This is a genomic window from Siphonobacter curvatus (assembly GCF_002943425.1).
GTDB lineage: Bacteria > Bacteroidota > Bacteroidia > Cytophagales > Spirosomataceae > Siphonobacter > Siphonobacter curvatus.
This window is the reverse complement of sequence record NZ_PTRA01000005.1, coordinates 288358-346028: the sequence shown is the minus strand read 5'-3', so window position 1 is coordinate 346028 and position 57671 is coordinate 288358. Positions and strand designations below refer to the sequence as shown.

At 49.7% G+C, this 57671-nt stretch carries 53 protein-coding genes (2 of these 53 only partly in view); 37 read left to right on the top strand and 16 right to left on the bottom strand.

The genetic code is table 11. The features are described from left to right. From C5O19_RS21530 to C5O19_RS21515, 4 genes are all read left to right on the top strand, one after another. Positions 1 to 1863, top strand: the 3' portion of a protein-coding gene (locus C5O19_RS21530) for a SusC/RagA family TonB-linked outer membrane protein (protein ID WP_243406471.1). 1299 nt of this gene lie to the left of the window's left edge; only the last 1863 of its 3162 coding nucleotides appear in the window; its start codon lies off the left edge, out of view; its stop codon occupies positions 1861 to 1863. Positions 1864 to 1873: 10 nt separating this feature from the next. Further along, positions 1874 to 3829 carry a RagB/SusD family nutrient uptake outer membrane protein gene (locus C5O19_RS21525; protein WP_104715437.1) on the top strand — a complete coding sequence of 652 codons (1956 nt, stop codon included), beginning with the start codon at positions 1874 to 1876 and terminating at the stop codon, positions 3827 to 3829. A 128-nt stretch (positions 3830 to 3957) separates the two neighbouring features. Further along, positions 3958 to 4653, top strand: coding sequence for a 3-keto-disaccharide hydrolase (locus tag C5O19_RS21520; RefSeq protein ID WP_104715436.1), 696 nt, complete (start codon positions 3958 to 3960; stop codon positions 4651 to 4653). Positions 4654 to 4824: 171 nt separating this feature from the next. Continuing rightward, the gene (locus C5O19_RS21515; protein ID WP_104715435.1) at positions 4825 to 5913 is read left to right on the top strand and encodes a Gfo/Idh/MocA family protein; all 1089 of its coding nucleotides are present in this window, start codon (positions 4825 to 4827) and stop codon (positions 5911 to 5913) included. A 413-nt stretch (positions 5914 to 6326) separates the two neighbouring features. Here C5O19_RS21515 and C5O19_RS21510 read toward each other — a convergent pair whose 3' ends face one another. Beyond that, complete coding sequence (locus C5O19_RS21510; protein WP_104715434.1) at positions 6327 to 10391, bottom strand: hybrid sensor histidine kinase/response regulator transcription factor; 4065 nt, start codon at positions 10389 to 10391, stop codon at positions 6327 to 6329. A 519-nt stretch (positions 10392 to 10910) separates the two neighbouring features. On the opposite strand from C5O19_RS21510, the gene C5O19_RS21505 reads away from it, so the two are divergent. From C5O19_RS21505 to C5O19_RS26095, 5 genes are all read left to right on the top strand, one after another. Next, entirely contained in the window at positions 10911 to 13472 is a 2562-nt protein-coding gene (locus C5O19_RS21505; RefSeq protein ID WP_104715433.1) for a glycosyl hydrolase 115 family protein, read from the top strand. A 56-nt stretch (positions 13473 to 13528) separates the two neighbouring features. Further along, positions 13529 to 14596: an endo-1,4-beta-xylanase gene (locus tag C5O19_RS21500; protein ID WP_243406474.1), complete on the top strand. Its 1068-nt coding sequence runs from the start codon at positions 13529 to 13531 to the stop codon at positions 14594 to 14596. 20 nt (positions 14597 to 14616) lie between these two features. Next, positions 14617 to 16110 carry an MFS transporter gene (locus C5O19_RS21495; RefSeq protein WP_104715431.1) on the top strand — a complete coding sequence of 498 codons (1494 nt, stop codon included), beginning with the start codon at positions 14617 to 14619 and terminating at the stop codon, positions 16108 to 16110. Between the two features lies 1 nt (position 16111). Continuing rightward, a complete protein-coding gene (locus C5O19_RS21490; RefSeq protein WP_104715430.1) occupies positions 16112 to 17128 on the top strand; it encodes a glycoside hydrolase family 43 protein in 1017 nt (338 codons plus the stop codon). A gap of 507 nt (positions 17129 to 17635) precedes the next feature. After that, positions 17636 to 17785, top strand: a complete 150-nt coding sequence (locus tag C5O19_RS26095) for a hypothetical protein (RefSeq protein ID WP_165796093.1) — start codon at positions 17636 to 17638, stop codon at positions 17783 to 17785. Here C5O19_RS26095 and C5O19_RS21485 read toward each other — a convergent pair. The 5 genes from C5O19_RS21485 to C5O19_RS21470 all read right to left on the bottom strand — a co-directional run bounded on the left by C5O19_RS21485 (position 17782) and on the right by C5O19_RS21470 (position 23652). Further along, on the bottom strand, positions 17782 to 20850 hold the full coding sequence (locus C5O19_RS21485) for a lantibiotic dehydratase (RefSeq protein ID WP_104715429.1): 3069 nt from the start codon (positions 20848 to 20850) through the stop codon (positions 17782 to 17784). The two genes, C5O19_RS26095 and C5O19_RS21485, sit on opposite strands and share 4 nt — an antisense overlap. Before the next feature lie 187 nt (positions 20851 to 21037). Continuing rightward, complete coding sequence (locus C5O19_RS21480; protein WP_104715428.1) at positions 21038 to 21406, bottom strand: type 2 periplasmic-binding domain-containing protein; 369 nt, start codon at positions 21404 to 21406, stop codon at positions 21038 to 21040. A 3-nt stretch (positions 21407 to 21409) separates the two neighbouring features. Further along, complete coding sequence (locus C5O19_RS26090) at positions 21410 to 21553, bottom strand: hypothetical protein (RefSeq protein WP_165796092.1); 144 nt, start codon at positions 21551 to 21553, stop codon at positions 21410 to 21412. 147 nt (positions 21554 to 21700) lie between these two features. Beyond that, positions 21701 to 22885: a sensor histidine kinase gene (locus tag C5O19_RS21475; RefSeq protein ID WP_104715427.1), complete on the bottom strand. Its 1185-nt coding sequence runs from the start codon at positions 22883 to 22885 to the stop codon at positions 21701 to 21703. 2 nt (positions 22886 to 22887) lie between these two features. Next, the gene (locus C5O19_RS21470; RefSeq protein ID WP_104715426.1) at positions 22888 to 23652 is read right to left on the bottom strand and encodes a LytR/AlgR family response regulator transcription factor; all 765 of its coding nucleotides are present in this window, start codon (positions 23650 to 23652) and stop codon (positions 22888 to 22890) included. A 163-nt stretch (positions 23653 to 23815) separates the two neighbouring features. On the opposite strand from C5O19_RS21470, the gene C5O19_RS21465 reads away from it, so the two are divergent. From C5O19_RS21465 to C5O19_RS21400, 16 genes are all read left to right on the top strand, one after another. Continuing rightward, positions 23816 to 24109: a helix-turn-helix domain-containing protein gene (locus C5O19_RS21465; RefSeq protein WP_094812891.1), complete on the top strand. Its 294-nt coding sequence runs from the start codon at positions 23816 to 23818 to the stop codon at positions 24107 to 24109. 137 nt (positions 24110 to 24246) lie between these two features. Further along, positions 24247 to 24672 (top strand): hypothetical protein, encoded by a 426-nt coding sequence (locus C5O19_RS21460; protein ID WP_133163422.1) that lies wholly within the window; start codon positions 24247 to 24249, stop codon positions 24670 to 24672. A 253-nt stretch (positions 24673 to 24925) separates the two neighbouring features. Continuing rightward, positions 24926 to 25192 carry a hypothetical protein gene (locus C5O19_RS21455; RefSeq protein WP_104715424.1) on the top strand — a complete coding sequence of 89 codons (267 nt, stop codon included), beginning with the start codon at positions 24926 to 24928 and terminating at the stop codon, positions 25190 to 25192. A gap of 175 nt (positions 25193 to 25367) precedes the next feature. Next, positions 25368 to 25535 carry a hypothetical protein gene (locus tag C5O19_RS26085; RefSeq protein WP_158242824.1) on the top strand — a complete coding sequence of 56 codons (168 nt, stop codon included), beginning with the start codon at positions 25368 to 25370 and terminating at the stop codon, positions 25533 to 25535. Positions 25536 to 25548: 13 nt separating this feature from the next. Further along, positions 25549 to 25755 carry a hypothetical protein gene (locus C5O19_RS21450; protein WP_104715423.1) on the top strand — a complete coding sequence of 69 codons (207 nt, stop codon included), beginning with the start codon at positions 25549 to 25551 and terminating at the stop codon, positions 25753 to 25755. Positions 25756 to 25759: 4 nt separating this feature from the next. Then, a complete protein-coding gene (locus C5O19_RS25830; protein WP_108724070.1) occupies positions 25760 to 25882 on the top strand; it encodes a ComC/BlpC family leader-containing pheromone/bacteriocin in 123 nt (40 codons plus the stop codon). 62 nt (positions 25883 to 25944) lie between these two features. Further along, positions 25945 to 26082, top strand: a complete 138-nt coding sequence (locus C5O19_RS21445; protein ID WP_104715422.1) for a class IIb bacteriocin, lactobin A/cerein 7B family — start codon at positions 25945 to 25947, stop codon at positions 26080 to 26082. A 71-nt stretch (positions 26083 to 26153) separates the two neighbouring features. Then, positions 26154 to 26291, top strand: coding sequence for a class IIb bacteriocin, lactobin A/cerein 7B family (locus tag C5O19_RS21440; protein WP_104715419.1), 138 nt, complete (start codon positions 26154 to 26156; stop codon positions 26289 to 26291). A 67-nt stretch (positions 26292 to 26358) separates the two neighbouring features. Continuing rightward, on the top strand, positions 26359 to 26496 hold the full coding sequence (locus C5O19_RS21435) for a class IIb bacteriocin, lactobin A/cerein 7B family (protein ID WP_104715421.1): 138 nt from the start codon (positions 26359 to 26361) through the stop codon (positions 26494 to 26496). Between the two features lie 194 nt (positions 26497 to 26690). Continuing rightward, on the top strand, positions 26691 to 27227 hold the full coding sequence (locus C5O19_RS21430; RefSeq protein WP_165796091.1) for a DUF3267 domain-containing protein: 537 nt from the start codon (positions 26691 to 26693) through the stop codon (positions 27225 to 27227). Positions 27228 to 27529: 302 nt separating this feature from the next. Further along, positions 27530 to 27667 carry a class IIb bacteriocin, lactobin A/cerein 7B family gene (locus C5O19_RS21425; protein WP_104715419.1) on the top strand — a complete coding sequence of 46 codons (138 nt, stop codon included), beginning with the start codon at positions 27530 to 27532 and terminating at the stop codon, positions 27665 to 27667. A 67-nt stretch (positions 27668 to 27734) separates the two neighbouring features. Beyond that, positions 27735 to 27875, top strand: a complete 141-nt coding sequence (locus C5O19_RS21420) for a class IIb bacteriocin, lactobin A/cerein 7B family (RefSeq protein WP_104715418.1) — start codon at positions 27735 to 27737, stop codon at positions 27873 to 27875. 197 nt (positions 27876 to 28072) lie between these two features. Beyond that, positions 28073 to 29251 carry an HlyD family secretion protein gene (locus C5O19_RS21415; protein WP_104715417.1) on the top strand — a complete coding sequence of 393 codons (1179 nt, stop codon included), beginning with the start codon at positions 28073 to 28075 and terminating at the stop codon, positions 29249 to 29251. 44 nt (positions 29252 to 29295) lie between these two features. Beyond that, entirely contained in the window at positions 29296 to 31560 is a 2265-nt protein-coding gene (locus C5O19_RS21410; protein WP_094813765.1) for a peptidase domain-containing ABC transporter, read from the top strand. Then, positions 31541 to 32971 (top strand): TolC family protein, encoded by a 1431-nt coding sequence (locus C5O19_RS21405; RefSeq protein WP_165796090.1) that lies wholly within the window; start codon positions 31541 to 31543, stop codon positions 32969 to 32971. The genes C5O19_RS21410 and C5O19_RS21405 overlap by 20 nt, the downstream gene beginning before the upstream one ends. Before the next feature lie 405 nt (positions 32972 to 33376). Continuing rightward, positions 33377 to 33793: a response regulator gene (locus C5O19_RS21400; RefSeq protein ID WP_104715415.1), complete on the top strand. Its 417-nt coding sequence runs from the start codon at positions 33377 to 33379 to the stop codon at positions 33791 to 33793. 4 nt (positions 33794 to 33797) lie between these two features. Here the strand turns inward: C5O19_RS21400 and C5O19_RS21395 are convergent, their stop codons facing one another. Further along, entirely contained in the window at positions 33798 to 34226 is a 429-nt protein-coding gene (locus tag C5O19_RS21395) for a response regulator (protein WP_104715414.1), read from the bottom strand. Positions 34227 to 34493: 267 nt separating this feature from the next. Here C5O19_RS21395 and C5O19_RS21390 point away from each other — a divergent pair, with 267 nt between their 5' ends. After that, positions 34494 to 37652, top strand: a complete 3159-nt coding sequence (locus C5O19_RS21390) for a PAS domain S-box protein (RefSeq protein ID WP_104715413.1) — start codon at positions 34494 to 34496, stop codon at positions 37650 to 37652. A 106-nt stretch (positions 37653 to 37758) separates the two neighbouring features. Continuing rightward, positions 37759 to 39327, top strand: a complete 1569-nt coding sequence (locus tag C5O19_RS21385; RefSeq protein WP_104715412.1) for an FAD-dependent oxidoreductase — start codon at positions 37759 to 37761, stop codon at positions 39325 to 39327. Positions 39328 to 39456: 129 nt separating this feature from the next. On the opposite strand, the gene C5O19_RS21380 is transcribed toward C5O19_RS21385, so the two are convergent. Continuing rightward, positions 39457 to 41352 (bottom strand): AAA domain-containing protein, encoded by a 1896-nt coding sequence (locus tag C5O19_RS21380; RefSeq protein WP_104715411.1) that lies wholly within the window; start codon positions 41350 to 41352, stop codon positions 39457 to 39459. 135 nt (positions 41353 to 41487) lie between these two features. Here C5O19_RS21380 and C5O19_RS26410 point away from each other — a divergent pair, with 135 nt between their 5' ends. Next, positions 41488 to 41622 carry a hypothetical protein gene (locus C5O19_RS26410; protein WP_262509738.1) on the top strand — a complete coding sequence of 45 codons (135 nt, stop codon included), beginning with the start codon at positions 41488 to 41490 and terminating at the stop codon, positions 41620 to 41622. Between the two features lie 194 nt (positions 41623 to 41816). Here the strand turns inward: C5O19_RS26410 and C5O19_RS21375 are convergent, their stop codons facing one another. Then, on the bottom strand, positions 41817 to 43436 hold the full coding sequence (locus C5O19_RS21375) for a carboxylesterase/lipase family protein (RefSeq protein ID WP_104715472.1): 1620 nt from the start codon (positions 43434 to 43436) through the stop codon (positions 41817 to 41819). A 151-nt stretch (positions 43437 to 43587) separates the two neighbouring features. On the opposite strand from C5O19_RS21375, the gene C5O19_RS21370 reads away from it, so the two are divergent. The 3 genes from C5O19_RS21370 to C5O19_RS21360 all read left to right on the top strand — a co-directional run bounded on the left by C5O19_RS21370 (position 43588) and on the right by C5O19_RS21360 (position 46005). Then, positions 43588 to 44313 carry an NUDIX hydrolase gene (locus C5O19_RS21370; protein WP_104715410.1) on the top strand — a complete coding sequence of 242 codons (726 nt, stop codon included), beginning with the start codon at positions 43588 to 43590 and terminating at the stop codon, positions 44311 to 44313. Positions 44314 to 44407: 94 nt separating this feature from the next. Further along, positions 44408 to 44803: a VOC family protein gene (locus C5O19_RS21365; protein ID WP_104715409.1), complete on the top strand. Its 396-nt coding sequence runs from the start codon at positions 44408 to 44410 to the stop codon at positions 44801 to 44803. A gap of 335 nt (positions 44804 to 45138) precedes the next feature. Beyond that, complete coding sequence (locus tag C5O19_RS21360; RefSeq protein WP_104715408.1) at positions 45139 to 46005, top strand: sugar phosphate isomerase/epimerase family protein; 867 nt, start codon at positions 45139 to 45141, stop codon at positions 46003 to 46005. 129 nt (positions 46006 to 46134) lie between these two features. On the opposite strand, the gene C5O19_RS21355 is transcribed toward C5O19_RS21360, so the two are convergent. Together C5O19_RS21355 and C5O19_RS21350 are read right to left on the bottom strand one after the other, a co-directional pair. Then, on the bottom strand, positions 46135 to 46887 hold the full coding sequence (locus tag C5O19_RS21355; RefSeq protein ID WP_104715407.1) for an SDR family NAD(P)-dependent oxidoreductase: 753 nt from the start codon (positions 46885 to 46887) through the stop codon (positions 46135 to 46137). Positions 46888 to 47077: 190 nt separating this feature from the next. Beyond that, on the bottom strand, positions 47078 to 48007 hold the full coding sequence (locus C5O19_RS21350; RefSeq protein ID WP_104715406.1) for a helix-turn-helix domain-containing protein: 930 nt from the start codon (positions 48005 to 48007) through the stop codon (positions 47078 to 47080). Between the two features lie 363 nt (positions 48008 to 48370). On the opposite strand from C5O19_RS21350, the gene C5O19_RS21345 reads away from it, so the two are divergent. The 3 genes from C5O19_RS21345 to C5O19_RS21335 are packed head-to-tail and all read left to right on the top strand — an operon-like array spanning position 48371 to position 51053. Further along, complete coding sequence (locus C5O19_RS21345) at positions 48371 to 49009, top strand: hypothetical protein (protein ID WP_104715405.1); 639 nt, start codon at positions 48371 to 48373, stop codon at positions 49007 to 49009. Beyond that, on the top strand, positions 49009 to 49692 hold the full coding sequence (locus tag C5O19_RS21340) for a response regulator transcription factor (RefSeq protein ID WP_104715404.1): 684 nt from the start codon (positions 49009 to 49011) through the stop codon (positions 49690 to 49692). The genes C5O19_RS21345 and C5O19_RS21340 overlap by 1 nt, the downstream gene beginning before the upstream one ends. Positions 49693 to 49700: 8 nt before the next feature. After that, the gene (locus tag C5O19_RS21335) at positions 49701 to 51053 is read left to right on the top strand and encodes a HAMP domain-containing sensor histidine kinase (protein ID WP_104715403.1); all 1353 of its coding nucleotides are present in this window, start codon (positions 49701 to 49703) and stop codon (positions 51051 to 51053) included. Positions 51054 to 51147: 94 nt separating this feature from the next. Here C5O19_RS21335 and C5O19_RS21330 read toward each other — a convergent pair whose 3' ends face one another. The 4 genes from C5O19_RS21330 to C5O19_RS21315 all read right to left on the bottom strand — a co-directional run bounded on the left by C5O19_RS21330 (position 51148) and on the right by C5O19_RS21315 (position 54252). Further along, a complete protein-coding gene (locus C5O19_RS21330) occupies positions 51148 to 51387 on the bottom strand; it encodes a hypothetical protein (protein ID WP_133163420.1) in 240 nt (79 codons plus the stop codon). A gap of 279 nt (positions 51388 to 51666) precedes the next feature. After that, entirely contained in the window at positions 51667 to 52374 is a 708-nt protein-coding gene (locus C5O19_RS21325; RefSeq protein WP_133163418.1) for a hypothetical protein, read from the bottom strand. A gap of 160 nt (positions 52375 to 52534) precedes the next feature. Continuing rightward, positions 52535 to 53749 (bottom strand): NO-inducible flavohemoprotein, encoded by a 1215-nt coding sequence (gene hmpA / locus C5O19_RS21320; RefSeq protein WP_243406468.1) that lies wholly within the window; start codon positions 53747 to 53749, stop codon positions 52535 to 52537. A gap of 74 nt (positions 53750 to 53823) precedes the next feature. Continuing rightward, positions 53824 to 54252, bottom strand: a complete 429-nt coding sequence (locus C5O19_RS21315; protein ID WP_104715400.1) for an RrF2 family transcriptional regulator — start codon at positions 54250 to 54252, stop codon at positions 53824 to 53826. A gap of 311 nt (positions 54253 to 54563) precedes the next feature. Between C5O19_RS21315 and C5O19_RS21310 the strand changes: the two genes are divergently transcribed. The 3 genes from C5O19_RS21310 to C5O19_RS21300 all read left to right on the top strand — a co-directional run bounded on the left by C5O19_RS21310 (position 54564) and on the right by C5O19_RS21300 (position 57275). After that, positions 54564 to 55817, top strand: a complete 1254-nt coding sequence (locus C5O19_RS21310; RefSeq protein ID WP_104715399.1) for an alkaline phosphatase family protein — start codon at positions 54564 to 54566, stop codon at positions 55815 to 55817. A gap of 344 nt (positions 55818 to 56161) precedes the next feature. Continuing rightward, positions 56162 to 56680, top strand: a complete 519-nt coding sequence (locus C5O19_RS21305) for a hypothetical protein (RefSeq protein WP_133163417.1) — start codon at positions 56162 to 56164, stop codon at positions 56678 to 56680. A gap of 40 nt (positions 56681 to 56720) precedes the next feature. Beyond that, positions 56721 to 57275 (top strand): hypothetical protein, encoded by a 555-nt coding sequence (locus tag C5O19_RS21300; RefSeq protein WP_104715397.1) that lies wholly within the window; start codon positions 56721 to 56723, stop codon positions 57273 to 57275. A 62-nt stretch (positions 57276 to 57337) separates the two neighbouring features. On the opposite strand, the gene C5O19_RS21295 is transcribed toward C5O19_RS21300, so the two are convergent. Beyond that, positions 57338 to 57671: the 3' portion of a LytR/AlgR family response regulator transcription factor gene (locus C5O19_RS21295; protein WP_207766498.1), read on the bottom strand. Its footprint extends 449 nt past the window's final position; only the last 334 of its 783 coding nucleotides appear in the window; its start codon lies beyond the right edge, outside the window; it ends in the stop codon at positions 57338 to 57340.

The window sequence follows — 57671 nt, the reverse complement described above, 5'->3', positions numbered from 1 at the left end:
TGGGTGCCTTCACTCGAACGCTTCAACTCGTTAGGTGACAGCTATATTGACCAGACTCGGGCGTATGGTTCGTACAATACGGTGTTCGCAGAAGTACAGATTCCTGGGGTTACGGGACTGAAATACCGAGCTAACCTGGGTTTGAACTACCGTCAGAGTACGAGCGGTAACTACACGGGCGAGGGTGTTTTCAGTGGTAACCCACTCAACGAATCTACGGCGGGTATTGGCAATTCGCATACCCTTAACTGGGCGATTGAAAACCTGTTGACCTACGATCGCAAATTCGGAAAACACGAGATTAATGCGGTAGGCTTGTACTCCGCTCAGCAGAACACGTTCAATTCCTCGTCCATTGGAGCTCGAGATATTCCTTCCGATGCCTTCCAGTTTTATAACCTGGGCCGGGCCGACGGAGTGATCACGGTAAACCCTGCTAACCAGGGCTATAACCAATGGGGATTATTATCCTACATGGGACGCGTCATGTACTCCTTCGATGATCGTTACATGCTGAGTGTAACGTTCCGGGCCGATGGTTCCTCTCGTTTGGCCAAAGGACACCAGTGGAATGCATATCCCGCTATCTCTGCCGGATGGAATATCTCCAAGGAGCAATTCATGGCTGGCGTTACGAAAATCAACCAGTTGAAACTTCGGGTTGGTTACGGTCAAACGTCCAATCAGGCTGTAAACCCCTACGAAACGCTGGGATTACTAGCTACTCGGCCCTACAACTTTGGGCCTTCTGAATACGCTACGGGTTTCTACGTATCCAATGCTCCAAACCCCCGCTTGGGCTGGGAGTTCTCTAATACGATCAACCTGGGTCTGGATTTCAAGGCGTTCAATAACCGCCTGTCCGGTACGATTGAACTGTACGAGCAGCAGACCAAAAATGTACTCTTGGGCGTGGGCTTACCCCCAACCTCAGGCGTAGGCGGTTACACGGCTAACATCGGTCAGACGCAGAATAAAGGTTTTGAATTCAATTTGAACGGTACGGTCCTGGAAAATGTGAATGGCTGGACCTGGGATGTTGGATTTAACATCTATGCCAACCGTAACAAGCTGGTTTCACTGGCTTCCGGACAACAACGGGATGAAGGAAACTGGTGGTTTGTGGGCCATCCGATCAACGTCATCTACGATTACGAGAAAATTGGACTTTGGCAGGAAAACGATCAATTCCGTAACATCTACGAGCCGGGTGGTAACGCGGGGATGATTCGCGTGAAATACACGGGCGATTATAATTCGGATGGAGCACCCACCCGGGCCATCAATGCGACCGATCGCCAGATCCTGAATATGCAGCCCAATTTCCAGGGTGGTTTCAATACCCGCGTTGCCTACAAAGGATTTGATCTGAACATCGTGGGCGTATTCAAAAATGGCGGCTTGCTCAACAGTACGCTGTACGGTTCATCAGGTTACCTGAATAATCTGAATTCCCGGGCCGGAAACAACGTACGCGTTGATTACTGGACGCCGGAAAACACGGCAGCCAAGTATCCCGCTCCAGGTGGCATCGGCGGTGATAACCCGAAATATGGTAGCACGTTGGGTTATTTTGACGCCTCTTTCCTGAAGATTCGTACCATGACGCTGGGTTACAATGTGAACAGCAAAGTACTGGGACGCGTAGGAATGAATACCCTCCGCCTCTACTTCACGGCACAAAATCCATTTGTCATGTTCTCGCCGTATAACCGCGAGTCGGGAATGGATCCAGAAACCAACTCCTATGGTAACGAAAACGCCGCAGTTCCTTTGTCTTCGGCACTCAGACGTATTCTGACCATCGGCACCAACACGCCGTCCACCAGAAACTATATCGTAGGTGTCAATCTGACTTTCTAAAAAACTTACTATGAAACGTTTACGTATAAAGAACCTGAAAACAGTAGCGGCCTTAACGCTGTTGTTATCGAGCTGCACCAAGATCTTAGATGAGAAACCCCGGGCCATTTACACGCCTGATTACTTCAAGACCGAAAAAGGGGTATACGGCGGGTTAACGGGTATGTATGCTCACTTGCGTTGGATTTTTGGAAATGCCTACTTCTATAATTCCTGCATGACCGGTACCGATGAGGCTACCTGGGGTGCCAGCGGCGGCGGAAGCGGCTTTCAAACGCACGATCTTTCGGGTACGCAGTTAATCACGCCCCAGGCGAGTGATGCCAGCAACATCTGGTACAATGCCTTTCCAAACATCAATACGGCCAATGGGGTGATTGAAAACGCGACAGCCGTAGGTATTTCAGAAGCATTAATCGCGGAAGCCCGGTTTTTCAGAGCGTTTGATTACTTCATGCTGGTGCAAACCTTCGGCGGCGTACCGCTCGATCTGGGCTCTGGTGAATTAGCATTCAACATCTCGACGCTGCGCACTTCCAAACGTAATACCGTACCCGAGGTATATACCAAAGTAATCTTCCCGGATCTGGTAAAAGCAGTAAACGATCTGCCGGCAACTGGCCGAGTAGTTGGAGGTGTAACGAAAACGGTGGCGAGCCTGTACCTGTCCAAAGCTTATTTGACGTACGGTTGGTGGTTGCAGAACCCCAATAATATTCCAACGTATCCGGCAACCAGCCGTACGGATCCGGATGGTCACGATGCTCAGTGGTATTTCCAGAAAGCCTACGACGTAGCAACGCAAGCCATTGCTAATCCAGGACCTTTCCGACTGCAGGATACGTATTATGACGTAAACCTGGGCTCAAACGATCGGAACAGTGAAATTCTTCTGTATGCTGACCATACCGAAACGAGTGAACTTTATAATGGCTCCAGCCTGTCGTACGCTGGGGGTGGTGACGCGGATAACTTCGCCAGCTGGATGCTAACCTGGAATTATACCAGCATCACCAGTTCAAAAACCAACTGGAGTTCTCCCAGTACGGTCAATTCAGTACAGCGGGAGGCGGTTCAGTCGTTGGGTCGTCCCTGGGTACGGATGGCTCCGCCGCATGAAGTATTTAACAAGACGTTTGCGGATAAAACCAACGACTCCCGTTACGATGGTACGTTCACCACGGCTTACCGGGGTAACTGGCCCAGAGCTGGGGTTACCAATGAGTTCCTGTACAACGCGAACAATTTGCAGGTTCGTCCCGGCGATGCTATCCTGACCTTCCTGGACCAGGATCCTGGTACACCCATCGATTACTCGAATTCGGTGTACAAAAGTAGCGTGGGTGTGGGCGTATTGCCCGGTCGGGCTGATTACGTAGTTGGCCCCAGTGGTATCAGTCGTCTGGTGTACCCTGGACTTTGGAAGCTGGGTCCGTACCGTACCGACAACGGTACCGGATTAGGCCAGCCCAATGCGGCCAGCACGCGTCCGTTCAATATTGCTAAGTTCTCAGAACTCTATTTCGTTGCGGCAGAAGCGGCAGTAAAAGGAGCGACGACACAAGCCGGAAAAACGGCACGGGATCTCATCAATGTGATCCGGGCCCGGGCGGGTAAATGGCGTTGGAGCAATCAGGGCAATGTGGCTAAAGTAGTTGACAACAGTGCAGCCATGATTGCGGCTACCCCCGCGGCGATTGATATGAACTATATTTTGGCCGAGCGTTCGAGAGAGTACTACGGCGAAGGTTACCGCTGGTATGATCTGGTACGGACGCAGAGCTGGAAAGAAGTTGCGGCGACCTACACGATTTGTGGCCCTAACGTAGGCGATCACACGCCCGCTAAATACACCCGAAAAATCGAAAATTATCACTTCCTGAGACCTATTCCTCAAGGACAGCTCGATAACATGGATATGCCGGCTGCTGATAAAGCGGCCTACCAGAATCCCGGTTATTTATAAGCTTAGGTTTCAATCCACAAAAGCTCGTCTGTAGGGACGGAACGAAGAAGGAGGGGTATCCCTCTTTCTTCGTTTACAAGCATTTAATCCTCAAATTCATTAATTTGCTCATTAGTAGTGGTGAACGTATGAAAACATATTACTCCTTGGTTATGCTGTGGTTTTCTCTGTGTACTACAGCCTGGGCTCAAAACGCTGATAACGTACTAACTCAGCAAGAACGCTTAGAGGGTTGGAAATTACTTTGGGACGGTAAAACGACAAACGGCTGGAAAAGCTCTGGCTCCGAGGCCTTTCCAACGAAGGGCTGGAACGTAGAAGAGGGGGTACTGAAAGTACTCAAGGACGGAAAAGGCGGTGATATTATCACGACCAAAACCTACAAAAACTTTATTCTCAAGGTTGATTTTAAACTAACTAAAGGAGCCAATAGTGGCATCAAGTATTTTGTCACTCGGGGTGGTATTGGCTGTGAATATCAGATACTTGATGACATCAGACATCCCGACGCGAAGGCCGGGGTAGCCGGTAACCGGACCCTGGGTTCGTTATACGACCTGATTGCGGCCCCCGCTACCAAACCGTACCGTCCGCAGGAATTTAATACGGCGATGATTGTGGTACAGGGCAATCACGTCGAACATTGGCTGAACGGGGTCAAAATCATTGAGTACGAGCGTAATAATCAAATGTGGCGAGCATTGGTCAATTACAGCAAATATAAAGGATTCCCTGATTTCGGGGATGCCGCTCAGGGACACCTGTTGTTGCAAGATCACGGCGATGAGGTCTGGTTCAAAAATATCAAGATACTGGAGAAATAAAAGAAATAGTGTTTTGATGAATGCTGCTTAATCTGGACGGGAATTCGCCTTAGCTAGCCTTTCACGTCAATTTTTTAACTTAATACGTAACTTTCGTACCAATCTAAACCGAATGGATGCAGGGTAGGGCGTAGACCGGAAAGCTCTGCATCAGAACCACTCAAAACCGTTATGCAAATCGAAAGACGGCAGTTCTTAACGACCGTATCCCTGGCGGGGGCGGCTACTTTATTTTCCGGAAATCCGCTTCTGGCGGCAACGGCACCGAAAAAAGAAAAACTGGGCATTGCTCTGGTGGGTCTGGGGTACTACAGCACAGACTTACTGGCCCCGGCCCTCCAAATGACTGAAAAATGCTATCTGGCTGGTATCGTAACGGGAACACCGGCCAAGGCTCAGCAATGGAAAGCGAAGTATAATCTGGCCGACAAGAACATCTACAACTACCAGAACTTCGATCAGATTGCCAATAATCCCGACATCGATATCGTCTACGTCGTGCTGCCTCCGTCCATGCACCGGGAGTATGTGGTCAGGGCTGCCAAAGCGGGCAAACACGTGTTTTGTGAAAAACCCATGGCTCCCTCCGTGGCGGATTGTGAAGCCATGATTAAAGCCTGTGCCGACAATAAAGTAAAACTGGCTATCGGGTACCGTTGCCAGCACGATCCTAATATTCAGGCGGTTATGAAAGTAGCCAAAGAGCAGAAATTCGGTAAGGTAAAAATGATCAACAGTGCTGCGGGTTACTTTGATGCTCGAACGGACCACTGGAAGCAAAAGAAGGCACTCGGCGGTGGAGTGATGGGCGATATGGGCGTGTATGCCTTACAGGGAGCCAGACTCGCTACGGGCGAAGAGCCCATTAGCGTCATCGCTCAGGCTTCCACGACGCGGCCTGATATTTACAAAGAAGTGGAGGAAACCATGATGTTCATGTTGGATTTTCCGAGTGGAGCACGGGCGGCCTGCCAAACCAGCTTTGGCATCAACATGAACTATCTGCAGGTGAATTACGAGAAAGGCTGGCTGAAACTCGAACCCCAGTCCGGGTACCTGGGCAATAAAGGGAGCATGTCGGACGGAACGAAGATTGACTTCCCCATTAAAAATCAGCAGGCGAAACAACTCGACGAGGATTGTCTGGCTATCCTGAACAATACAGCCCTAATCGCCCCCGGCGAAGAAGGTTTGCGGGACATCAGAGTCGTAGAAGCCATCTATAAATCAGTAGCGTCCGGCAAGAGTGTTAAAATTTAAGGGTTTTTGCTTTTTGGAATGAGTAAGGACAAGGGAACGTTGCTACGATGGCTTGTCTTTGATCATTGGATTGTATGCTGAAATCTGATAACCAATATCAATCAACTTGTATAACAGGATCGTGATTTCGTCCCGTTGACTTGGCTGGTCATTTCGTCCGTATGCATTTCATGCCCCGCATGGAATGCATACGGACGGGGTTCGGTTTTATGTCGTCCATGCAGGTTTTGCGTGTATTGCAACCACTAACTAACATAAATTACTGTCAGAAGAAAACCTCTCCCGCCCGTAAGCCTTATCAAAAGAGCCGAACCCAGTCTAGGTGAATAACAAATCTTCCCCCAAAACAAAACTAAGGGATATACCTCGACTACTAGCCAACTAACAAGAAGCCCAAATGCACGAATTAACCCCTAATTCGACAAATTCTTCGCATTCCGATACTCCGACGGCAGCATATTAAACTGACTTTTAAAAGACTTGGTGAAGTAGTTTGCATTCGGAAATCCTACGGAATAGGCAATCTGCGAAATATTCAGATCACTCTTTTCCAGCAGCGTTGCGGACTTTTCGAGTTTAACCGACCGAATATATTCCACGGGCGTTTTTCCGGTTAGTTCCAGCAATTTACTGTAGAGCGATCCCCGGCTCATACCTACGTGTTTACTCAGGTTTTCCACGCTTAGTACCGAACTGTTGATATGCTCGTCAATGAAAAAGGCGATGTCTTTCAGGAGTTTTTCATTCGCCGATTCTACTTCAACCTCGGGAGAAACCAGGTTAATTCGTTTGGAGTAATAGCCCTTCGAAACGCGGTTTAACGCCAGAAGGTTATTTACTTTCGCATTCAAAATCTCATAGTTGAACGGCTTCGTCAGGTAGTCATTCGCCCCGGATAAAAGACCCCGGAGTTGCTGCTGATCGCCTGTGGAGGCTGTTAGCAGAATCAAGGGGATATGGCTGGTTCGCTTGTCCGATTTTACCTTCTGACTGAATTCAATTCCGTCCACGTGTGGCATCGCAATGTCGCTGATAATCAGCGTCGGATGGGTGGAAAGCGTTTTTTGCCAGCCTTCCCGACCATCGGCGGCTTCAAAAACATTGTACTGTCCTTTGAGGCGTTCGACCAGAAAATGCCGGAATTCCTCGTTGTCTTCTACCACCAGAATGCGATCTGCCGTATCAATTCCACTCGGTCCCAGGGCCTGTTTGCCCGGTGGCAAGGGTTTTGATTCCACGATTTCTTCGGGTAAAAACGCCTTTTGAGAGGCCTCAGCTAGGGGCAGGTAGATAATGAACGTGCTTCCTTTACCCGGCTCACTATCCACGGATAGCTTTCCGCCGTGCATCAATACAAATTCCTGAGCAATCGATAAGCCGATACCACTGCCCTGATTGATGAAACCCTTGGCTTCTTCCTGATAAAACCGTTCAAAAATGTGCAGGTGCTTATCCTGAGAAATGCCGATGCCCGTGTCCGATACGGCAATGCAAAACCAGTGCTGGTCCGGATTACGTTCGTCCACCTGAGCAAAGACTTTGAGTTTGATTTTCCCGCCTTTAGGCGTGAATTTGAAGGCATTTGAAAGCAAGTTGTACAGTACGCGTTCAATCTTATCAAAGTCTAGGGTAAGGTCCAGATCGGGTACAAAACTCTGGAATACAAAATCAATGTGTTTTTTCTCCGACAGATCCTGGAAGGAATCGCAGGTTTCTTTAGCAAAAGCGACCACATTTCGGGTAGAGACCTGTAGCGTCTGTTCCTGTTGTTCAATTTGCTTGAAATCCAGCAACTGATTTACCAGATTAAGCAGACGCTTGGAATTGCGATCGATGGTCTGCAACTGGGAGTCAATGGCGGACTCGTGTTTCTTGGTTAAAATACCTTCCAGCGGAGCCAGAATCAGAGAAATGGGGGTACGAAATTCATGGCTCAGGTTGGTAAGAAACTTGATTTTCATTTGATCCAGATCCCGAATCCGTTGTACTTCCCGCTGCTGCTGCTCCTCCGCAAATTTCTTCTTGATCTTTTGAATCCCCCGACGACGGAGCGACCAGATCGTAAAGCCCGCTGCCAGGATGTAAAAAGCAAACGCGTAGTAGGTGAGATAAAAGGGTGGGTTAACTACAATTTTTAACGAGGCTCCGTTCGGGTTCCATACGTTGCCGTGAATCGTGGTTTGAACCTCGAACGTATATGCCCCAGGGTTCAGGTTCGTATAATGAGCAACGGTCGTGGTGCCCGCATAATACCATTCTTCCTGATAGCCTTTCAACCGATACCGATAGGTATTCTGGTGAGCATTGGTATAATTGAGGGAGGCGTAGCTAATCGAAAAATTCTGTTTGTAATCCAGATGAATGGATTTGGCCAGCGAAATGTGCTCGGATGTAATACTGGAATCCGCAGCAGTAATGGTTTTGTTGCCTACTTTCAGGTCCGTAAATAAAATGGGATGTGACAGAGCACTTTGCTTGATATGGCTAGTCGTCAGGAAATTGAATCCGTGGATCCCGCCGAAAAATAAGGTATTGTCCGAGGTACGAATACCTGAGCCGAAAGCAAAGATGTCGTCCTGAAGTCCATTATGTGAGGTATAGTTGGTAAATCGATTGGCTCCCTGTTCCAGACTACTGATGCCTTTATTGGTACTCACCCAGATTCTACCTTCCTGATCTTCAAGGATTTTGTTTATGATGCCGCTGGGCAATCCTTTTTCTGCCCCGTACCGCACAAATGAACGCGAAGCCGAATCAAAGCGGGCTAAGCCTCCGCCACTGGTTCCAACCCACATGTTTCCTTTTTGATCATAGTGAAGGGCCGTAATTCGGTTACTGGGAAGATTACTGTTTCCCTTGTCGTAACGGAAGGCTTTCTGAGTCAACGGATTATACACTGCAACCCCCGTTCCCAACGATCCAATCCAGAGATTACCTTGGCTATCTTCTTCAACGGCCCGGATGTACCCATTCAGTGGAATGAGGGAAGGCTTGGATTTGGCGGGCGGATTCAGGTACGTAAATTCCTTTCGGACGGGGTCATAACCGTTCAGTCCTCCGCCATTTGTGCCAATCCATACCTTGCCCCGCTTGTCCGTTTTCACGCAGAAAATATCATTGTGATTGAGATGGGTGGGGGAGGACCCCATCTTGAATTGTTGGCTTTTCCCGGTATTGGCGTCCAGCAAAAACAGCCCTTCCTGAAACGTGCCAATCCAGACTTGCTGACGGGCAGCCTGCGTCATACAGAGAATGGCCAGGTTGGGCAAGGGCGTACCTTCGCTTGAATACAGATTAACCCGATTAAAGTGATTGGTTTTGCGGTTGTATAGATTCAATCCGCCGCCGTCCGTTCCGACAAACAGATCTCCGTTGGCTTTTTCAGCAAAAGAAGTGACAAAAGGGGCACTCAAACTGGCGTTATCGCCGGGCCGACTCCGTTGCAGGCCAAACAGGGTTAGGTTTTTATCGTACTTATTAACACCACCCTGATACGTGCCCAGCCAGGTAATACCCCTAGGATCAATCAACAGGCATTTGACGGATTTATTAGCTAGGCTATACGGGCTGTTTGGGTTCGGCAGGTATCGCTCCGCGTGGCCCGTTTCAACGTCCAGAATGCTTAATCCCATCTCCGTGCAAATCCATAACTTATGATTCTCATCAGCCGCGATGGCGTAGATGATGTTGTTGCTGATGGATTTGGGATCTTCTTTTTTGAAACGAAAGGTTTCAAAGCCACTGCCATCGGGTAATAGCCGATTAAGTCCGTTTTGGGTACCTACCCACAGATTTCCCCGTTTATCCTGAGCGAGCGACATGATGGTGCTGCTGGTCAGACTTTTAGGATTTTGAGGATCGTGAAAGAATGCTTTGATCTGATGGGTTTGTTTTTGATACACATACAGGCCGTCGTTGGTGGCAATCCAGATTCGTTTTTGCTGGTCTTCAAAAACACGACGGCAGGGTTTTCCATTACCTAATGCGTAGCCGTTGACGGTAGGAGTCGTGATTTTTAGCGTTTCAGGATCGATATTGAAAATACCCGAGTGCGTAGCGACCCAGATCATTCCCTGCTGATCACTACAAATCGAATACACATTCAGTCCGACATTAATCCGGATGAATGAATCCTTCTTTCGATCGTACAAATGGAGCGACCCTTCAATGGAACCCACCCAGAGGCGACCTTCCCGATCCTCATACAAGGCGGATACATCATTGGAGCCTAAACTGGTAGGGTCCGCGTCGCTATGGCGATAGACGGTGAAATTGGAACCGTTGTATTTATTGAGTCCATCTTCCGTAGCAAACCAGAGCAGACCGTACCGATCTTTCAGAATGGCAGCGACGGTATTGGAAGAAAGCCCATCTTTCGTAGTAAGCGTGGTAAACATCAACGGTTGGGATTGCCCAAACGCCTGGAATTGGGAAAGGATAAGGAGCGTACTCAGTAAAATTTTGTAAAGGATGTTCATGAACCTCAGTTAATCATCTATCGTAAACTCCCAGCTTATCGCAGGCGTCCCTATGGAGCATTCACAAGTTAAAAACAGGCTTGGTAGAGTATAAGACAAATATAATTATTTATTAGTATAATCATGAAAATAGCTTAAGTAAGATAGTATGAGTTAAACTCATTAAGAAATCCGTGAAAATGATCAGCCAAAGCTAGGAGGCGTAAAATACCCGTCTTCCCCTACGCGAAGCCATAAAGAAAAGGATTAGTTGCTTCGGCGTTCTTTTCACGGTTAAATCCATACGTATGAGGTGTCTGGATGAACGTGTAAGTGGTTAGGTGCCGTTTTTTAAACATTTGTATCACTCTTTTATACATCTGTTCTCACAGATGCGGAGCCTTACCGGATACTTTTGTTAAACTAATTCTTTAAAAAGTTATGGTTTGGGGCTTCTTTATTAAGTCCGGAAACTACGAATGCTTTCCTAACGACTTAGCCTACCTAAACCAGCGTTCATAGATTGGATCGAAAGCAGACATGAACATTAGAATACTTATTGCCGTAGGAGTGCTTTGGCTTTCAACGGCACACGCTCAGCAGATCGTATCGACCAAAACTACCCCTTTTGCGATTACCCAGTCGGTCATTTATGTTGATGCGAACGAGACGGAGCTGGTGCAGACGTCGGCTCAACTGCTGCAAAAAGACATTGAACTCGTGACGGGCCGTCAGCTACCGATTGTTCATACCCTGGCCAAGGTTAAACAAAACGTAATTGCGATCGGTACGCCCGGGCAATCCGCCTGGATAAAGCAACTCGTAGCCGGGAAAAAACTCAATCCTTCCAAGCTGCCAGGTGCCTGGGAAACGTACCATCTTCAAACGCTGCAAAAACCGACGCCTGCGATTGCCCAGGCTCTGGTTATTAGTGGTAGTGATCGAAGGGGCGTGGCGTACGGGGTTTTCGAACTTTCCCGTCAACTGGGGGTGTCTCCCTGGCATTGGTGGGCCGATGTACCGGTGAAAAAACAAAGCGAAATCTACCTGTTTAAAAATGTAGCCTTTAGCGACGCTCCTCGGGTAAAGTATCGGGGTATCTTTCTAAATGACGAAGCACCGGCCCTGTCTGGCTGGACCAAGGAGAAATTTGGAGGCTTCAATCACAAGTTTTACGAAAAAGTATTCGAACTCATCCTACGGTTGAAGGGCAATTACCTCTGGCCAGCGATGTGGGGAAACGCCTTCTACGCGGATGATTCGCTCAACATACAAATGGCCGAAAAGTACGGAATTGTAATCGGTACCTCCCATCATGAACCCCTCATGCGGGCTCACGATGAGTGGCGTCGATTCGGAAAAGGTCCCTGGAATTACGAGCAAAATAAGCAGGAGTTGAGTCGGTTTTGGCGGGAAGGTATGCAGCGGGCCACGAATGAGAAAATTGTGAGTGTCGGCATGCGGGGCGACGGTGACGAACCCATGTCGCGGGAAACCGCAACGGCTTTACTGGAACAAATTGTCAAAGATCAGCGGGAAATTATCTCGGAAGTAACGGGAAAAGGAGCCGAGCAAACCCCACAACTGTGGGCCTTGTACAAAGAAGTGCAGGACTACTACGACAAGGGGATGCGAGTACCAGACGACGTGACTCTACTGCTGTGTGATGATAACTGGGGCAACCTTCGGAAGCTTCCCGCCCCGACAGCCAAAGCCCGCAAAGGTGGTTACGGCATTTATTACCATTTTGACTACGTGGGCGGTCCCAGAAATTACAAATGGCTGAATACCAATCCGCTGCCCCGAATTTGGGAACAGATGCACCTGGCCTGGCAGCATGACGTTAAAAATATCTGGATTGTGAACGTGGGGGACTTAAAACCCATGGAGTTTCCGATCTCCTTCTTCCTGGATTATGCCTGGAACCCGGATCGGATTGGAGCCGACCAGTTACAATCGTATACCGAAACCTGGGCAGCGGCTCAGTTCGGCGAGACGTACGCCCGCGACATTGCTTTTCTGGTAGCCCGGTATGCCAAATACAATGCCCGCAGAAAACCCGAATTGCTGGATGCCAAAACCTATTCGCTGGAAACTGGCGAATGGGCGAAAGTGGTTGCGGATTATAACCAGCTGCTAGCTAAAGCGGAAGCCCTAAACCAGCAAATTCCGACGGAGTACCGGGATGCCTTTTTTCAACTGGTACTGCACCCCATCCAGGCCTGTGCCAACCTCAATGCGATGTATTATCACGTAGCTCTTAATACCGAGGCCTATCAGCAAAAGTGGAAGCAAACCAATGCGTACGCTGACAAAGTGCAGGAGCTGTATGCCAACGATTCGCTCATTACGCAACGGTATCATCAGCTCAACAACGGAAAATGGAATCACTTGATGAGTCAGACGCACATTGGCTACACCAGCTGGCAGCAGCCCAACGTACAGCGAATGCCGAAAGTGATGCGTTTAGCCGCGAATGAAGGTACCGAGAAGCCAGTGCCCCAAACCCAAACGAATCAACAAGCGAAAGAGCAGGCAAAGACTTCAGGACATGCGTTTTATCAGGATGAAAAACGGGGTGTCTCCATCGAAGCCGACCATTTTTCAAGAGTGATTCATTCCAACGTGGTAACCTGGAAGGTGTTACCCGACCACGGTCGAACGGGTTCGGCCCTTACGGCTTTCCCGGTGACAGCTCCGGAGCAAAAACCCGAAGGCAACGCCCCTCACGTGGAATACGATGTCGATACCTATTCCGCTGGCGAAGCCACCATTCACGCCTACTTTTCACCCAGTCTGAATTTCTATAGTTCGGAGAAGGGTTTGCAGTACGCCATTTCCGTAGACGATGCACCTGCCCAAATTTTTAGTATCAACCAAGAGGACAAAACTAGCGACCGCGGTATCTGGAATAAGTGGGCGGGCAGCAATATTATTATCAAAACCAGCAGACACGTTTTTGACAAGCCGGGACAACATACGCTGAAGTTCTGGCTGGTGAGTCCAGGTGTCGTGCTTCAAAAACTGGTGGTTGATTTTGGCGGCGTTGAGCAAAGCTATTTAGGTCCGGAAGAGACCCTCTATCAAACGAAAACTAACTAATCTGTATGCGATTTAAATATACACCCCTTTTCCTGCTGGGGCTGACCAGTTTGGCTATGACGCATTTCAAGCCGGAAACCAGGCCAGCAATGTCAGTAAACCTGCCCTCTCTTAAAGAGGTGTACAAAGACTATTTCCTGATCGGAACGGCTTTAAACGCGGGTCAGATTGACGAGAAAAACCCCAAAGAGATTCAATTAGTTACGGAACAGTTCAACGCGGCTACGCCCGAAAACATCATGAAGGCGGAAGTGATCCATCCGCGTTGGGATCAGTATGACTTCACCTATGCCGACAAGCTGGTGGAGTTTGGTAAGAAAAATAAACTGGCCATCAATGCCCATACGCTGATCTGGCACAGTCAGTTACCCGGCTTCGTACGGAAAATTAAAAGCAACGATTCCCTTCAGTTGTTTTTCAAGAACCATATTCAAACCGTGGCTGGTCGGTATCGCGGGAAAGTTCAATCCTGGGACGTAGTGAACGAGGCCTTAAACGAGGACGGAACGCTTCGGAAATCCATTTTCCTGAACCGACTGGGCGAAAATTATATCACGGAAGCCTTCAAGCTGGCTCAGGAAGCTTCGCCCGAAACCGACCTGTACTACAACGACTACAACAACGAACAACCGGCCAAGCGGGCGGGCTGTATCGCTATTATCAAAAAAATCCAGGCAGCGGGTGTCAAAATTGACGGTGTAGGCATTCAGGGCCATTGGCACGCGGGAAAAATTCCCTTACAGCACATTGAGGAAAGCATCCTTCAGTATGCAGCTCTGGGTATCAAAGTGGCCATTACCGAGCTGGACATTGAGGTACTGAAACGCGATTTCCAGGGAGCCGAAGTAAGTCAGCAAATGAAAAACGACAAAGGGCTGAATCCCTATCCGAATGCATTGCCGGATTCGCTGCAACAGAAACTCGCCAGTGATTACGAGGCCTTGTTCAAGCTATTCATCAAGCATAAAGACAAGATTTCACGCGTGACGTTCTGGGGCGTTCATGACGGACAAAGCTGGCTGAATGGCTGGCCCGTACGGGGACGGACCAATTACCCTTTGTTGTTTGACCGTCAGTACAACCCCAAGCCAGCTTTTTACAAAGTAATTCAGGCGAATCAATAGCAAACCCCGCACCTAATCCTATGGAACCGCACGTATCCACCAAATTAACAGTCATCGAAAAAATAGGGTATAGCCTGGGCGATCTGGCCGCAAACCTGATTTTTCAGACCCTGATGGCTTTTCTTACGTTTTTCTATACGGATGTCTACAAAATATCCCCCGGAAGTGCCAGCTTTATCATGCTGACGGGCGGGGTGATTGGGGCCGTATTCAATCTGGCAATGGGAGCCATTGCCGACCGAACCAATACCCGGTGGGGCAAGTTTCGTCCCTGGGTGCTCTGGACCTCCGTACCCTTCGGCATTATTGCGTTGCTGGCCTTTTCCACGCCTTCGTTCAATGAGAGCGGTAAAATCGCTTACGCTTTCGTTACCTACCTGATTCTGGTGGTGGTGTATTCTGCCAATAATCTGCCGTATTCAGCCCTAAGTGGTGTTATGACCGGGGATATGAAAGATAGAAATAGTCTGTCTTCGTACCGCTTTGTGGCCGTGATGATTGCCCAGTTTACGGTACAGGTATTACTGTTGCCCCTGGTCATTTCGATTGGTCAGGGCGATAAAGCCGCCGGGTTCGAGCAGGTGATGAAAGTATTCGCTATTACCGGCGTGATCTGTTTTCTGATCACCTTTCTGACTACCAAAGAACGCGTATCGCCTCCCAAAGAGCAGAAAACGCCCTTATTGCAGGATCTATCGGATTTAGTCAACAACCGGCCCTGGTTAATTATGCTGGGTCTGACGGTACTGATTTTCATCACGCTGGCAATTAAAGGCGGTATGAACATCTTTTACTTCAAGTATTATCTGACGGTAGGCAGTCAGGTGGCCTTTTTAGAAAACCTGGGCTTCACAGCGATGCTCGATCAACTGGAAAGCATCACCGGAGAAGCGGCCTTGGCGGAATTTCGCAAGCCCGGTAGTGCTCCCTATGCTACTGCCAGCGTTGTAAGTGCGGCGAGTACCCTGGCGATGATTGCGGGGATTATCTGCTCAAAGCCCCTGGCCGATAAAGTGGGTAAACGTAATATCTACGCCCTTTTTGTGGCTCTTTCGGGGGCCAGTTTGATCCTCATCAATTTTCTGCCCCAGACGGCTGTATCGACAGTTTTTGCCTTACAGACGTTGCATGGCTTCCTATACGGCATCACCATTCCCCTGCTCTGGGCAATGATTGCGGATGTGGCGGATTACAGCGAATGGAAAAATAACCGGCGAGCAACGGCGATTATATTCTCCGCTATGATTTTTGGATTAAAAGTGGGCCTGAGCTTTGGCGGAGCCATTTCAGCCTGGTTGCTAAGCGTATTCGGCTACGATGCTGATGCGACGGTACAGACCGAAAGTGCCGTAGAAGGGATTCGGTTCCTGGTGAGCGTGGTGCCGGGCCTGATTTTCATCGGGGGAGCCACGCTACTGCTGGGTTACGGAATTGATAAGAAAATGGAAGACAAACTCGAAAGGGAACTGCAGGCCAGACGCAGTCCCGTATTAAACACCCCTAACGAAGCCTAGTATGCCAGAAGATTCAATTGAACACATTGATTTTGAGGAATTAAACAAGAAGGCCATTTCCCAGCCTTTAGTGACGCACCTGTATACGGCAGACCCTTCGGCTCACGTGTTTGAAGGAAAAATTTATATCTATCCTTCGCACGACGTAGAGGCGGGTATCCCCTTTGATGATCTGGGAAGCCATTTTGCAATGGAAGATTATCACGTCTTTTCCATGGAAACGCCGGAATCTGCCGTTGTTGATCACGGCCTGGCTCTGCACGTGAACGATGTGCCTTGGGCTGAAAAGCAAATGTGGGCTCCGGATGCCGCGTCTAAAGACGGGAAATATTACCTCTACTTCCCGGCCAAAAAAGCCGACGGGATTTTCCAGATCGGTGTGGCGGTCAGCGATTCTCCCGCGGGTCCTTTCACGCCGGAGGCGGAACCGATTCAGAATAGCTATTCGATTGACCCCGCCGTTTTTGTTGATGATGACGGGGCGGCGTATCTATACTTCGGCGGTTTGTGGGGCGGACAGCTCCAGTCGTATCGGAATAATACCTTCGATGCAGCTCATCAGGAGCCGGTCGGAGATGAACCCGCTCTGGGGCCTCGGATCGCTCGCCTGACGCAGGATATGCTATCCTTTGCCGAAGAGGTCAGAGAGATTGTGCTGACGGATGAGAACGGCAAAGTACTAACCGCCGGAGATAACGACCGCCGCTTTTTTGAGGCGAGCTGGGTACATAAGTACCAAGGCAAATATTACTTATCGTATTCTACCGGCGATACGCATTACATCTGCTACGCCATCGGGGAAAGCCCGTACGGACCTTTTACTTACGCTGGACGGATTCTGGAACCCGTAGTCGGCTGGACCTCCCATCACTCCATTTGTGAATTCAATGGGCAGTGGTATTTGTTTTACCATGATTCCAGTTTATCCAGAGGAGTGACGCATTTACGGAGTATAAAAGTAACTCCGCTTCTGCATGATGAAAAGGGACATATTCAGACTATTCATCCGTATCGATAGTCCGATTGTTTTTGACAGGGTTAGCCCAGAGTCTGTTTAGGCTCTGGGCTTTTTGTGTTCATGTCTTTTGTTATATATCTAAATCGAGTTTGATGCTGACGGCAGTGGGGGTTAGTGGCTTATACTTACTTTTATGGTAGATTAAAAGCTTTGCTCGTTATTCACCTAGACTAGATTTGGTACTTATACCTAGCTATTGAGTAGCCCTTGAGCCTTCCAGGCTGGACCTCTCCACGACTAACCATTCCATGGGGGCCATCCGCAATACGGTGGCCTAGAGCAGGATGAAAGGAGCGGTGGGCGTGCCGATATGCGATGCCCGACATGGAATGTATATGGACTAAATGATCAGCCGTATCTGCGGGACGAAAGACCTCACTAGTAAAGGGTTAGGTCAAACGAAGGCTCGTTTAAGATCGGAAAAATTCGCATAAACCATTCCCGTACGTTATTGATCCACTGTTCATTACCACTCACTTTTGTTGAGTAAACACTGACCAAACGATCATGAAAAACAAAGAACAAGTACTCCTGCATCATTCCCTGGGCCTGGATCAATGGGACGACGAAGAAATGGGTTACGACGACAACTGGATGGTTTCCGCCACCGATCTATTCCGAACCTTTGAGTACCTGCCCGATGAATCCCTTGACTAGTCGAGGGTCGGTACCATTCGCTGTTTGGCCCGGGCCGAGTCGTAATACTTGGTCAGCGAGGCGTACACAATCAGTTCATAGGCCCGCTGCTTGGTTGGGAAAATACGGTTAATCATCATGTGAATAAAACTCGCTAGGAGGTAATACCGTTGGTCTTGGCCCGCAAAGGAGCTATTCAGGTGATTCAACACGTCCTTTAGACCAGAAGGAGCGGCTTCGCGGGGGGCATTCAGCTGCTGTTCAATCAAAGGCCGGTACAGGCGGTATTTGTCGTTGAGCTGTTTGCGTAAAGTGGGATTCCCGCTGAATTCCTGAAAAAACTGGCCATTCAGATGGCTCATGAGTTCGTGCCGTTCGGCAATACTCAAACCCGCTTCGGTCAGCAACTGATCGATCTGCCGGGTCGTAAACACAAACCGCAGGCTTTCATCGGCGGCAATGCCCGCTTCTTCCAGAAAGGAGAGGGTCGTCAGACTGTCGTAATGGAAGATCGTTTCGCAATGTTCCATGTGCTGCATGCCGTAGCGTTCGAGTTCCCGCTGGTACGTGTCGGTCTGAATGCGGTGTACCAGGCCCGTTTGTACGTGGGGTCGCAGTACCTGCTCAATAGCCCGAATGACGTGGTGATAAAACTCCAGGTGCGGATTTCCCAGAAACCGGAGCCGCAGGTGCGGATCGGGATCTTTGTAGCGAACAAAGAAAAACTGGCGGATGATGTGATTACCTAAAAGTTGGCGAATCACTGGGTACAAGCTTTGGATCAGGATTAAATCCGAAGACTTCTCGCCGATGTACACCTTCAGGTACAGCCATTCGCTGCCAATCGAAAAGCGACGCTGCGGTACTTCGGAAGGCTTATGGGACAAGCCCGGAATGGGCGATACGGCCGTATTGTAAAAAGGAAGAATCAATTCGTGCGTAAACCGCAAGCCCCGGGCTGAAACCGGGCACTGCTCAGGCGTGGACAAAAATTCCAATAACTGAAGCGTACCCTGTTTGCGTAATTCCAGCCAGAGCAAATGCAAGGAATGAGAATCCTGTGCGTTGATTAACAGTTCATTATCTCCCGAAGCTAGTACAAAAAAGTTCGGTAAGCCTTTCTGCTTTAGCAGGTTGGGCAGTTGGTCGACTGACGTACACTCTTCACTGCGTAAAGCCCACCTGGCCCGGCTAATGATAATGTTTTCGTAGCTAACCCGTGGTAAAAAGGCCTGTTTCTTCAGCAGACTCCAGTCCCAGTGCAAGAGAAATGGCGTATCCTGTGATTGCAAATCGCACAAAAAGCGGTACAGCGGCAGGCTATTGTGGTAGTTATGAGCATTCGAAAGCCGGGGAATGACGCGTTTGTTAAGCCGCTTCGAGCGTAACACTACTTGCTGATTTTGCAGCGATACCCGTAAATCTTCCAGGGGGATCTGATAGGCCGGCTCCACCGATGATTGACCCATGTACGGGATCTCGTACGTGTGCAAAGCAGGTCTGGTCAGGATATTACCGGCTCTGGAATCGGGGCAGTAGACGATTTCGGCGAAAATGACATCGGCGTGAAAACGCTCTTCTTCGGCCACACAGGCCCGTACCTGCTCCGTCAGGGTTGTACTTCCTTCACAAAACCGACTCAGCAAATTTACCGCAGAGGGGCCGCTACAGGCCGCCATGCTGAACTGAAAATCTCCCTGATCCAGGGCTTGTTCTGACGCGGCAAGCAGACTGCCCAATACGTAAAAGCTATGGGCCATTCGTGGCGAAGGAAGCTGATGCTGACCAATCCAGGCCAGATCTTCGTTACTGAGCTTAATTTCCTGCTGGTGCGTACTGAGGCAGTGGCTAAACTTTTCCAGCAGAAAATCCTGCCACCAGGCGGGCCGGGCTTCCGTATCTTCGGGGGCTACGCTGGGTAGCGACAAGTCATCCACCATCGGGGCGTACCCCATGCCCAAAGGCGACTGCTGCCCGTACCCTACGCCAATTTCGTGATCCAGGGCCAGTGCCAGCGGGACTTCTTCATCTTCGTAGCGATTGTAAAAGCGACGTTTAAAAGCTTCCAGTTCCGGGTTTTTGTACGGCCGATGCAAGACCATCAGCCGGGAGAGTTGTTTCGTAATTTTCTCCACCACCGAAGCCTGTAGCTGATTCACCGCCAGTGAATGAAAAGCATCGACCTGGATGATGTCGGGTTTGGACGTGGTTTGATCATACTGATCGAGCCAGCGGCGGGTTGCCTCATACGTCAGGCGGAGATCCGTGTTGGACCGTAATAGGCCCTGAAGCTGGCTCAAAATAATGACCAGCGGTTGCGTATCGGCCAGCGTTTGAAGCCGTTTACTCAGGTAATCCAGGTAATCCGTACCCGTGAGCGTAGGTTCAATTTCAAACACCAGTAAATGGTTGCTCAACAGGTCTTCCAGATATTCCTCGGCCTCAGCTGCTTCGATACCTAATTCACTTAGGCCATGCGTCAATTCGGGTAGCGTAGCTCCCTGGCGGGCCTTCTCAAAAATCAGGTCCAGAAACTCATTCTTTTCCACGGCACTGATAAAATACTGCCGTTGCTGCTGTACCCGCAGCGGCTCAACGTAGCGGTACGAATCGCCTACAGTATACAATGACGTACACGGATACACGCGAAGTTGCGAACGGAGTACGGGCTGCTGGGTGAGCCAGTCTTTCAGAGCAAACAGACACTCTACATCCAGGCGGGTATGCGTTTGCAACTGCTCCCGATCAACCCCTTCCCATTGCGTAGTCGAAGCGATTTGTCCGACCGAACAACCCGCGAACAATCCGTACGGCGTGCACCGGGTACTCATCCGGATGGCGTATTTATACAGAGCAAATAAAAACTTGTCGCCTTCGGGTAATTCAGTACCCGCAAACCACTGCTCAAATCGCTCGTACAAAGCCGGGGAGGCCAGACATAAGGCCTGTTGGGCCAATGGACTGGCGTACCAGGATCGTAGCTGAGCGGCTAGAGGAATGAAAGAGGCATTTTGCTGGAGTTGGAGAAGTTCGTCAATAGACCAGTGTGGTTGGCGGAGGAGGTAAAATCCAAACGGGTGGAGCATTGGATATCAGGGGGCTGGTTGGCTAGCTAAATGTAAGCTTTCGGCCCCTGTACTCCGTTACCAAACAGGAATATTTTTCGTTTCAATGGGTTGATATTGACATAAATCAATACTTGTCAATACATTGAAAATGAGATGTTTAAATAATACTTAACGTGTACTAAGTATTTGTAAACTTGAGGTGGGGTTAATAACCCGATTCAGCCAGTGCAATGTATTTTTCAATGGCCTGCTGAAACTGTTGGGCGGGGAAGGGTTCCGTAAGAAAATGAAGGCGTTCGAGCCGATAGTGAGCATACAAGTGCTCAGGGTACAGCGAAGACAGGACGAGTGACTTACAGTGACGTAAGGTAGTAACCAGGGATTCGGGAAGAAGCGAATGGGGTTCGGGAAGGCTGACAAAAACCAGATCGTACTTCCCCGATCGTATCTCCTGAACCGCTTCGCTGGAATACGAACCAGTCCAGGTTAAGTCCAGACAGCCCGTACGCCGGATGTAATGCTCCAGCAGGGTATCGGATAGATACGATCGGTGAAGTAAGAGGCAGTTAAACATGGATTAGCGGCCGTAGGTGATGGTAAACATTTCGCAGAGCCGGGAAGAAACCGTTAAATCAGAGCGTCCGCCCGAGGATGCATGCAGGGATACCAAGCGTTCTTTTTTAAGGACTAAGCGGTTAGCGGAAGTAGAGGGCGTTTTCATAAGCGGTAGAGCGAAATGGTTGGTTTGTGTACCTCTCTGGGCGAGGAGGACATGACAAAGGTAAAACTACGGGTTGCGGCAATTCAAGAAATTTAGCCGGACCCAACGCAACCTTCGACGAATGAAAAGCTGGCATCGTCGAATGCATTAGTCGAACGGAGAATGCATCCGATGTTCTAACTGAAGGATTAGCTCAGCGGTATACATTTGCTCGCTGGCGTGTAGGGAAAGTTGGTGCTGAGCCGGATACAGCAGATCGAGTCGTTTGCGGGTATTGACCAGCCCGACGCCGCCGGAGTTGGGTTTTTGCGGAGCTGGATTCGAGAGCGAACTGACGCTGTTTTCCACCCGAAACGTAAATGTTGATCCTTCCAGATGGGCTTCTACCCGGACGAAGGCTTTATCGCGGGTCTTACTGGCTCCGTGTTTGAACGCGTTTTCAACCAGCGAGATCAGGAGCAAGGGGGCAATTTGATGCTGCTGAAAATCACCAGTTTCAGTATAGCTGATCTCAACCCGCTGTCCGTGGCGGGCCCGTTCCAGCAGCAAGTAGTTCTGGATGAATTCCAGTTCTTTCGCAACGGTAATGCGTTCAACGTTCGACTCGTACAGATTATACCGCATCAAGTCCGAAAGCTTGAGTACGATTTCGGCGGCTTCATCGTCAAGATCCACCACCCGTACGTAGAGACTGTTGAGCGTATTGAAAAGAAAATGCGGGTTGATCTGAGAGCGGAGGAAATCCAGTTCCAAGGCTAGGTTGTTCTTTTCCAGTAGAAGCTGTTTTCGGTCAGACTCGTATTTATCCCGTTCCAGTCGTAGGGCTCGGTTGCGGTATTGAGTAATGTCTTTAATTCCCTTGAAAAAGAGAATGACGGTAGGAATAAATAGTGACCAGGAGTAACTCCATAAGGCTGTTGGCAGGTGCGTAAAACAGCCCAGTAGTCCGTGAGGCTTGAGAAATTGATGCCAGATTTTTTCTACGTACGACACCTTGGCAAGACCGTAACCGTCTGAATACGGCTGTACCCACTGGAAACTATAATAATTAATCAGATAAGTGACCTGAAAAACCAGCAAAATCGCCCCAATCAGATAGGGAATGCGACGGGTATAAAGATAGCGGGGAAAGACAAAATGGCCCAGCCCGTAATACACACTGATATCCACTAGCCAGGTAATCAGCGAGAGCCGGGAAACGACTTCGGCATTATCGTGTACGAGCCGGGGAGCAAAATAATTCCGGTCCAAAAAGTATAGCAACAGCCAGGCCAGCAAATGCAGACCAATGTTCTTCAGCGTGCTTCGGTGGTGGCGATCAAAAATAGTCAAGACTAGCTACGGTTTTTGCGTAAGGTTTCCATGACCGACTCCCGAAAGGTGACGCCAATGGGTACTTTCTTTCCGTCCGTCGTGGTAATGACGTTGCCATCAATTTCCTGAATGGCTCTTTTGCGAACGATGTACGACCGATTGACCCGCAGAAACAGGGCGGCAGGCAGCATGGCTTCGATCTTCAGCATGGTCATGTGCGTGACGAGTACCCGGCCCGGCAGGTGAATTTTCAGGTAGTCTTTCATGCCTTCAATAAAGACGATTTCTTCGGGTACTACCTTGATCAGCTTCTTATCTTCCTTAATCAGGATGAAATCCGTATGCTCCGGAGCTGGTTCAGGACTGGGGGACACTATCGGTGGAGTGGGGGTAGGGGCTTCCTGCGAAAACGACCGATTTCCCGTGGCTTTATTGATGGCCCGCATGAAGCGTTCGAAGGATACGGGCTTTAATAAGTAGTCCGTCACTTGATGCTCAAAGCCTTCCACGGCGTAATGCGGAAAGGCCGTTACCATGATTACTTCCGGCTTGGGCGTGGGCAGCAGACGTAAAAACTCAAACCCGGTCATTTCCGGCATTTCGACATCCAGAAAAATAAGCGAGGGTTTGAGTTGCTGTACCTGAAACAAGGCATCCACCGCATTATCACAGGTACCAATGAGTTCGAGAAAGGGCACCCGGCTAACGAACTTTTCGATCAGCTGACGGGCGGGTAATTCATCATCAATAATAAAGCAACGAACAGGGGATAGCGGAGCAGTCATAGTTTCATAAGCTGAGCCCTGGCAATATACACGGAAATTATTGATGTGTCGGCCCTCTTCATTCGTCGAACGCTTTCTTTCACTGGTCTAAAAAGTTTTTAAAACGCGAGTGGCTAAGCGTATTTCGATTCGTCAAACGACTCAAACCTAAACGAACTCAACAATGACGACTACGAACACAGTACCTGCCATTGAATTGCTGACGACGCGTGCGATTAGTCTTAAAATTCGGAAGCTACGGGAAATCTATAGTTACTCGCAGGAATACGTGGCCTTTCAGATGGGCATTAGCCAGGCCGCTTATTCGAAGAAAGAATCCGGTCGTACGGAATTATCCCTGCTGTGCCTGGGCAAACTCTCCGAAATCTACCAGGTTTCGCTGATGGACCTCATCGGTCTGAGTACTCAGGAATTACTGATGAAAGTGCTGCAAACCAATGCCAGTCTGGCTGCCTAACCCACGTTCCGGGCCCTGCGGCATGAAGTATTCTCTACCCGCATAGCCTATAACGAAGCATTATTGAAAAACCGGAAGGCCCGCCGCAACTTTGTATCGTCAATGAAGGGACAGCGGCCCGTTCCAAACCCAAAAAGATGATGGAATCGAGCAAATCATGTCCAAGCTACATTGCTAAACCCGGAGCCGAATTATTCGGAATCGTAACGGCCGAAGGGCAGGTAGCCTATCTGGAAGAGTCCATTAAGATTGACAAAACGTTCGTTGAAAAAGCCGCCGAGCATGAAGCCCGCACCGGGCAGGCCGCCGAGGACCGCTTCCGATTTTCGGGAAAGTGTATTCAGGGAGGCTGTGGCCAATGGGATCACGAACATTCGGCCTGTAGCCTGGTGGGACGCATCCGCGAGGCTCTGGAGAAAAAAGCCGAAGCCGCCCTGTCGCCCTGTGCGATCCGGTCGAGTTGCCGCTGGTATTTTCAGGGTGGAGCCGACGCCTGTGGGCACTGTAACGAAGTGGTCCGAAGTGTAGAAAAACAACGCCTTGACGCTCTGGCCACCGAATAACCGAATCGAATAAAGTACAACAGCGGGTTGTTGAAAAAGTAACGAAACCCGGCAACCTTTGTCAAGGAAATTGAAACGAAGCAGAGCGGCAACCAAGCCATCCCACGTACCTGAAAGCTATAACAGAAGTGAATAAAGTATAGAGTTAAGTTTTTGTAAATCAATAGTTTAGTAAAGAAATTTGTATCAACAATTACAGTCATCCCTTAGAAGTTCTCTACCGCATTTAGTAAACGTCTAAAACAATAACACGATGAAAATCAACTATTTGTTCGCCCTGGCCGTGGCGGGGTTACTTACCGCCTGCCAGAAGGAAGAGGTCGCCCCTCAGGCCCAAACGGTGCAGAAACCGAATGAGGCACCAGAACCCCTGACCATACCCCGGCAAAAGCCCTTGCTGGAGCCGCAGGAGATTGTGTATCTGAAAACGCCCCTGCCGCGTCCCATCATTGAGCGTCCGATTATTGTATACCCAGGGCCTATTCATACGCTGCCCGTGCAACCCATCACCCTGTACTAGTTTATAAATACGTATAGATAGAATCGTTAGATATAGTTAATAGTATATAGATACTGCTCATAATTCAGATAGATCGTATTAAAACGGGGAAGTGCCGGGCCTTTTACAGACGCATCATTACTAAACAGACCCAGGCTAGTGGCCGCTCCCCAACGCAACCGTAATCTGCTAAAGAATGGAAAACCAACCCCTCAGTACGCAAGAACTGCTGGAAACGCAGGGAGGACTGTCCGTCATTGGACCGATTCGTGGACCGATCATTCTGCCGCCCATCACGTTTCCACCCATCATTAAACCCATTGGCCCCATTCTGGTGCCGTATCCGTTACCTCCACTCGTATAAACAACAAACTCCAATGAAAAAAGACCTCACTCAACAGATCAAGGATCTGAAAGCTTCGGCGACCTCCAAAGAAGACCTGATGAGCCAACTGGCTAACCTGGAAACGGGCGAAATTTCCCCCGAGACTCTACAAAAGGTCAATGGAGGCGTAAGCGTCAAACCCCAGTTGCCGGGGACTGTACTGGGCTTGTTGATTCCTCCCACTTTTCCTGAACTGTAGGCTCATGCAAACACCCGACTTTACCGAACTCACCGGCGAAGAAACCCAACAGATTCAGGGCGGCAGCTCCTGGCTGGAAACGGTAGCCGCATGGATTTTGAAAGAAATCAACCGGGACGTGATTTAGTCCTTCTAACGCAGCGTATTCTTTATTTAATCTAGCTATACCATCTAAAAAAAAACAGACGTATGAACACTTTACCAAATGTAACTGAACTCAATAGCCAGGAGCTGGCCGAACTCAACGGTGGAATCATCCCCATTTTCTTGGCAGGTGTTGCCCTAGGTGCCGGTGCCATGTATGTGTACGACCACTATATCAAATAGTCCGTATTACCTAAGTTTCTGATTTATATACAGTTCTACAACCAAACAGTTAAACACAACCAAACAAACAGATGAACAACAATTTCGAATTTGCCGGCCTGACTACGCTTGATCAAAATGAATTAATGGAAGTAGAAGGTGGAATCATCCCCTTCCTGATTGGTGCCGCCATCGGCGTGACAGTAGCTCACTACATCGCTACGCACTAAGCGGCAACGGCTTCCAAATTAATCACTGATATTTCACTCATTTACACACATTCAAACACTCAATCTCATGAACGCAGTAGCTTTTCAAAACGCCGAACTGGTAGCCTTAGATCAAAACGAATTGATGGAAGTAGAAGGCGGTATCGTACCTGCTCTCATCCTGGGATACATTGCCGGTGTCGCTCTCTACGCCGCTCTTTCCTAAGCGTGATCTGAATTAGAATCGCAGGAAGGCACTGCCTTCAGCAAGTAGTGTCTTCCTGCTGATTTCATGAGAAAGTAAGTACATGGGTGAAGCGGTGATCCCGCTGAAGTAAATCTTTGAAATTGAGAAACCACGCAAACCGACTTCATTGGGAAGAAAGGCTATTGCGTAAGACATGAATGACGATGAATCTTATGAATCAGGAATTGACCATTTCATCCGGTAAAGCTCAGATTTTTGGCCTGGGAGCCAGTCTGCTGGGCGTACTGTTGCTGTGGACGCCGTACCAGTACCTCTGGGGGGGGAGTCTGCTCGACCTCGGAAAACTCTCAAGTTCGGTGTGGTTCGGCTGGTTAGGCGTACTATTGGTAGGAGCCATAGTTCACGAATGTATCCATGCCCTGACGGCCGTTTACTACGGAAAAATCCAATGGAGCCAGACCAAATTCGGCATTCAGTGGAAAAGCCTGACACCCTATTTTCACCCTACCGTAGTCATGCCCGTTGAAAAATACCGCGTGGTGGTTATGATGCCGCTACTGGTCATGGGCTTGTTTCCGTACGCACTGGCTTTAGTATTGGGTAACGGTTGGGTACTAGCTTTTGGCATCAGCTTCACCGTAGCAGCCTTTGGCGATGTGCTTATTTTATGGATGATGCGAAACTTACGCCAGGGTCAGCCCGTACAGGATCATCCTTCCAAAGTAGGACTGGTCGTACCTATGCCGTAATACCTGCTTTTGAAATCGTCCGAGCCGTATATGACCTAGTACGCCTTAACGACTGCTTTTCTAGCAAGCCATATAATACACTTGATATCCCGTTTCCATCCACGTTTAAAAAACAAACCAATGAACACCTTAGCAAACGTAACCGAACTCAACGCCCAGGAACTGACCTCTGTACAAGGGGGTATCCCGCTGCTGGCTCTGCCGCTGGCCGCCTTCCTGATTCCAACCGTGTAAGTATTACCTAAGTTTCTGATTTATATACAGTTCTACAACCAAACAGTTAAACACAACCAAACAAACAGATGAACAACAATTTCGAATTTGCCGGCCTGACTACGCTTGATCAAAATGAATTAATGGAAGTAGAAGGTGGAATCATCCCCTTCCTGATTGGTGCCGCCATCGGCGTGACAGTAGCTCACTACATCGCTACGCACTAAGCGGCAACGGCTTCCAAATTAATCACTGATATTTCACTCATTTACACACATTCAAACACTCAATCTCATGAACGCAGTAGCTTTTCAAAACGCCGAACTGGTAGCCTTAGATCAAAACGAATTGATGGAAGTAGAAGGCGGTATCGTACCCGCTCTGATCGCCGGATACATTGCCGGTGTCGCTCTCTACGCCTGGGTTTCTAAGTAGTAGGTCCGCCAGGCAAGACCCTGCTCCTGGTAGTAGGGTCTTTGCTTTTCGCCCGCGGTAATGCCCTTCATTCCGTCCGTAGCCCGCTACGGACGGAATTGCTGATTATAGCCTCCCGTTATAAAGCACAACCAAACGTTGTTGAGCTAGCGAGCTGATTGATAGACCTTTGACCTAAGAAGTTAAACGTCGAAATCATGAGCCAACAACTGCATCCGGCTGAAGTCATTGAGCATACGACTGAAGCCTACTTACCCCAAGTATCCGCTCGCGGGCAGGTCATTTACCTGACGATTCTGGCGGCGGTTTTCGTAGCCCTGGGTAGTTTACCCTTCATCCGTACAGAAGTATCGGTGCAAAGTGTAGGGGTGGTACGTCCACGGTCCGAACGCAATGAAATTCGTCCCCTTATCGCGGGTACGCTCACCGAAGTACTGGTTCGGGAAAACCAGCCCGTAACCGTCGGCCAGCCGCTATTTCGCCTGCAAACGGACGTGCTGGATAGTAAATTACGCCTCATTCGCCTCCAGCAGCAGGAAAAGGATGGCTACATCCGCGACCTGACCCTGCTGGTTTCTACGCCGCTCTCCCAGGCTCCGGCTTCGCTTTCGCTGCGTTCTCCGCTGTACCGTCAGCAATACGAACAGTTTCGGTATCAGCAGGTGGAGCTGGCCGAAACCCTTCGCAAACGCCAACGCGAACTCCAGACCAATCAGAAATTACTCAGTGAAAAACTCATCGCCCAGCAGGAACTTGAAGACAAGGAATTTGCCCAGAAGACTGCTCAGGCTCAGTACCAAACCCTGACCGAGCGTCAGATGAGCGATTGGCAAACGGCCCTGGCTCAGTACCGCCGCGATGTGGTCGAACTACAGGCTCAGCAGCAGCAATTGCAACGCGAACGTGACCTGTACCTCATTAAAGCTCCCGTGGCGGGTAGCGTGGGGCAGCTGGTAGGCAAGTACGTGGGCAGTTACGTTCAGGCCGGAGAAGTCATGGGAGTCATTTCACCGGATTCCAATCTGCTGGCCGAGTGCTACGTCTCACCCAAGGATATTGGCCTGCTGCAAAAAGGGATGAAAGCCCGCCTGCAGGTGGATGCTTTCGACTACAACCAGTGGGGCCTGGCCGAAGGCGAAATTGCCGACATCGCCAATGACATTACGGTTACTGACCAGCAAACCTACTTCCGCGTCAAGTGTAAACTCAGCCGTAATCACCTCACGCTCCGGCAGGGCGTCAAAGGATACCTGAAAAAAGGAATGTCCCTGCGGGCTCATTTTGTGGTCACTGAACGCAGCCTTTTTGATCTGCTCTACGATAAAGCCGACGACTGGTTGAATCCCAAAACCAATCCCGGACTGGCTTCCCGCTAAGTGTTTCAACTCCTTCCTGTGTACCTCCTTAATGAAATTGAGCAATGTTTACCCGTAAGAAAATATGCATCAAGCAGCATGACATCACCGACTGTGGTGCCGCCTGCCTGGCTTCAGTAGCCGCCCATTATGAATTACTCATGCCCATTGCCCGCATCCGGCAGTATGCCTCGACCGATCAGAAAGGGACCAACGTACTGGGTATGATTGAAGCCGCCCAGCGACTGGGTTTTCAGGCCAAAGGCGTACGGGGTACGTTCGAGAGCCTCTCGAAGATTCCCATGCCAACGGTAGCCCATATTGTCGTCAAGGAAGTACTGCACCATTTTGTCGTCATCTATCAGGTGACCGATACGCACGTGGTCGTGATGGATCCCGGTCCGGGCAAAATGGAAAAATATACGCACGAAGCGTTTCAGAAAGTATGGACGGGTGTACTGGTGTTACTACTGCCTGGGGAAAGCTTCGAAACGGGCAACAACAAAAAATCGATTACGGGCCGGTTCTGGAATCTGGTCCGTCCGCACCGCTCGGTGATGATGCAGGCACTGGTGGGGGCGTTGGTGTACACGGTGCTAGGCCTGTCCACGTCGATTTACATGCAGAAAATTGTGGATCACGTACTGGTGGAAGGCAACCGGAATCTGTTGAATCTGCTCAGCGTAGCCATGATCCTGATTCTGGGACTGCAACTCTTCATCGGTTCCATGAAAAGCATTTTTGCCCTGAAAACGGGTCAGCAGATTGATGCTCACCTGATTCTGGGTTATTACAAACACCTGCTCAAACTACCGCAGCAGTTTTTTGATACCATGCGGGTAGGGGAGATCATTTCGCGGGTAAATGACGCCGTAAAAATCCGGGCATTCATCAATGACACCGCTCTGACGCTGGTAGTCAACGTATTTATCGTCCTGTTTTCCTTCGGTATGATGTTCACCTACGACTGGAAACTGGCCCTGATTATGCTGGCCGTCATTCCTTTTTACGCTTTGATTTACTGGGTTGTAAACCGGGTTAACAAAAAAGGGCAACGGACTCTGATGGAAAATTCCGCCGATCTGGAATCGCAACTGGTGGAATCGCTCAATTCCGTAGGGACCATCAAACGCTTCGGGCTAGAGGGCTTTTCAAACGTGAAAACCGAAACCCGCTTCATCAAACTGCTCCGCAGCATTTATACCTCAGCTTCTGTATCCATCTGGGCGGGCAGCGGTTCGGAGCTGGTATCGCGGCTGTTCACCATCATTTTACTCTGGGTGGGTTCGGGCTTTGTCATCGATAATGCGATTACCCCCGGTGAACTACTCTCGTTTTACGCGCTCATTGGCTATTTCACGGGTCCCGCCAGTAGCCTGATCACCGCCAACCGCGTGGTACAGGAAGCCCTGATTGCCGCCGACCGTCTTTTTGAAATCATGGATCTGGAACGCGAGGCTACGGAAAACAAAATTGAACTCCGTCCGGAAATGATTGGGGACATCACCTTCCGCCAGATGTCCTTCCGCTACGGCTCCCGCGTACAGGTCTTCCAGAATCTGAATCTGACGATTCCCAAGGGGAAGGTGACGGCTGTGGTGGGTGAAAGCGGCTCGGGAAAATCTACCCTGCTCTCGCTGTTACAGAATCTCTACCCCCTGCAAACCGGGTCCATTTACATCGGTGATTACGACATCAAGCACATTCATAATGAGAGCCTGCGTCGGCAGGTGAGCGTAGTACCGCAGCAGGTCGATTTATTCGCTGGCAATGTCATTGACAACATCGCCGTCGGGGAGTACCAACCCGATATGCAGCGGATTCTGGGACTCTGCCAGTTGCTGGGTATCTCCGAGTTTATCGAAAAATTACCCAATGGCTTTCATACCTATCTGGGCGAAAACGGAGCCAGCCTGTCCGGCGGTCAGAAACAGCGGTTGGCGATTGCCCGGGCTCTGTACCGCAATCCCCAGATTATCATTCTGGATGAAGCGACTTCATCGCTGGATTCAGTCTCCGAACGAGCCGTACAACATACGATTGAACAACTGCGTCAGGCGGGTAAAACCATCATCATCATCGCCCACCGCCTGAGTACGATCATGAATGCGGATAAGATTGTTGTGATCGAAGAAGGCAAGCTGGTCGAAGAAGGCTCGCACGCCGAATTGCTGGACTACCGCCAGGCCTACTATAAACTCTGGGCTTCGCAGTATCTGGTGAGTACCCCGGAAACGGCCCTGGATCGGGCTAGTCTGCTCAATGTGAGTGCTAATGGTACGGAATCCACTCCTACAAACGCCAGCCACCATGTTTCGATTCAATCCTAAATTCATCGCAGCCCTTCTGCTGAGCGTTGGATGCCTGACGCCCGGCCTGGCCCAAACCCGTATTTCACTCCAGGAGTGCATTCAGCAGGCCATCAGAGAGAATTTACAGATTAAAGACGCGGAATTGCAGCAGGAGTCAACGATCAATACGTACCAGCAATCCCGACGCGACCGAATGCCCGCCGTATCGGGCGTGTTCAATCCGGGCTATTCACTGGGCCGCTCCATCGATCCGTATACCAACAGTATCACGACCGATCACCTGGGAACCAATAGTCTGGGCATAACGGCCAGCTGGACCATTTACAACGGTAATCAGCTGCAAAACCTTCAAAAACAAAATGCCCTGAATCTATCCGCGGGTCAGTACGATTTGCAGGCGGCTAAAAACATGATTACCCTAAAGGTACTGCAGGCGTATTTACAAGTGCTCGTGACGCAGGAACTCCTGCAAGTAGCTCTGAAGCAGGCTGAGGCGACGCAACTGCAACTCGATCGCATGACCCGGCAGGTGCAGCTCCAGGTCGTAGCGGAAGCCAATCTTTACAATCTGCAATCGCAGCGGGCGAATGATGACTTACAGATTACCAACGCCCGCAACGAGGTTCGTACGGCCCAGATGGCTTTGAGTCAGTTGCTCAACTGGCCCGCGGATCAAAACTACGAACTCGAAGCCATCGCCAGAGAAGTAACGGCGGCTCCAGTGGAGTCCTGGCAGCAGGTGTACCGCTCCTCACTAACGATATTACCCGAGAGTAAGTCCGCTGCATTACGGATTCAATCGGCCCGTAAGGGTATGGAAGCAGCCCGGGGCCTGCGAATGCCGACCCTGTCGCTGAATAGCTCCCTGGGAACCTCGTACTCGTCAGCGGCCAAGAAATACGTAACTGGCGATTCATACCGCGAGGAACCGCTCAATGCCTTTGTGACGGTGAATAATGAACGTTATCAGCTCAGTTCCATTAGCCAAGCCACGAGTACCCAGAACATGGGTTACCTGGAACAGTTGGGCAACAATCCGGTATGGTCGGTAAGCCTGTCTTTACGCATTCCTATTTTCAATGCCAATCAGGCCTCGTACCGGATTCAGGAAGCGAAAATCCAGCAGCTTCGGGCGGATAACCAGCAAAAACAGGTACATCTGCAAATGCGGCAGCAGATTGAACAAGCCTTTGTGTTGTACAGAAATGCGTTGGAACGCCAGCAGACGCACCAGCGGCAGGTAGAAGTACTCGAAAAGACCGTACATGCGGCTCAGGTACGACTGGAGGCAGGTGTGGTAAACGTGCTTGATTATACGCTAGCAAAGACTAATCTAGACCGGGCTCGGGCCAGTCTCATTCAGGCAACGTACGAATGTGCGTTCCGCCAGCAAATCATTGGGTTTTACCAGTCGGGTACCCTCAATTAATTGTGTTGCTCAATTTCGACTATTCACACACGTATCGGCTGCTGGCTGATGCGTGTGTTGCTGTTTTAGATAAATTACGGGATCAGATAAGCGATAACATAAAAAACTCCTGGCCATTAGCAATGACAGGAGTTTTACTTCAGTGTTTCAGAAAAATTCCGCCAAGACCTTTTCTGAAACAGTACCGTTTAATTATTGGTCATAGGTAAGCTTTTTTTTTGATACGAAAAAGGATTTTGTCAAGATTTTTTGTTGATATAGGACTAGGATATGGAGCTTTACGGAGGGAAGGGGCTATTTTTTCAAAGCGTTATTGATTGAAAATAAACGATCAATCTAAGGAGATTACTTCTTGCGTATGTATGACACACTGACGAATAACTATTCGTTTTAACCCACGATTCAATGCCCGTAAAGCCTGTCTTTTTAGTAGTTGAAGATGATGAAGATGATCGCGATTTTTTAACAATGGCTTGTCAAGAAGGAGATTACTTTTGTGATTTAGTTTTCGCCCACGACGGTACCCACGCCCTGGATTTGCTGGAAAACCACATTCCCACGCCCAGTTTGATTATTCTCGACATCAATATGCCGAAGATGAATGGCATGCAACTGCTGGAAAAACTCAAAGAGTCTTCCCGGTGGAAGCATCTGCCCATTATTATGCTGACGACTTCTCAGGACATGCAAATGATTCAGGACGCCTACCAGCTCGGGGCAAACTCTTATCTGGTTAAGCCCTATTCTTATCAGAAAGTATCCGAACTCTTCGAAGGTTTGTACAGCTATTGGGTACGTACGGTACAATTACCGCGAAAGTAAAACCCTAGCGTTGCATAGAGCCGGGCAGGAGACAATTTTGCCAGTATTCGATGATGGTTTTCAATTGTTCCTTGAACGTGGAATAATCGCTTGCCTTTTTGTAGAAGCCCTGAATGGAACCTTGATACGCCTGATTGACCAACGTCGGATTGGCCGCGGTCGTTAGGTAGATAAAGGGGATGAATTTTTTTTGAATCTCCTCGTGTAACTGCATCTGCTGACGAAGTTCCAGTCCATTCATTAAAGGCATGTTCACGTCACACAGAATGAGAAAAGGTTCTTCCGTAGTACTAGTCAAATATTCCATCACCGGAATGCCATTGGAAAAGAAAAGCAATGGGTTGCTGATTCTTAGTTCTTCCAGCGTAGCACGCAGTAAAAATTGATCATCTTCGTCGTCTTCAACGCAAAGGATAGGGCCGTGTAAAGCCATAGGCAGCAATAGGTAAAAACTATAAGAAAAACTAACGGCAAAACGCCTGCACGAAGTATTCTTTCTTACGTAAACACAAAAAATAGCTTCTGGTTTAAAAACTCCGCATTTTCTACGTCACTGGCCCGGACTTTTAGTACGTTAACCAAATAAGCAATGACTTGCTTATTTTTACTCCGTTGCGGGATGAGTCGTCGACAACGTTTTTAAACAGTCGGGTCTATTCCTCGGTTACCTCAATAACTAAAGTACTTGGCTAAGCTACCCATGAGTAATGATTTGTTAACCCCTGAACCTTATGGCCACCCAGTCGATCGGTATGTATTTGCTCTAGCTTCGGCCGGGTTGGGCACTTGGGACCTGGATCCCCTTAATCATAGGGTCGCTTGGGACGATATTTGCAAGCAGCTCTACGGATTTTCCAAACAAGACATCGTAGCTTACGACGAGGTCCTTCGTTACATTCATGCCGAAGATCGGGAGTTAGTGAATCAAGCCGTTACCTGGGCTTTAAACCCCGCTTCCGGGGGACAGTATGAGGTCTCTTTCCGTACCGTTGGAGCCGAAGATGGGATCCTCCGATGGCTACATTGCAAAGGGAAAGCTTATTTTAATGCAGAAGGGGAAGCGTACCGGTTTTCGGGAACCGCTCAGGATATTTCTTCCCAACGGGAAGCCCAACAAAAAGTACAGGCTGCTGAAAACCTAGCCCAGCTTGCCTTGGAAAGCTCCAAGGCCGGTTCCTTTTACGTTTTACTGACCACGGACGCCATTTCCTATACGCCGCGTCTGGCGGAAATACTAACCGGAGAATCCCGTACCGAGCTAACGCGTCAGACCCTTATTTCGAGTTTACATCCTCAGGACGAACCCATTCGGGAGGAAGCCTACCAGGAAGCTAATCGAACGGGGCACCTGAAATACGAAGCCCGTTTTGTCTGGAAAGATGGCTCCCTACACTGGGCCCGGGTGATTGGAACGTATGCGTTTGATACCGATGGTAAGCCTTTATCGCTGGCAGGGATAGTTCAGGAAATTACCGATGAAGTGATTCATCAGCAAGAGGATGAACGCTTAAAAGCATTGGTAAACGGTAGCGAAGAGTGCATGGGTATTGCCGATATGAACGGTAATTTACTGTTTGTCAATCCCTACGGATTACAGCTGACAGGGCTGACCCTGCCCCAGGTAAAACGCATGAATTTGCTGGAGTTTTGTTCGGCGGATGCCTATCGGCTTCTAACGCAGGAGATTCTGCCTACGCTGAAAAATGAAGGACGCTGGGCGGGTAATGTGCCATTCCGGAGTTTTCCTACGGGAAATGCCATCCCCGTTCACATGAAAGCCTCGTATCTCAGAGATAAGAAGGGTCAGGTGCTGAATTTACTCTTTACCGCTCATGACCTGCGGGCGGAGATCGCCTCGCGGCAATCCCTGCAAGAAAGTGAAGCCTTATTTCGCAATATAACTACTGCTTCCACGGCGGCCCTCTGGATTACGGATGCCCAGTTGCACATTACGTATGTAAGCCAGCGTTGGATTGACTGGACCGGCCAACCCCTAGCCAAGCACCTAGGCTTTGGCTGGCTGGATTACGTGGTCGAGGAAGACCGCTCCCAGGCGGCAGAGCGTTTTCTGGCTGATTTTCACGTTAAGCGTAATCATAAAAATCAATTTCGGATTTTTCATACCGACGGCACTATTCGCTGGGTAGATTGTTCGGGAAGTCCCCAATACAATGATCAGGGTAAATTTACGGGATACGTTGGAGCTATTCTCGACGTGACTAGTACAGTCGAGGCCCAGTTACAATTGCTCAATAGTCAGGATCGCTTGCAGTCCATCATTCATCAGGCTCCCGTGGCTATTAGTTTGTTGACGGGACCTTCCATGGTGATTGAAACGGCAAATGCCCAGATTCTGGAACTTTGGGGGAAGACGAAAGCCGTGATCGGGCTACCGCTGACCCAGGCCCTGCCTGAAATTGAAGGACAACCGTTTATGCAATTGCTGGAAGGCGTATACGATACCGGGCAAGCTCATTACGGAATCAGCACGCTGGCCCGCCTCGAACGCGGGGGTGTATTACAGGATTGTTACTTCGATTTTGTCTATGCTCCCCTTCGTGAGGCTGAGGGGCATATCAGTGGCGTAATGGTGATCGCTACGGAAGTAACGGAACAGGTACGCATTCGATTAGCCCTGGAAGCCAGTGAACGTCGTTTCCGCAAACTCATCGAAGAAGCTCCCATGGCTACGGGTCTTTATAAAGGCCGTGAATTACAGGTAGAGTTGGTGAATGAAGCGATGATTAAGCTTTGGGGAAAAGACAAAACTGTTCTGAACAAAAAATTACCGGAAGCTCTGCCCGAACTGGAAGGACAACCGTTTTTGAAAATTCTGGACGACGTATTTACCTCCGGAAAAGCGTACCATGCCCAGGCCGATCCGGTGGATCTGGTGATTGATGGTCGGATGCAAAGGGGCTACTATAACTTTACCTACAAGCCCCTGCGAAACGAATTCGGCGAGGTATACGCCATTTTGAATATGGCCGTAGACGTAACCCAGCAGATGACGGCTCAGAAAGCTTTGGAAAAGAGCCAGAAACAGTACCAGTTATTAGCCAGCCAGCTCGAAGAACGGGTGGCCGAACGTACGCTGGAGCTCGATCAGCTTAATCAGGAATTAACTCTGAGCAACAATAATCTTCAGCAGTTTGCTTATGCGGCCAGTCACGATTTACAGGAGCCGTTACGAAAAATACAGACCTTCAGTTCAATCCTGGCTGAACGTCATGCCGGCGGGTTAACAGAACAAGGCCTGAATTTACTGCATCGCATTCAGTCGACGGCGGATCGTATGTCGATGTTGGTAAAAGATGTGCTGGAGTACTCTCGTTTGACGAGTACCCAGGGCTTGGAACAAAAAGCCGTCGAACTCCGGGAATTGCTGGATGGAGTGCTACTGGATTTGGAAGTGCCCCTCCAGGAAAAAAAGGTAGAACTCGTCATGGGTTCTTTACCAACGGTTTGGGGAAATCCTCGTCAACTTACGCAGTTGTTACAGAATCTACTCTCTAACGCTATTAAGTTTCAGAAGCCGAAGCAAGATCCCCGGGTTGAAATACGGGCCCAGAAAGCTACGGCTGAAGAAATGGCCATGCTACCTCAGCTTTCTCCTTTTCGAACCTATATCCGGCTGGATGTTAGCGATAACGGGATTGGCTTCGAAGAGGAATACAAAGAGCAGATTTTTCAGATTTTCCAGCGACTCAATAGCCGGGACAATTACCTGGGTACGGGTATTGGGCTGGCCCTGTGCCGGAAAGTTGCCGAAAACCACCAGGGCTACATTACCGCTCAGAGTCAACCGGGGCAGGGAGCTACCTTTCAGGTGTTTCTGCCGGACAGTCCACCCGTATAGTCTGGTACGGTAATCAGGACGGTTCGGCCTATGACTGCCGAATCTATCGTAAAAGTGGTATGGTTTTATTAAGCTAGAGCTTATCTAACCACTAATCCACGACGTCATGAATGGGATCGAGCTCACAAAAAACGAGGTATTTACGGCTCCCCGAGACGGGGCGAACGAAAGTCTCTGGCAATCGAAATTACACGCGGGCACTGAGTCCCCTTCCTTCAACGAATCAACGATATACGACACGCTCATTGTCGGCGGAGGAATTACTGGCCTTACCGCCGCCGTATTGCTACAGCAACAGGGACAGAAATGCCTGCTCGTCGATGCTCATAACCTGGGTTATGGAACGACCGGAGGAACCACGGCCCACATCAACACCTTTGCCGATACTACGTACGCGGAAGTGGAGAATGATTTTGGGGCCGAGGCGGCCCAGCAATTTGCCGATGATATTGCCGGAGCTGTGTCCACGATTCAGGACTGGGTCCAAACGTATAAAATTGACTGTGATTTTGAACGAAAGCAGGGCTTTGTGTACGCCGATGAAGAAAAGCAGCTCAAGGAACTCGACAGCCTGTTTCAAAGTGCGGTGAAAGTAGGAGTGAAGGCTCGTCTGGCTCCCGAAGCTCCCGTGCCCATACCAACGGTGAAGGTCATTACCATCGACGATCAGGCTCAGTTTCATCCCCTGAAATACCTGATGGGTTTACGCGAAGTGTTTGTTAAAGCTGGCGGGGTTATTCTGGAAAACACCCGGATCGAACAAACGACGCAGAAGGACGGCTACCACGAAGCCGAGTCCGAAAGCCGTATCCTGAAAGCCAAGCAAATCATTTACGCCACGCACATTCCACCCGGCGGAGTCAATCCCCTGCACTTTGAGGCAGCACCGTACCGGAGTTACGTACTGGCCGTTACCCTGAAAGACAAGGCTTACCCCGACGCCCTGGTGTACGATATGCAGGATCCCTACCACTACTTTCGTTCGCACGTAATCGAGGGCCAGAAGTATCTGGTTGTGGGTGGAGCGGACCATAAAACCGGTCACGGCGATCCTGAAGCTTCTTTTGCTGAGCTGGAAGCCTACGTGCGGCAGTACTACGAGGTGGATTCGGTAGCTTACCGCTGGTCGGCCCAGTACTATATGCCCGTGGATGGACTGCCTTACATTGGCAAACTGCCCGGCTTTTCGGAAGGGATCTTTACGGGAACGGGTTACAACGGAAACGGAATGATTCTGGGTACGCTAGCAGGGAAAATTCTGAGTGATCTCGTGCTGGGGAAAGAAAATCCGTCAGCAGCCCTGTATGATCCGGGTCGGGTAAAACCCCTGGCCGCCGCTTCCGAATTTATCAAAGAAAATGCCGATGTCGCCTACCGTTTTGTCGCCGATCGTTTTTCTACCGAAGAACTGGATTCACTCGATCAGCTTCAAAACGACAGTGGGATGGTAGCTGAATTTTCGGGACAGAAAGTGGCCATCTATAAAGACCCGTCGGGAGACATCCACGCGGTTAGTCCCGTGTGCACGCACACGCACTGCATTGTCAACTGGAATAACTCCGAAAAAAGCTGGGATTGTCCCTGCCACGGAGCCCGCTTTGATACGGACGGAACGGTACTGACGGGCCCCGCCCGGCGAAATCTGGAACCGATAGAGTTGAAAGGCAAGGCTTAAGCCTGAGGCCAGATCGTTGGTAGAGAAACTAAAAAAGAGCGGATGAAAGTCAACCTTTCATCCGCTCTTTTTTACGAAATGCCTCAAGTATTTATGTAGTGAAACACATATAAGTGCTTGAAATGAAAGTTATTCCATAAATTCCCAGGCACTTTGGTACGCTTCATGGCTTTCCGCATAAGCGATGAAGTCCGCGTAAAACGGAAGTTGTGAAAGCGTCGCACTATCCCCGATCACGACCAGCTTTTTACGGGCCCGGGTCATGGCTACGTTCATGCGACGGATGTCAGAAAGGAAGCCAATTTCGCCTTCACTATTACTACGGGTCATGCTGATGTAGACCACATCCCGTTCCTGCCCCTGAAAACTATCGATGGTGTTAATGGAAATGTACTCGGCTACGGCTTGCAAAGATTCCGTGTGCTGAAACTGCTCCTGTAACACGCTGATTTGTTGTTTGTAAGGTGAAATGACCGCAATGCTGGGAAAGTCGCCGCCCCTGGCCCGTACCTGTTCTACCAACTGAGCCAGATGCCGCATGAGAAAAGCCGCTTCTTCGGGGTTGGTCGAACTGGTCCCTTCCAGTTTTTCTTCGAACCCGCAGCCCGCCGTATCGATAAAAGCCAGCGGAGCATCGCCGGGAAATAAGAGGCGGTGAGCTACCGAAGCATGAGCGATGAGCCGATCCTGATAGAATAGTTTTGAGGAAAAACCCATGATTTGTTCGTGCATGCGATACTGTTCCTCCAGCAGTACCACGGCTTCCGGATGGAGAGCAACGGATTTTTCAAGCAATGTGGTACTCAGTCCCTGGCGGGCGGCTTCTTTGGACTTTACCGTGGGTGGTAACTGGCAGTGGTCGCCCGCCAGTACGACCTTTTGAGCTTTAAGGATAGGAATCCAGCAGGCGGGTTCCAGCGCCTGTCCGGCTTCGTCGATAACTACCGTATGAAAGGTTTGATTACGAACCGTATAATGATTGGCTCCCACAAGCGTAGCCGTAATCACCTGCGTACGCCCCACCAGATCGTCAATGATATACTGTTCGCTCTGATCGACCTCTTTCATAAGGCGATGGGCCTCGTCAAAGAGAGCCTTACGTTGGTCGCGTTCACCTTTACCGAAGTTTCGCTTGTAGGTATGGGCCATTCGTTTGTATTCCTGAGCCTGCTTCTTCAGGTTTTTGATTTCTTTCGTGCGGGCATGCTCGGCCATTTTCTGGTCAAGCGTCAGGGACATCAACCGCTGTGATACGCGGGCCGGATTGCCTACCCGTAGTACGTTGAGGCCTTCTTCACTTAGTTTTTCACTGAGCAAATCCACCGCCGTATTACTGGGAGCTACTACCAGAATTTTCTGGTGCGTTTGTTGCCAGAGGGCTTTAATGGCCTGGACGAGTGTCGTCGTTTTACCCGTACCCGGTGGGCCGTGAACGATGGCCAGCTCATTCGCCGCCAGAATTTTTCCAACGGCCTGTTGCTGAAACGGATTCAGTCGCGGCAATGGGCTAAGCGTAACGTCGGTACGAAAGGTGGGAGAAGCCGAGCCCGTCAACAGTCGAATCAATGAGCCGTCGGGTTTGTCGCTCCGTTGATCCGCCATTTTCAGGGCATTCTGCATTTCCTCGTAGCTATTGTCATCAAAGAGCAGGTCAATGCCCAGTTTGCCCTGGCGGGACCATTCGGGCAACTCATCTGTCCGGAGCGTTAGACGAAGACGGTTGCCACTTTGGTGGGCAACAATGCCCTCGACGCGATCCTCCTTAGGATCATGGTTGGAAAACAGTACCGCTGGCATACCGAAGCGGAACTGATGAGGTATATCCTGATGCGTGGTTCGCTCTAATTCCACCGTCAAATAATCGCCGCGACTCATTTCTGAACCCCGGATGGCCAGTGGGTACCAGCTCAAGCCGGCAGCTCTCCGCTCGCTGACGGAGGTAGATTCGGTCAGTTTTAAATACGACTGCCGATCTTCTTCCCGCTCGATCTGGAGTAATTCCAGTAGCTTTTTAAAATAATCCATACACAAAGGTAGCCGCTGGTTCACAGAAATGAGGAATTCCTCCGAAAACCAAAGGGACAGCCTGTCACTTTGAAAGCAAAAACTACCGAGTGTAGAGCGGCACGTGTAGCTTTGCCGCTTCCCACTACGTACCAAATGCCTGCTATTATTGAAGCACCTTGGGGATGGGTGAACGATTTTTACGGTCGATACTTGGTCGTAGCCTCAACCGCTCACTCGCTTAGGTACGAGCGATTACTGAAAACGCAGGCCATTACTTCCCTCTTTTAGCAAATCCCGGCTCCGGCAAAGTCCCGTGTATGTTTCATCATTTGATTATACCTGAGAAAAATGGTTTCAAGTTTAAGTTGAGGTATGAATGTTTATTCCTTTAATAGTCAGATAAGTACTATAAAAACCAAGGAGGAAGTACAGGATTACCTGTACTTCCTCCTTGGTTAAAAAATGATTGTTAAGTGGATGCTCTATTTAGCTTTCTTAGACATTTCATCAATGGCCAGATACCGCTCGCGTTGCTGCTCGGGTTGCTCAAAGGTCTTGGCACCAATGTGCATGACGTACACCTTATTTTCCGTAGCGGGCGTCCATTTGGGTAAGCCAGCTCCGTTGGGATTGCCCGTTTTGATAAAATTAGCAAAGTAATTTTGCATGGTTTTGGACACTTTGTAATCTTCATCCGTCCAGGCGTACACTTTGTTGGTGGCCAGATTGCCCATGGCGTACTCAATTTCAGCCGAGTGGACGGCACCCTTAGCCGCCGGGGCGGGTTTGGTAGCGGGATCCGTATTCTTCACTACGCCTCCGGCCAGTCCGGGCTGAGCGTTGCCCATTTCAGGCCGCATCGCGGGACGCGGCTGGGTATATAGGTAACGGTACACGGGCTGTTTGCTGGTTTTCATGTGGTAATCCGCCCATTTCCAGGTGCTGTAGCCAATGAAAAGATCACCCGCCAGAGCCGTACCTACTTCTTCTACCTGAGCATCTGAAGTCACGGGATAAGCTTTCAAAATGTCATCAGCCGAAGCACCTAAACGCCCCTGGACGGCCTTTTTGTAGTTTTCTACGGTAGGGGCTTGCGGACCCAATAGGGCCCGATAATTCATTTCCTCCGAGTTCCAGCCCAGTAGCAGGGGTACTTGAGCCTGATCACCCGCGGCAAAAATATCGCTGACGGGTTTCGGGAAAAAGTAACCGTCGATAGTGATGGGAAAGCTGCCAGGAGCTGCCTTTGCGGTCGCTTCCAGTAATTCTTTCGCCGGCAGGGCCCGCAGGGCAGCCAAAGATGGAGCCCCGATGGATTCGCCAAACTGACTGCCTTTCTTTTCCGCCTCAGCCAGGGAAACCGGTGAGAGCGTACCCATCAGCGAACCACTTTCACCAATCGCCTGAGCAAACAGATTTTTGGAACCTGGCGAGGCCATCTGGGCACTTACCGCAATAGAGCCAGCCGATTCGCCAGCAATGGTTACTTTGTTCGGATCGCCTCCGAAAGCGGCAACATTGGCCTTCACCCAGCGTAAAGCCGCCTGTTGATCCATAAGTCCGTAATTACCGGACGAATGGTGTGGTGACTCTTTCGTCAACTCGGGGTGAGCCAGAAAGCCAAAAACGGTGAGCCGATAATTGATGGTAATGGCAACGATACCCTTTTGGGCCATGCTTTCGCCGTCATAACGCGGCTCGGAGCCATCGCCGGCCATGAAGCCACCGCCGTAGAAATACACCAGTACGGGCAGTTTTTCATTCCCTTTTTTCGCCGGCGTCCATACATTCAGGTACAGACAATCTTCACTCGTTCCGTTCGAACGAAAGTTCATGTCCCCAAACAAGGCTCGCTGCATGGCAGCAGGGCTAAAATGATCCGCTTTGTGCACGCCTTCCCAGTTTTTAACGGGCTGAGGTTCTTTCCACCGTAGATCGCCCACGGGGGGCTGAGCAAAGGGAATGCCCTTGAACGAACGAATCCCACTGGCTTCGACGGTTCCTTCGACGACTCCGTTCTGGGTTTTAATCTGAGGAGCTTTCGACGTCTGGGCAAAGGCCAGCGTCGTTCCCATCAGTAAAAAGGTAAGCATTGTTTTCATCATCGCAAGAGGCTGTTTAACGCATGAAGTAATCGATTGGGCTTTTTGAAAAATCAGAGAAATGCTTTATTGTTGCACAGTGCAACAATAATAGAAAATGCCCTTGAATCGAACAAATTTTGTAAAAAAGAAACGATAAAGAGTGTTACGTATGACTACTGCGACGGATGAGACCAACCCTGATGGACGAGGGTTTTTGCCGGGTCTGGCTCTGGATTTTGTCATTTTCGGTTTTCACGATCAGGAACTTAAAATTCTGATTCTGGAGTACAAAAACACGGATTTGTTTGCCCTACCGGGCGGATTTGTCCGCGAAAAGGAAGATCTGGAGTCTGCCGCCCGCCGCGTGCTGGCTCAGCGAACGGGCCTGACCGATATTTACCTCGAACAGTTTCATACCTTCGGAAGTCTGCAGCGGTACGATCCAGCTCCGCTTGCTCAGATTATGCAAGCGAAAGGGCACGCGGCACAACCGGACCATTGGCTGTTACGTCGGTTTATAACGGTAGGGTATTACGCTCTGGTAGACTTTACCCGAGCCGTACCTCAGCCCGACGCGATGGCCGATCGCTGTGCCTGGTACGAACTAAATCAGCTGCCTTCGCTGATGCTCGACCACGAAAACATTGTAGCCAAAGCCCTGGAAACGCTTCGGGAAACGCTGGATCGGAAACTCATTGGGTTTAATCTGCTGGAAGAAGCTTTTACCATGCACACGCTGCAACGGCTTTACGAAACGGTACTGGGGGAGCCACTGAATCGATCGAGTTTTCAGCGACGCATGCTGAGCCTAGGAATTTTGCAGCGATTAGAGAAGACGTATACGGGCAAAGCTCACAAAGCTCCGTATCTCTACCGGTTTATTCAGCCGGACTAAGCTGTCGGAATCAGCCCGGCAAATTGTCGGTTTTAGCCAGTATTCGCTGGAAAAAAGGGGCTTAGGTTTGCAAAAACAAAAACATACTGAACCTATGGCTACGCAAATCTTTGTAAACCTGCCCGTAAAAGCCCTTGAACCTTCCGTCACCTTTTTTACGCAACTGGGCTATTCATTTAATCCGGAGTATACGGACGAAAATGCTACGTGTATGGTCATCAGTGATACCATTTACGTTATGCTGCTGGTGGAGCCCTTTTTCCAGACGTTTACCAAAAAATCCGTAGCCGATGCCAAACAAACCGCTGAAGTAATCGTATCCCTCTCCCTCGAAAGCCGGGCGGCCGTCGATGACATAATCCAGAAAGCTCTGGGGGCTGGAGCAACCACGCCCATGCCCGCTCAGGACATGGGATTTATGTACCAGCACGGCTTTCAGGATCCGGATGGCCACTTGTGGGAGTTTTTCTATATGCAACCCAACGCGTAAGTACGTTGCCATCCAACGTCCACCACTCCGTAAGACTAGAGCTTAGGGGGTGGTGGACGTTACTTTGATTAGCAGATGCCAAATGTTTGATAGCAACCGAAATCGTTAGTACGTGTCTGAGAAACAGCCTTGATCAACACGGGTACGATGCGGCCCAGGAAAGCTTTTGACCAAACCGTATTAGTACAATTGAAAGGAGTTTATACACCAAAAAACAGGGAATACTCGTTCTATCGGCAGAAAAAAGTTAAGGAATCCCGCTGACAAAACAACGCCTGTTGACTTGTTCGGTGTACCTTAGCCTTTTTGAAACCCTTACTCTGGAATTTTTTACAATGCAAAGACGCCATTTTTTAAAACAGTCTGCTCTGCTGACGGCTGGTGCCCTCGCCTTACGTGAGTCGCTTGCGGCGGCTCCGTTGAAAACGATCAATCCTTTCGGCGTTCAGTTGTACAGTGCCCGCGACGTACTGCCGAAAGATCCTAAAGGTATCATGACGCAGTTGGCTCAGTACGGCTACAAGCAGTTTGAGAGCTACAGCGGACCCAAGGGATTTTTGTGGGGTCTGGAGCCTAAAGAAATGAAATCGTTTCTCGATGGGCTGGGCGTAAAGATGATCAGTACGCACTTCGATTTTCGGGCCGCGGCTAGCAAACCTGACGTACTGAAAAAGAATATTGAAATGGCACAGGGAGCGGGCTTGAGTTACCTGCTTTGCCCTTACATCGGTGCTCAGAAGACTTGGGATGACTGGAAGAAAATCGCCGATGAGTTCAACAAAGTAGGAGAGGAAGTAAAGAAAGGCGGCCTGAAGTTTGGGTACCATAACCACGACTACTCGTTTAAGCCCCTGGATGGCAAGCTACCCCAGGATTATCTGCTGGCTAGCACCGATCCTAAAAACGTAATGTTTGAGCTGGATTTGTGCTGGATCGACGTGGCCGGAGTGAATACAACCGAACACCTGAAGAAATACGGTAAACGTTACGAACTCTGTCACATCAAGGATTATACCGTTAAAAATGGTAAACCCGTGCAGAACGATATTGGCGAAGGGTCCGTAGATTTCAAAAAGACGCTGCGGAGCGTGCTCGATACGAGTAAGATTAAGTACTTCCTTGTTGAACAAGAGGAATACCCCGGCTCGCCGATGGACAGTCTGAAAAAAGACGCTCAGTATATGAAAACGCTGAACGTGTAGCCTAAAGGCAGCTACAAAACAGCAAGGCACGGACAGCTGTCCGTGCCTTGCTGTTTTGTAGAATATACTGGTGGACGTTTCCAAACCTGTACCAGTAGGCAATCAGTACACCTAAATGAAGCTGGCTTACTACAGATTCATCCCACCCGATACCTCAATCCGCTGCGCATTGATCCAGCGAGCTTCTTCCGTACATAGAAAGGCAACTACACCCCCAATGTCATCGGGTAAACCTACCCGGCCCAGGGCCGTCGCACTGGCAATTTGCTGGTTGATCTGAGCATTGTCCCGTACGGCTCCACCGCCAAAATCGGTTTCGATGGCTCCCGGAGCTACGACGTTGACAGCAATACCGCGTGATCCCAATTCTTTTGCCATGTACCGGCTCAGCGTTTCAATGGCCGTTTTCAGCGAAGCGTACACGGCGTAGCCTGGATTGGAAAAGCGAGTCAGACCCGAAGAAATATTGATGATCCGGCCACCATCGGTGAGGAGAGGAAGCAGGTGCTGGGTCAGGAAAATGACGCCTTTGAAGTGAACATTTACCAGTTGATCCACGTCTTCTTCCTTCGTGTTGCCGATGGGCGTATATACACCCACACCAGCGTTGTTAATTAAAAAGTTGAACCGTTCCTGGCCAAAGGTATCGGCGAGTACTTGTTTAAACTGCTGCACAAAGGATTCAAATCCAGCCACATGGGCAGTGTCGAGCGGAAGGGCGGCGGCTTTCGCTCCCAGTTGTTCAATCTCTGCGACGACCGCCTGAGCTTCGTCAGCTTTACTATGGTAGGTAAGAATCACGTCGATTCCCTTTTTTGCCAGACTCAGGGCCATATTTTTGCCCAAACCGCGGCTACCCCCGGTAACTAATGCAATACTCATAATGGTCTGTTTCTTAAGGTTTGAAAGAACGGTACTTAGCCGTAAAACCAAGTACCAGCAGGCACAGGGCGTACCCGGCTAGGTCGTATCCCAACCAGCGATTTACGGCTGGCTTGCCGGATGCAAAGATGAGTGCTAGGGCAATCTGGGTGTTTGTAAGGATCAATCCATTCGTTGCAAAAATCAAATCTTAGGCCCGAAAAGCGAGCGGCGAGAAGGAGGTTTGCTTGCGGAAGAAATTGGAAAAGTGGGCCACCTGTTCGAAACCCAAACAGTAAGCAATTTCGGATACCGTCCAGTTGGTTTGTTTGAGCAAAATTTTGGCTTCCTGCAGGAGCCGCTGTTGAATGACTTCCGTGGTGCTTTGGCCCAACGTTTCTTTCAAAACCTTATTGAGGTGATTGACGTGAACCGCCAAATGATTGGCGAAATCCTTGGCCGTACGAAGGCCTACTTTCTGATGGAGCGTATCAATGGGGAACTGCTGTTCCAATAATTCAAGAAAAAGGGAAGTAACCCGGGCAGAGGCCGATGGATGGGAGGAGTTTGCTGGTAAAGGCTGGAGTTTCTGTCCGTAATGAATCAATTCCAACACGTAGGTGCGTAGCAAATCATACTTATAGGCGTAATCGGACGTGATTTCTTCCCGCATCTTCAGGAACAGGCTGTTGAACTGGTCGGCTTTCTCATCGCTCAGCTGGAAAATCGGTATGCCGCCCGGCCGGAAAATGGGTAGCTCGTCCAGGATGACGCCGCTCTTGCTGGGCAGGAGAAACGCATCCGTAAAAATGCAGAAATAACCCGCCTGGTGCTCATCCAGTGGTACGTAGTGATAGGGTACCTTGGGCGAAGCAAACAGCAGGGCATTGGTTTCAATGTCAATGACTTTATCGGCGTATTCGACTCGGTTTCGGCCGCGAATCAGACTGATTTTGTAATAAGTCCGACGATTGTACGGCATGACCGACCGCTGCGTTGTCTTCTGAAACAAGTCTTCGATACTGAAAACATTGAAATGACCAATTTCTTTCGCGACATCCTGCGGAAAGATCGTTTGTTTTTCGAGCGTAGTGCAAGTCGTTATTTCCCGATAAAAATCATCAACTGAGGTCAGTGCCATGTAGCATGGGTTTGTAAAAATCAAATCTACAAAGAGTGATCAAAAAATAAAATCAAGAACATACGGATTTCATGGGCATAGGTAGTCAGGTAAGGAGAAGAGCTGAAATCGAAACATTAAGAAATCTTAATCTTATCCTAAGGTCATTTTTATCGGAGTAGCCGAACTTGGCTCCTGTACAAGGAGAAAATTCGTCGGGGCTGACAGACTCAAAAGGACGAGGCCCTCTGAAATGCTTCGGAAAATGTTTCAGTAAAAGGACTTATTAATGGGTACGGTTGATAAAACGAATCCGTATAGCCCATGTTGAAAGAAAAAACTACCCCGGTAACCAATCGTTCGTGATTCCCCCTTATTCGTCGTGTGAAAAAAACGTTACGCTATTCTATCATTTTCCTGCTCTGGTGGCTATGTAGTGAAGCAACCCTGGCTCAGACAACCGTTTCCGGCCGGGTGCTCGGCTATGTGTGCAATCGGATTGGGGATTATGATGGCTTACGGCTACAAACAACGACGGGCGAAGTACAACTGGGTTTCCCTCCCCACGCCGCTCTCAGTATCCGGCGACTAGCCCGCACTGGGCAAACGATTACCGCCGATGTCGAACCCGGAGCGGGTGGACCCGGCCCGGCTCGCCCGCAGGAGGCCCGGCTGAACCGGTATCGCCTGATTCGGCTGCGAAAACCCTCCTCAGGTTTAGTGATACAAGTGGCCGGTTTGCCGCCGCCTCAACCCCAATCGGGCTCGCTGGTTCAGGCGGAGGGGCCCCTGGTCAAAAAGATACGGGACGAACGCGGGCAACTGATCGCTTTACTGACGGATAAGTATCTCATTGAACTCAAACCCCACCAGGCCGGACAAATTCTTCCCTTGCTGGAAGGTGTTCAACGCCTGGGTGTGACCGGCTTCGAGCGAACTGCCGAGGGTTTTGTCAATCAAACTGGCCGTGCTGTATTACTCCCTTCTACACTAACGATTCGGGGTCAAACCTTTGCACTCTAATGAAAATTCTGTTAATCGACGACGAAGAAAAACTGGCCCTGCACCTGCAGAAAGGTCTTCGGCAGGCGGGTTACGCGGTAGATATTGCCTTATCGGCATCGGTAGGCCTTGAACAGGCAGCCGTAGGCGGTTATGATTTGATTTTGCTGGACCTGATGTTACCCGGAACGACGGGCTTTGACGTATTGCGTACCCTACGGGCTTTTGGCATTGACGCTCCCGTGATGATCCTGAGTGCTCTCAATCAGTCTCGCCACGTAGTAGAAGGACTGGACTTAGGAGCCGTTGACTACCTGCGTAAACCCTTTGAGCTGGAAGAATTACTGGCCCGGATTCGTACGGTACAACGGAGTCAGGCGGGCAGTCGGCTGGTGGTGTGGCAGATCGGAGACCTCCGGATGGATCTGGCCAGTCGGCAAGTCACCCGGGGCGAACAACCCATTGCCCTGACTCCTCGGGAGTATCAGTTGCTGGAACAGCTCATGCGTAATGCCGGTCGGGTTCTCTCCAAAGCTCAATTGACCGAAAAAGTCTGGGAATCCGATTTTGATCGGGGCAGTAATGTCGTGGAAGTACACATCCATCAGCTTCGGAAAAAAATTGACCGGGGCTTTGCCGTGCCGCTGCTTGAAACGGTCGTTGGCGTAGGGTATCGCCTCAAGGGACCACTGGAGATCAATTAAATTCCTTGATGAAGATGGTAGGGTTCTGGCCCATTCGTAGTATTCGGGTAAAGATAGGTCTGGTATTCGGACTTACCTTCTTCCTGGGGTTTGCCGCTGCGGCTACCTACGTATTCCATGAGGTCAAAAAGGTACTGATTCAGCAGGAAAATCGGGCGTTGATGGATCGGGCAACGCGGCTATCCGAACGGGTGTCGCTTTATCCGCTGGTGATTCCATTGCCCGAGTCGGGCGAAGTGCTGGCCCTTTGGTATACCACGGGCGATTCCTCCCGCCGTCTGTACCAGTCGCCGCAATTTCCGGAGCACCTGAGCAAAACCGGAACGACTACGGTGTTTTCATCCGATACCCTGCAATTGGCCCGGGTGAACCGAGATGCGGAGGGCGACTACGGAAAACTGACCACCATCGTGGGGCGTAGCAATCGCCCCCTGACCCGTCAACTGCAAAACATTGGCTGGTTACTGATCAGTACGCTGTTGTTGAGTATGATGATTTCGGGACTGGGAGCCTGGTGGCTGAGCGGCTGGCTGTTACGCCCCCTACAGGCCATCATTCAGTCGGCTCGTTCGGTTAATCTGGCTGGTGGGGTAACCCCCATACCCATGCCCCGGACCAGCGATGAAATACAGGAATTAGCGACGACCATCAACGACATGCTGGCCCGCATTCAACAGGCCGTGGATACGCAACACAACTTCTTTGCCGCTGCCTCGCACGAACTGCGTACGCCGCTAAGCATTCTGCGAACTGAAATCGAAGTCGCCCAGCGGGAGGCGATCAACGACCGCGAACGTTTTTTTCTGGCGAGTCAACTGGGCGAATTACGGCGACTGAGTCGGCTGGTGGACGATCTGCTGGCGATGAGTCAGCTTCGGGCAGGTACCCTGCAACTACGTCCGGAACCCATCGAACTCGATGATTTGACCTTGCAGCTAACGGAACGCTATCATGCCGTTCTGAAGCAGAGACAACTCTATTTGTCGGTGTATTTGGATGATACGGCTCCTTCGTTTCGCGTGGGGGCGGACGAAGACAAACTTACGAATGTGCTGCTCAATCTGCTGGATAACGCCACCAAGTACGCCCGACCACAAACGCAGGTGGATTTGCGACTGGAGATGCTCGACGAAAACGTGGTCTGGTCTTTGACTAACTTGACCAGTGGTCCGGTAGCCGATCCCGATCGGTTGACTCAGGAATTCTATCAGGCCGATACCCAGCACGATGGATACGGCTTAGGCCTCTGGATCAGTCAGCAAATGGTTCGACTCATGGAAGGGTCATTCACCGTAACGGCTACGGAGGATTCTTTTCGAGCCGAGATTCGCTTCAAAAGAAACCAGGACCCCGCTCGGTAAAACAGAGTCTTGGCTCATTCACCTCCACTATCCTTATCCTCTGGCATGGGCCAGCAGTAATTCACCGGAGGCTGAAAAACCGAAGCATAAACAACTACTCACCCACATCAATTTTGTACTCACTCGTAGTTCCCGCTGGCGGCGTATGCTGCTTAGTTACCAGAAACGTGTACCCACTGAAATGAGTCTGTAAGCAGGTCGTAATCAAGGAGGGCCGCAGGGTCGCGTCCTGAATGAGGGCCTCTTTGGCCGGAGCCATCGGTCCGGCGGGTCCTCCTGGCTTGGGACTTGGTCCCGCCGGTGTAACCTGCGTACCCCACGAATCAAAATGCAAAACGATACGCTGGCCGTTACTGAAAACCTTCACGTCGTAAGTAGTCGTCTCATCGTGTACGTGTTCCAGGAGCTGAGCAGAATGGCTCCTGATGCAAACGTCTTCTTCATTGGCTTATTTAGTGGTCTGACCAAAGGAAGATGCATTACCTCTATGCGATCTTACCGGAGCAATAGAACGGCCACTTGCGAACCGAAGTAAAGAAGCTAAATCGGTTGGTTTGATTTCCGGGAATTACCTCAGGAAATCAAACCAACTGGTTTTAGGAAAAGTCCGCTACTAACGGAGCAGAAATGACTTTCCATTGACAGTAAGAACCGAGGCTTCGATTACCTGTTGTTTTTGCAGGCGAACCTGACCCTCACCCGTGGGTTGGACGTATCCTTCTACTGAAACCGTACTTTCTTTCGGAGCGACCGCAATCACCTGGGCGGCGAGGTGAGGAGGTACGCGAACGAGGGTCTGGTCACTGAGGCGTAACCCACTTACCTGGCCCTGCTTGTTGAGCTGATAATCCAGTACTTTCCCCTTAAAAGTCGTCGGCGTTAACGTCGGTGGCGTAGCAGGTGCGGATGGAGGTGTATCGGTTATGACGGTTTGACCACTCGTCAGACTAACCAGCCGGAACAGGCTCTGTCCCTCGGGCGTGAGTTCCGAAGAACCCGTTATCGTTACCTGGCGGCCTGATTTACTCGCCGCCTGAATGGCCTGTCCCAGGTGCGGGGGAAACTGAACGGCTACCTTCTTTCCTTCGGTATGAAGCGTGAATCCGTCCAGAACCGACTCATCGTTGGCGGTGAAATCCTGCACAGTACCGCTCAGCGTCGTGAGGGCAACCAGCCCCGGTTGTTGAAGCGGGAGCGGCCCAGCGGGAGGACCGGGACGGAAGGCAGCGGGGCCTGGACCTACGGGAGGTTGTGCTTGAAGTGTAACGACACTCGCCATACCGGCGAGTACGAGAAGTGCGAATGATGGTTTGCTTTTCATAGGTCTGTTTTGATGACTTACGATGGCAAACCTACCGTACCCACTTAAGGACGATCTGAAGAAACGATTAATTTATCTTAAGCTTAGGATACAGATGAGGTTTTGAATCCGCTTCGCAATTCCGAGCCGGATTCAAAACCCTACGATTTCCCACGTTTCATTACAGAGCAAGTGACTGCGGACCAAATTCTTCAAAGCGAATGGAGGAAGCAGGAATACCCGCGGCCTGTAAATCCCTGAATTGTTTAGTAATGAATCCTGATGGACCACAGACGTAGTAAATGGCCTCGGGATTCAGAACGTAAGGGGGTAGCTGCGAAATATCAACGATGCCCGCCTGAACGCCCGCCTGCGAGCCGCCCAGCTCGGGTAACTGGCTGTAGAACAAGTGCGTGTGCAGGTGTGGATACGCCGCTTCCCATTCGGCCAATACGTCTTTGAAGGCGTGTACGCCCGCGTGCCGGCAGCCGTGAATCCAGTGAATGGGTTGCTCCGAGGAGGAATTCAGCAAATGTTCCAGCATACTCAGCAAAGGCGTTTGTCCAACACCGCCGCTGATGAATACACTGGGGCGGGAATCCGATAGCTCCAGTGTAAATTCCCCGGCCGGAGCACTCAAATCCAACGTATCCCCCTCCTGAATGTGGTCGTGCAGGTAATTACTGATCATACCGTTGAAACTGGGAATGGCGTTGGTTTCCCGTTTCACCGAAATCCGGTAATACCGCTGATTTGGAGCCGAAGAAATGCTGTACTGACGCGGCTGAAGCAACTGGAGCTGGGGCAGAAACACGCGTACGCTCAGGAATTGTCCCGGCCGGTGCGGGGCCACTGGACCGCCATCGACCGGGACCAGATAAAAAGATGTAATCTCGCTGCTTTCGGCCTGTTTAATTTCTATGCGGAAGGGCCGCCAGCCGGTCCAGCCGCCTTCCTGGGCTACATTCTGCTCGTATAGATCCGCTTCCACGCCTGCCATAAGCTTCGACAGTTGCTGATAAGCTTTAGCCCAGGCTTGTAGTAGTTCGGGCGTTGCCGCCTCGCCGAGTACTTCGCCAATGGAAGCCAGCAAATGGCGGCCCACAATGGCGTAATGTTCGGGCCGAATGGATAAACTGACGTGTTTGTGGCCGATGTGGTTCAGAACAGGTAAGAGTACCGAGGGATCGTCGATGTGTTCGGCGTAGGCCAGCACGGCCATCGCCAGAGCCATTTGCTGGCGACCGTTCTGCTGATTCCCCTGATTGAACGTATGTTTAAGCTCGGGATTGTAGCGGAACATGCGTTGGTAAAAGTGCGTCGTTAACTGTACGCCATTGGTTTTCAGGACGGGAACGGTGGCTTTGACGAGTTCTTTTTCTTCGGTGGTCATCATGGTCATCTATGAGAAACAGTGGTGAATTAAATAGTAAAAGACCTTTTAGTCTTTTGTTGAGATAAAAAAAAGAATCAGGCACTTTTTAATCGAACCAGACCTTGGGCAATCAAGTCATTGAAATCACCGATGGTAGACGATTGCAGCATTTTCTGAATCTGAGTCCGTACGCTTTTAAATTGCTGATGGATCGGGCAGGGATTACTTTCTGAACAATTAGGTAAGCCCAAACCGCAACCGCTAAACAGTTTGTCCCCATCAATGGCCCGCACGACGGCAGCCAGCGAAATATCCATCGCCGCTACGAAAAACCCGCCATTCGGGCCTTTCGCCGATTGCAGCAAGCCTTTCCGAGTCAAATCCTGAAGAATTTTGGCCAGAAAGGGTTCGGGAGCATCAATTGCCTGAGCAATCTGACGGAAACCAACTTTGTGCCCAGCGTCCGATTGCTGAGCAATGTAAAGTAGAGCCCGGATGGCATATTCGCAGGTTTTCGAAAACATCGGCGTATTAAACTTGGGACAAACGTACGCGGTTTTGAATAAAAGACAAAAATATCTTTTATTTATTTTTTGCCTGATTTTTTCGGTAGCCCACGCGTATCGGACTTTCCATTCCGCTCGGACGTGTGTTATGATTTTGTAAAAGTTTAGAGAAAACGGTACTTGCCTTTCCGAATGAACCTAGATTCACGCAGTCAAACCCTAGTAGGGGTGCATTCGCACATTCTAGACAAGAAAAGGCTTGAGCGAACTGCTTGTATCATTTAAGATTGTTAAACGTTTTACTGCATCAAATCTATTCTTTACGTACCATGAGCTTTCCACGTTATTTTGCGTATGCGATGCTTTTGTTGGCCAGCGTCCGGACCAGTTACGCTCAGCCGGGGGCACACAAGGCCGTATTCGTAATTGTCGATGGCATTTCTTACGAACAACTCAAAAAAATTCCGACGCCTCATCTGGATGCCATTGCCAAAGTCGGCGGTATGAGCAAAGCGTACGTAGGGGGTCAGAAACAGTCGTATTCACAAACTCCCACCATCTCGGCGGTGGGTTATAATAGCTTGCTGACGAGTACCTGGGTCAACAAGCATAACGTCTGGGATAACAGCATCCGGGAACCGAATTATAACTACTGGACGATCTTTCGCTTCTTTAAGGAAACCTATCCCCAGAAGAAAGCCGCCATTTTTTCCACCTGGCTCGATAATCGTACCAAACTGATTGGTACGGGTTTAGACCAGACCAATCAGCTGGAAATGGATTACTTCTTCGATGGTTTTGAACTGGATACGCTGCATTTCCCGCACGATAACAAATCCGAGTACATTCGCCGCATTGATGAAAAAGTCGTGGATGAGGCGGCGGCCTATATCCGTACCAACGCTCCGGATTTGTCTTGGGTCTATCTGGAATACACCGATGACATGGGCCACCGATACGGCAACAGTGAGGCTTTTACTAAAGCCGTTACGCTGATGGACGATCAAATGGGGCGTTTGTGGAAAGCCATTCAGGAGCGGGAAAAACTGGGTGAAAAATGGCAATTTTTTATTACTACCGATCACGGGAGAAGTGAACCCGTGGGAAAAGATCATGGTCGCCAGTCGGATGCCGAACGTAGTACCTGGATCGTAACCAACGCCAGCGGCTTGAACGATTACTTCCGCCAGTCGGCCAAGACGCAGGCGTACCCCGCTATTGTGGATATCACCCCAACGATTGGTCGGCATCTGGGAATCAATTTTCCGAAAGAACGGGCCTTTGAACTCGACGGCGTACCGCTGACGGGTAAACTTTCGATCAATCACCCCACTATCACCAAAGAAAACAAGCAGATCAAGCTTACCTGGCAGGCGGTTGATAAAACGGGCGAGGTAAAGATCTGGCTGGCCCTAACCAACGATTTTGAAAAAGGCGGCCATGACCGCTACCTGTTGATGGAGCAAGTCCCGGTAACGGCTGAAAAAGCAACACTAGATGTATCTAAGCTACCCGAAGGTTTCTATAAAGTCGTACTGGAAGGAACCTACAATACTGTAAATCGCTGGGTGGTGGAACGGTAAAGGATCGGTAACTAGTAAGCGAAGAGCCGCATGGGTTAGTTCATATAACCCATGCGGCTCTTCACCTGTACTAATGAATTAATTTGTGATTTGAGTAAGGTTTTGTTCCTTCTTTATTCCATTATGAGGATCTAAATAGCTAATCATTTTTACAAAATAGAAGCCACATAAAAACAAGAGAATTTCTTAACTAAATTGATTTTGTGTTAGCAATACAGTCGATTCTCTTTACGATTTAAAATAATAAATAATTCTTTTACCGTTATTTTTAAAACGCAATTAACCTTCTTTGAAAAGAAAATCACCTTGCCTTTATATTTTAATTTAGAACCAACCTCCCCTCTATGAAATGGCTTTATACGAGTATAGTAATGTTACTGTTTTCTTCCCTGTTATACGCACAGCGTACGTCCCGATTTGAATCCAGTCTATTCGTTGAAAAATTTAATTATTTCATCCGCGGGCGTACGGTGGATCCCGGTCCGGATTGGAAAGGGGATTACCTGCCACCACAAGCGAATGGATTTCGCCTGACTTCCGTAAACGGCTGCGTTTTTAAAGAAATGATCCATACGGGTCTGGGTCTTAGTTACGCCCGAATTGCCGGGATCAATGGTATGATGGCTTTTGCCGACCTGCGGGCAGACTTTTCTACGCAACGTTTCATTCCATATTTCTACCTGAATCCTGGCTATTCTCATTTCTGGAATCAGTACGAAAGTGGTACGGCTACCTTTCTATTGGAAACGGGTTTGGGTGCTGGTTATCGACTTAAAGGTAAAAGCCGTATACTCGCCTCCGTGGGCCTGTTAGGCATGCAACAGAGAGGTTACCTCACGGGTAAAATCGGCTTTACCTTTTGAAATTCATCCACTAATACGATTCATTTCACCAACCCATCCAATGATTAAATCAACTTTTTACGTACTGCTTTTTTTCTTCGTTACGGCTTTTACTGGAAAAGCGTACGCACAGGACCGTACCCGGGACGGGTTTTGGTTATCCTTAGCCGGTGGAGGTGCCGTAGGACAAACCAAATTTGCTAATCTAACGGGGGCCGTTGCTTACGAGTTTAAAAACAAACCAACGCTCCTTACCTTTCGCTGTTCGTATAATCTGGGGGTTTTCGAAAAGGAAAGCGTAACTCCTCTGATTGATGTGGCGGATGTAGGCTTACTCTACGGTTACAAAGTAGGAAAGTTTCGTTTTTCGGCGGGTGTGGGTGCGGTATGGGGTACCGATCGGGGAGTATATAAATACTACGATTCCGATCCATTACTCTACGGAAATAATGTGTACGAAAGCCTGGACTATACAACCATTGGCTTGCCCACCGAAATTCGTTTTATTACGGGAGGAAAAGATTTAGGAATCGGTCTGACGGCCTTTGGAAATGTAAACGCCAGGCGTTCTTTTTTCGGTTTAAACCTCGCCTTTTACCTGGGTGAACTCAAATAAATTAGGTAGTTCTACTGTATGTCCTGAAGCCAAAATTATCCATACATTAACTTTAGCAACCATCATTGATTCAGCCAATGCTTAAACGCAGGAGCTTTATCCTTACTGATGATAATATCCAGCGGTTCGTACGTACCTATTTGTACCTTAAGCTTGCCATTAAAGTAGTTGTGAATACTTCGGATACTACCTACGTGAATAATATACTGGCGATTGGCCCGGAAGAAATGCTGCGGATTTAAATCAATTTCCAGCTCTTCGAGTGTATGCGGAATCATGGATTTATCACCGCTTTTCGTGTGGGCGAAGGTGAGCTTGGCTTCCGAGAAAAAGAACTCAATATCTTCTACCAGCAGGGTGGTATAGCCATCGCGGTAGGGCAGCAAAAACCGCTGT

Coding starts and splice junctions, on each gene's coding strand:
- C5O19_RS21355 (WP_104715407.1), bottom strand. CDS start 46,887: ATGAGTATTGCATTAGTTACCGGGGGTAGCCGCGGTTTGGGCAAAAAT.
- C5O19_RS21315 (WP_104715400.1), bottom strand. CDS start 54,252: ATGTTTTCGAAAACCTGCGAATATGCCATCCGGGCTCTACTTTACATT.
- C5O19_RS21455 (WP_104715424.1), top strand. CDS start 24,926: ATGAAAATCAACTATTTGTTCGCCCTGGCCGTGGCGGGGTTACTTACC.
- C5O19_RS21375 (WP_104715472.1), bottom strand. CDS start 43,436: ATGAAAACAATGCTTACCTTTTTACTGATGGGAACGACGCTGGCCTTT.
- C5O19_RS21310 (WP_104715399.1), top strand. CDS start 54,564: ATGAGCTTTCCACGTTATTTTGCGTATGCGATGCTTTTGTTGGCCAGC.
- C5O19_RS21420 (WP_104715418.1), top strand. CDS start 27,735: ATGAACGCAGTAGCTTTTCAAAACGCCGAACTGGTAGCCTTAGATCAA.
- C5O19_RS26085 (WP_158242824.1), top strand. CDS start 25,368: ATGGAAAACCAACCCCTCAGTACGCAAGAACTGCTGGAAACGCAGGGA.
- C5O19_RS21340 (WP_104715404.1), top strand. CDS start 49,009: ATGAAAATTCTGTTAATCGACGACGAAGAAAAACTGGCCCTGCACCTG.
- C5O19_RS21425 (WP_104715419.1), top strand. CDS start 27,530: ATGAACAACAATTTCGAATTTGCCGGCCTGACTACGCTTGATCAAAAT.
- C5O19_RS21410 (WP_094813765.1), top strand. CDS start 29,296: ATGTTTACCCGTAAGAAAATATGCATCAAGCAGCATGACATCACCGAC.
- C5O19_RS21510 (WP_104715434.1), bottom strand. CDS start 10,391: ATGAACATCCTTTACAAAATTTTACTGAGTACGCTCCTTATCCTTTCC.
- C5O19_RS21370 (WP_104715410.1), top strand. CDS start 43,588: ATGACTACTGCGACGGATGAGACCAACCCTGATGGACGAGGGTTTTTG.
- C5O19_RS26410 (WP_262509738.1), top strand. CDS start 41,488: ATGCCTGCTATTATTGAAGCACCTTGGGGATGGGTGAACGATTTTTAC.
- C5O19_RS21490 (WP_104715430.1), top strand. CDS start 16,112: ATGCCAGAAGATTCAATTGAACACATTGATTTTGAGGAATTAAACAAG.
- C5O19_RS21465 (WP_094812891.1), top strand. CDS start 23,816: ATGACGACTACGAACACAGTACCTGCCATTGAATTGCTGACGACGCGT.
- C5O19_RS21460 (WP_133163422.1), top strand. CDS start 24,247: ATGATGGAATCGAGCAAATCATGTCCAAGCTACATTGCTAAACCCGGA.
- C5O19_RS21440 (WP_104715419.1), top strand. CDS start 26,154: ATGAACAACAATTTCGAATTTGCCGGCCTGACTACGCTTGATCAAAAT.
- C5O19_RS21395 (WP_104715414.1), bottom strand. CDS start 34,226: ATGGCTTTACACGGCCCTATCCTTTGCGTTGAAGACGACGAAGATGAT.
- C5O19_RS26095 (WP_165796093.1), top strand. CDS start 17,636: ATGAAAAACAAAGAACAAGTACTCCTGCATCATTCCCTGGGCCTGGAT.
- C5O19_RS21365 (WP_104715409.1), top strand. CDS start 44,408: ATGGCTACGCAAATCTTTGTAAACCTGCCCGTAAAAGCCCTTGAACCT.
- C5O19_RS21495 (WP_104715431.1), top strand. CDS start 14,617: ATGGAACCGCACGTATCCACCAAATTAACAGTCATCGAAAAAATAGGG.
- C5O19_RS21520 (WP_104715436.1), top strand. CDS start 3,958: ATGAAAACATATTACTCCTTGGTTATGCTGTGGTTTTCTCTGTGTACT.
- hmpA (WP_243406468.1), bottom strand. CDS start 53,749: ATGATGACCACCGAAGAAAAAGAACTCGTCAAAGCCACCGTTCCCGTC.
- C5O19_RS21325 (WP_133163418.1), bottom strand. CDS start 52,374: ATGAAAAGCAAACCATCATTCGCACTTCTCGTACTCGCCGGTATGGCG.
- C5O19_RS21415 (WP_104715417.1), top strand. CDS start 28,073: ATGAGCCAACAACTGCATCCGGCTGAAGTCATTGAGCATACGACTGAA.
- C5O19_RS25830 (WP_108724070.1), top strand. CDS start 25,760: ATGCAAACACCCGACTTTACCGAACTCACCGGCGAAGAAACCCAACAG.
- C5O19_RS21385 (WP_104715412.1), top strand. CDS start 37,759: ATGAATGGGATCGAGCTCACAAAAAACGAGGTATTTACGGCTCCCCGA.
- C5O19_RS21445 (WP_104715422.1), top strand. CDS start 25,945: ATGAACACTTTACCAAATGTAACTGAACTCAATAGCCAGGAGCTGGCC.
- C5O19_RS21430 (WP_165796091.1), top strand. CDS start 26,691: ATGAATCAGGAATTGACCATTTCATCCGGTAAAGCTCAGATTTTTGGC.
- C5O19_RS21350 (WP_104715406.1), bottom strand. CDS start 48,007: ATGGCACTGACCTCAGTTGATGATTTTTATCGGGAAATAACGACTTGC.
- C5O19_RS21480 (WP_104715428.1), bottom strand. CDS start 21,406: ATGTTTAACTGCCTCTTACTTCACCGATCGTATCTATCCGATACCCTG.
- C5O19_RS21485 (WP_104715429.1), bottom strand. CDS start 20,850: ATGCTCCACCCGTTTGGATTTTACCTCCTCCGCCAACCACACTGGTCT.
- C5O19_RS21470 (WP_104715426.1), bottom strand. CDS start 23,652: ATGACTGCTCCGCTATCCCCTGTTCGTTGCTTTATTATTGATGATGAA.
- C5O19_RS21300 (WP_104715397.1), top strand. CDS start 56,721: ATGATTAAATCAACTTTTTACGTACTGCTTTTTTTCTTCGTTACGGCT.
- C5O19_RS21450 (WP_104715423.1), top strand. CDS start 25,549: ATGAAAAAAGACCTCACTCAACAGATCAAGGATCTGAAAGCTTCGGCG.
- C5O19_RS26090 (WP_165796092.1), bottom strand. CDS start 21,553: ATGAAAACGCCCTCTACTTCCGCTAACCGCTTAGTCCTTAAAAAAGAA.
- C5O19_RS21505 (WP_104715433.1), top strand. CDS start 10,911: ATGAACATTAGAATACTTATTGCCGTAGGAGTGCTTTGGCTTTCAACG.
- C5O19_RS21335 (WP_104715403.1), top strand. CDS start 49,701: ATGAAGATGGTAGGGTTCTGGCCCATTCGTAGTATTCGGGTAAAGATA.
- C5O19_RS21360 (WP_104715408.1), top strand. CDS start 45,139: ATGCAAAGACGCCATTTTTTAAAACAGTCTGCTCTGCTGACGGCTGGT.
- C5O19_RS21400 (WP_104715415.1), top strand. CDS start 33,377: ATGCCCGTAAAGCCTGTCTTTTTAGTAGTTGAAGATGATGAAGATGAT.
- C5O19_RS21305 (WP_133163417.1), top strand. CDS start 56,162: ATGAAATGGCTTTATACGAGTATAGTAATGTTACTGTTTTCTTCCCTG.
- C5O19_RS21500 (WP_243406474.1), top strand. CDS start 13,529: ATGACGCATTTCAAGCCGGAAACCAGGCCAGCAATGTCAGTAAACCTG.
- C5O19_RS21525 (WP_104715437.1), top strand. CDS start 1,874: ATGAAACGTTTACGTATAAAGAACCTGAAAACAGTAGCGGCCTTAACG.
- C5O19_RS21390 (WP_104715413.1), top strand. CDS start 34,494: ATGAGTAATGATTTGTTAACCCCTGAACCTTATGGCCACCCAGTCGAT.
- C5O19_RS21380 (WP_104715411.1), bottom strand. CDS start 41,352: ATGGATTATTTTAAAAAGCTACTGGAATTACTCCAGATCGAGCGGGAA.
- C5O19_RS21405 (WP_165796090.1), top strand. CDS start 31,541: ATGTTTCGATTCAATCCTAAATTCATCGCAGCCCTTCTGCTGAGCGTT.
- C5O19_RS21515 (WP_104715435.1), top strand. CDS start 4,825: ATGCAAATCGAAAGACGGCAGTTCTTAACGACCGTATCCCTGGCGGGG.
- C5O19_RS21435 (WP_104715421.1), top strand. CDS start 26,359: ATGAACGCAGTAGCTTTTCAAAACGCCGAACTGGTAGCCTTAGATCAA.